We start from the raw sequence: 45,873 nt of genomic DNA on the forward strand, positions 1-45,873 counted from the left end.
TAAGCGTAAGTGAGTTGAAACACGCGGTGGCAGTCACGGCAGCGAAATCTGTCATAGCCTTTAGGGTTCTGACCATGGCGGTAAACCTGAACAGACTGACAACGGGGACAATGAACGTTAACGCTGGCCATAAGAGAACCTCAAAAGCCCGCATTATACATCAGATTCAACCAATTAGAGGCATCACCGTTTTTTGTCGTGGGTGCGGTAAATCGCTCCACAGCTCGGCTAAAACGTGCCCGGATTGCGGTGCTGTGCAATATGGTACTGAACGTAAAAGCAAAATAGCCGCAGCATTGTTGGCTTTTTTCCTTGGTGGCTTCGGCGTGCACAAATTTTATTTGGGCCAGGTGGGGATGGGGATATTGTATCTGCTGTTTTTCTGGACCGCGATTCCGGCCATTATCGCCTTTATTGAATTTATCATTTACCTGTGTATGTCCGATGAAAAATTTGCCCGCAAATATGGCTAATTGATTATCGCTCTCATTCTTAATAACCTATTTCACTTTATCAGTCTTGCTAAAGATCCCACAGGAAGTCAGTAAAGTCTTATTAAGTGGAGTCAACTGGTGAATCCTGTGATGGAGAGCTGATAATGCGAATAGGTTTCTTTATTATAGAAATGATGCAATATTATCAGTGATCGCTGCCCGCTATTATTATTGAGTCACAATTGACCAATGCTGGTAATCAACGGGCATAAATATCATGCTAATACGCAGTATGAATGCTTTTTATTATTGTTTGCATCACAACCAGCGGGTGATGTACTGACATGACTGGTTTTTTCTGTTCTTAATGGTCAGCGCTCAGTTTTTAACTGAGTTATACCTGATGCTATCTTTTAAACATAATGTTATGTAGCAAACCTTGCGTTTATCAGCTGACTGGCCGGAGTTATCTGATTGCAGAATAAAACTTGCTTTCCGGCTGACCTGATTAAAATTATGCTCCGTTCTGCCTTGTCTGGCGTACTTTTTTGTTGCCGGATCTGTTTTTTTTATAGTGAAATGAAATCAGTCTGTTTTTGTTTGGTATTAGTTTGAACGCTGCATGATAAAACTCCTTTTTCATATGAACAATACAGCGTGCAGTTGGTTTAACTATTCTACGCCTTTAAGCTCAGGACAATTTGCACCGGGTTTACCGGTTGTTTTATATGGTCGCTTGTTTGTTCAGGATTTTTACAGGATAAAAAAGTACTGACAGAAGGTGATTTTTTATGACCAACCGCCAGTGTCTATTTTCCTGTTAAAATTGTCATTAAGAGATCTTATAAATTAGAGATATTATCCATGGAACAGCAACAATACGGACGCCTGGTGAGTCGCTCAGCGTTTGCGGCAACGGTGATGGCGGTAACATTATTAGTGATAAAAATTTTTGCCTGGTGGTATACCGGCTCAGTCAGTCTTCTTGCGGCCCTGGTCGATTCGTTAGTGGACATTGCCGCTTCGCTGACGAATCTTCTGGTGGTGCGTTATTCATTACAGCCTGCTGATGAAGAGCATAGCTTTGGTCATGGTAAGGCAGAGTCGCTTGCGGCGCTGGCGCAAAGTATGTTTATTACCGGATCGGCCCTTTTCCTGTTTCTGATGGGTTTTAAGCATCTTGTTCAGCCTCAGCCGATGCAAGGTGCCGGCTTAGGGGTGGTCGTGACCCTGATTGCATTAGCCAGTACTCTTTTACTGGTGACTTTCCAGCGCTGGGTGGTACGCAAAACCCGTAGTCAGGCGGTGCGAGCAGATATGCTGCACTATCAGGCAGACGTGATGATGAACGGTGCCATTCTTATCGCTCTGGTGCTTAGCTGGTATGGTTTTCTGCGAGCAGATGCACTTTTTGCCCTGGGCATTGGCGTTTATATTCTGTATAGCGCGCTGCAGATGGGCTATGAGGCGGTGCAGTCGTTGCTCGATCGTGCTTTACCTGATGACGAGCGTCAGGAAATTATTGCACTGGTAGCAGGCTGGCCGGGGATAGCCGGAGCACACCAGTTGCGGACCCGAATGTCAGGCCCGACGCGCTTTATTCAGCTACATCTGGAAATGAATGACAGTTTGCCGTTGGTTGATGCTCATCTGGTGGCCGATCAGATGGAACAGGCGTTATTGAAAAAGTTTCCAGGTTCTGATGTCATCATTCATATCGATCCCTGTTCTGTGGTGCCGGCGGATCGGCAAGGACACTATGAGTTGTAACCTCCTGAAGATACAATGGAAGCGGGAATTTCCGGGATGCATGTTAACATGTAAACAATAATAGCCTGATGTTGTCTGACCTGAATCAATTCAGCTTGAGGTCTTTGATATACTATAGCTATCAATAATCTTAATGCCGGTTTTAACGTTGCGCATGGCAAAAACGCTTTTTCCGGTCAGGAATTCAATTTAGCTTCAACAGTTCAGAGGTTGTCATGATCAAAAAAATCGGTGTACTGACAAGTGGTGGCGATGCTCCCGGGATGAATGCCGCTATTCGTGGTGTGGTGAGAGCGGCACTGAGTGAAGGACTGGAGGTTTTTGGCATTTATGATGGCTATCTGGGCTTGTATGAAGATCGGATGATTAACCTGGATCGCTATAGCGTTTCAGATATGATCAACCGTGGTGGCACCTTTCTCGGCTCTGCGCGCTTTCCCGAATTTCGTAATGAAGATGTACGTGTAATCGCGATTGATAATATGAAAAAGCGCGGTATTGATGCGCTGGTGGTTATCGGGGGTGACGGCTCATACATGGGGGCTAAGCGCCTGACAGAAATGGGTTTCCCTTGTATTGGTCTGCCTGGCACCATTGATAATGACGTCGCCGGTACTGACTATACCATCGGTTATTTTACGGCGCTGGAGACGGTGGTGGAGGCAATAGACCGCCTGCGTGATACCTCTTCTTCACATCAGCGAATTTCCATTGTTGAAGTCATGGGACGTTATTGCGGCGATCTGACCCTGGCCGCTGCTATTGCCGGTGGCTGTGAATTTATCGTGCTGCCGGAAACACCTTATACCCGTGAAGAGCTGCTGGCAGAGATTAAAGCAGGAATTGCCAAAGGCAAAAAACATGCAATTGTTGCCATCACCGAGCACATTTGTGATATCACCGAGCTGGCTCACTATATTGAGAGTGAAACTAAGCGCGAAACCCGCGCAACGGTGCTGGGGCATATCCAGCGTGGTGGGGCGCCGGTGGCTTATGACCGCATTCTGGCTTCCCGTATGGGGGCATATTCAATCGAGCTGTTGTTACAAGGCTACGGTGGCCGCTGTGTGGGTATTCAGAATGAGAAAATGGTCCACCACGATATCATCGACGCGATTGAAAATATGAAACGCCCGTTCAAAAGTGACTGGCTGGAGATGGCCAAAAAGCTTTACTGATTTCGTCAGGCGCTGGTTACAGCGCCTTTTTTTTCGCTGTTATATACTAAAAAGTTATCATATTTTATTTTTAATTCTTTAAAATCTGGTTAAGCCTGTGTCACGCTCTGAACGGTGATTACGATGGAGAACCGGATAATGAAAAAGTGGAGTGCGGGCGTCATCCTGCTACTGGCTTGCGGTAGCGTACTGGCAAAAGATATTGAACTGCTGAATGTGTCCTATGACCCAACGCGTGAATTGTACGATCAGTACAATAAAGCATTTGCGGCGCACTATAAGCAGGAGACCGGCGATAATGTGATTATCCGTCAGTCGCATGGTGGTTCCGGCAAGCAGGCGACGTCGGTCATCAACGGTATTCGTGCTGATGTGGTGACCCTGGCGTTACAGTCGGATATTGACGCGATTGCCGGGCGCGGGCGCATTGATAAAAACTGGATTCAGCGTCTGCCTGAAAATTCTGCCCCTTACACCTCCACCATTGTTTTTCTGGTGCGTAAAGGTAATCCAAAGCAGATCCATGACTGGAATGATCTGATAAAACCTGGCGTGTCGGTTATCACACCTAACCCAAAAACATCCGGTGGCGCACGCTGGAATTATCTGGCCGCCTGGGGTTATGCCCTTGACCAGAACCACGGCGATCAGCAAAAAGCGCTGCAATTTGTACGCGCGCTGTTTAAAAATGTCACCGTGCAGGATTCCGGTGCCCGGGGAGCGACCAATACGTTTGTTGAGCGTGGTCTGGGTGACGTGCTGATTGCCTGGGAAAATGAAGCCTACATGGCGGTAAATAAGCTGCCGGGCGGCAAAGACAAGTTTGAAATTGTCACGCCAGGTGAGTCTATTCTGGCGGAGCCTACCGTCTCAGTGGTGGATAAGGTGGTGGACCAACGTAATACGCGCAAAGTAGCAGAAGACTATCTTAAATATCTCTATTCCCCCGAGGGGCAGGCTATTGCCGCAGAAAATTTTTACCGTCCCCGCGATCCGCAGGTAGCCAAAAAGTTTGCTAACGTTTTCGCACCGGTAAAGCTGTTTACGATTGCGGATAAATTTGGTGGCTGGGAAAAGGCACAGAAAACACATTTTGCCGACGGCGGCACCTATGATCAGGTAATGAAACCCTAACGGAAGTCTCACCCGGCTTAGCAGGAAAAGTTTTTCATGACCCCGGCCTTCGGTTCTATTACATTGCTGACAGGGACGGTCAGAGGTGGTTATGACACAAATAAGAAAGTGTTGCACTGTTCTCCTCAGTGTCGTTATTTTGTTAGCCATTGGCGCCGGGGCATACCTGGCGCTGTCATTGCACAGTCATGCAGGCGCACTCTGGCGAATTATCAGTCAGCAATGTATTGTCAATCAGCAAGCTCATCACAATCCTGCGCCCTGTCAGTTGGTTGATTTAAATAAGGGTTTTGTGGTGATGAAGGACCGTCATGGGCCGCTGCAGTTTTTATTGCTGCCTGCTGCACGTATTCATGGTATCGAAAGTCCGCAGTTGCTGACTGCCAGTACCAATTATTTCGCAGAGGCCTGGCATGCCCGCCATTATGCGCAAGCACTTTATGGCCGGCCGCTGGCGGACAGGATCTTTTCCCTGGCAGTGAATTCACCGTGGAGCCGTTCGCAAAACCAGCTGCATATTCATATCTCCTGCCTGCAACCGGAGGTACGACGACGGCTGGACGAGCTGACGCCACGCCTTAGCAGCCGCTGGCAAAAAGAAAAGCTCAACCAGTATGAATGGTTGATCAGAACCGTATCCCGCGATGAATTTAACCATAAAAGTCCGTTTCTTTATCTGAGTGAAGAAGTGCCCGGTGCCAGGCAAGCAATGGGGCATTATGGTATCGCGGTGGCGGCGCTGAATGATGGCCGTTGGGCGATGATGGTGATTGAGCGTAATCTGCTGACGCTCAACCGTGCGTCGGCAGAAGACATTCAGGATCACCGTTGTGCGCTGGCGTATGGCAATACGCATGTGCCGACGGTGCAGGAATAAATTAGCCGGAGTGATGGCGGCCTTCAACCGGCTTATCGTCTTTGTATTCGGCAGTGGCAATCCAGGCGGCACAAAATAGCGTCAGACGCGCAAAGAAGTAAAAGAAAGCCATCAGTCCCAGAACTGAACCGAAGGCAGCCCCGGAAGGGGAGGTGGCCAGTTTTGGTAAAGTTAGCGTCATAATAAATTTGATCACTTCAAAACCAACGGCGGCCAGTAGCGTCCCGCGAAACAGCGCTTTCTTGCGGGGTTTATGGCGCGGAAGAATCCAGAAAATCCACAAAAAAAGCAGATAATTAGCCAGTACCGAGATGCTGGTGGCAATTAGCGTCATCGCCGGTCTTAGCCATTCAATATGCTGCAATCCCAGCGCCGAGACGATTGCGTTTTGTGCTGCACCGGCAACGGATGTCAGCGACAGCGTTACAATTAAGGCCAGCACTAATCCGGTCAGGGAAATGAAATCACGGATATATTTACGCCAGAACTTTTCCTGATCCTGGGCCTGACGCTCCCACACATCGCGTGACTGAGCACGGATAGCTTCACGTAGATTCCCCATCCAGCTGATTCCGGAGTAGAGTGCCACCAGCAGACCGGTTAATCCGACGGTGGTTCGTTGTTGTATGGCGGTGTTGACCGTATTTTTCAGCGTATTTGCCAGATTCGGGTCACTGATATTATTGACAATTTTATTAATCAGCTCGGTGAGCAGGGTGGGATGCGACGCCAGCACGAAGCCGATTGCGGCGAAGGACACCATCAGGATGGGGATTAACGACAGAAATGAAAAATAGGTGATAGCGGCGCCAAACTGACTGCCAAGGCGGTCATTAAACCGTTCACCGGCGCGAATAAAGTGCGCGACAGCTGGAATAGCCTGAAACCAGCTGACGAAACGGGAAATACGCGTAATGGATTTATCGACCGTTTCATTGCCGGTTTTGACATTCAGCAGCGGCTGGGTGTCATCCTGATTTTTCTCCTGCGGACGGGGAGGATTGTGCTTGTCCGTCATCAAACCTTTTTTCCTTTGCAAATAATATTCATAGCTAGTATAGCCTTCACGACGCGAGGTGCGGTTTTAGCGTCTGACTTAGCCACTCCATGAAAACATGGGTACGCCGGCTCAGATTGCGTCGCTGAGGATAACGCAACGATAACGGTACCGGTTGTGCGCTAAAGCGGGGCATCACTTCGACAACCTGTTTTGCCTGTAATGCCGGGTGAAAACTGGCTGCCGGCGCCTGAATAATGCCCAATCCGGCCAGGCAGGCGTTGTGATAAGTGAGTCGATTATTCACCGTGATCACGCCACCGGTTTGAATATAATGGCACTGCCGGCCGTCAAAAAATTCAAAACCCTGATGGGCGGAAGTCGGCACAGGCTGGTAATGGACCATAGCGTGCTGAGACAAATCGTCTGGCGATAGCGGCGTGCCGAAACGCGCGAGGTAGCCCGGGCTGGCAAGATTAATCATACGGAAATGGCCGAGCCGGCGAGTCATTAGCCCGGATTCTTCTGCGTCGCCAATTCGTAGCACACAGTCAAATCCCTCGCCGATGACATCGCTCCGGTGCTCGTTGCTGCTGAGCTCCAGCGAGATGCCTGGATAGTGCTGTAAAAATGCCGGCAACGCTGGAATAACAAATGCGCAGGCCAGTTCAGCCGGTATATCGACCCGCAGCTGTCCACTCAGGGTGGCCGGGTCATGTTTGAACAGTTCATCCATTTCATCCACCGTGGCCAGCAGGTTACGGCAACGCTCGTAGTAGAGCCGTCCATCATGAGTCAGCTGTACGCGACGGGTGGTGCGCAGCAATAAGCGGGTCCCTATATGTTTTTCAAGCAGCTGTATCTGGCGTGAGACGTTACCTTTTGCCAGACCCAGACTGATTGCTGCCCGACTAAAACTTTCCAGCTCGGCAACCCGCGCAAAAATTTGCATTGCGTGAAATTTATCCATAAGTTATCCCCATTGTTCTTATTAATAAAACAGTGAAGCGCATTTCTGGGGATTTGCCATTCTATTTGTATCTAATGTGCCCGCCATTCAGACAGGAAGTGAGATAAAAGTCTACAATAAGATAAAAATAGCCTGGTATGATCCACTAATGCGTGATTCGCCCGCTAGCTGGCTGCTGGCAGAGACTATTTTGTCTTCGGTCACTGGCGATATCATGCCAGGGTTGCCACCAGATTGCCGGCAAAGTGAGAACGCGCTATTAATACCCGGCGGCTGCCTATAAGGGTGAATGACAATGCTGAGAATTCTCGGTCGTGCCTCTTCTATCAACGTGCGTAAAGTGCTGTGGGTCTGCGATGAGCTGGATATTACTTACCAGCGCGAAGACTGGGGGCAGGGTTTCAAATCCCTGCAGCAGGATGCGTTTATGGCGCTGAACCCAAATGCGCAAATTCCGGTGCTTGTGCAGGATGATTTTGTACTGTGGGAATCGAATACCATTATTCGTTACCTGGCGAATAGTTGTCAGGCTGAATGGCTATATCCGGGCGCCCCCCAGCTGCGGGCACGTGTCGATCAGTGGATTGACTGGCAGGCCTGTGAACTTAATAGCGCCTGGCGTTATGCATTTATGTCCTTAGTGCGTCATTCTCCCGCCCACCAGGATGCCAGGCTGCTGGCTGCGGCTTGTAAAGGCTGGAACCATGTAATGGGTATTCTTAATCAGCAGCTGGAGCGCACTCAGGCTTATGTTGCCGGCCAGGATTTCAGTCTGGCCGATATTCCGATTGGACTCTCGGTAAACCGTTTTTATGAAACGCCGCTGGAACATGACGTTCTGCCGGCTGTGCGCGCCTATTATGAACGTCTGACCAGCAGGACTGGCTTTGCGCTGTGGGGACGTAATGGTACCCCTTAATCAGCTTACTGCTGCAGGGCTGCGCTAACGGTGAAAAAAACCACCTGCCAGGCAGGTGGTTGTCAGTGAGGGGCGAATTAAGAACGTTTGGCCTGAGCCGCAGCAATCACAATGGCGGCGAAGGCATCGGCTTTCAGAGAGGCACCGCCAACCAGCGCGCCGTCGATATCTGGCTGGGCAAACAGCTCAGCGGCATTTTTATCATTAACAGAACCGCCGTATTGCAGAATCAGCTGCTCAGCGACGGCGCTATCCTGGCGGGCGATGTGCTGGCGAATAAACTTATGTACCGCCTGTGCCTGTGCCGGTGTAGCGGATTTTCCGGTGCCGATTGCCCATACCGGTTCATAAGCGATAACCGCACCGTTGAAGGCGTCGGCCCCGAGCGTGTTCAGCACCGCATCAATCTGGCGGCTACAAACTTCTTCGGTTTTACCGGCTTCGTTTTCGGCTTCGGTTTCGCCAATACACAGCACGGGAATCAGGCCAGCGGCTTTCAGCACCGCGAATTTTTTGGCAATTAATTCGTCGCTTTCTTTATGATAGGTGCGACGTTCAGAGTGGCCGATAATGATATAGCGAGCACCGATGTCTTTGAGCATATCGGCAGAAACTTCACCGGTGAAGGCGCCGCTAAGGTTGATATCCACGTTCTGGGCACCCAGCGCAATCTGGCTGTCACCAATGGCCTGGTGGGCCTGTTGCAAATAGATTGCCGGAGGCGCTATTGCCACATCACAGCCGCTGACATTGCTCAGGGCACTGCGCAAACCGGCGATGAGTTCAGCCGTCATCTGTTTGCTACCATTGAGCTTCCAGTTACCCATTACTAATGGATGTCGCATTATATCCTCCACGCGAAACGCGATAAGTTTTAATTTACCGCCCGATGGGCGGTAGGGTCTGCCTGACAGTATAGAGATCAAAAAGCGCTAAGGCTTTGCTTTTCGTCATTTTGGTGGGTTATCGGGTGCCAGGGCCAGCTTGAGAGGTTCTACCGCAAAAGTCAGTCCTTTTTCACCATTATCGGCAATGACATAACGCAAAGCGCCTTCATTGCTGGCAAAGTAGCGCTGACCTTTGCCTTTTGCCAGCAGGGTCGTTACCCGTTTCAGGCTCTGTTCTTCGCTGAGCATCGGCTCAAAATAATGTACCAGGGCCGCCATATAAGCCAGCGCTTTATCATAAGCTGCTTTCTGCTCAGGCCCCTGAACCGGCAGCCAGGTTATCTGTAAGGTTTTGATCTTTCCGGTTCCACGCTCCAGCGCGGTTGATGAATAAAGATTTTCATTGATTTTACTGGCTGCACGCGTCAGATTGCTCTTGTCATCACGATTATCAATTGCCCGGTATTCGCTCAGGGGAAGTGCAGGATTACTGGCGTTGTACTTCTCGCGAAACTGTCCGATAGTCACATCAAAAGTAGGGGCCCCGGCCAGCAAGTATGCCGCCATCGGCATGCTTTCGTTGCGTTCCCTGGGATCGGCATGACACAGGCTACTAAACAGCAGAAAGGCCGTCATTAAGCCAGTATACAACAGGTTGTTCATCGTTCATCTGCCCTGAAATTAACGTAGCTCAGATTAAAACGGAGTCGGGCGGTTAATGTCAAAGGCGATGAGCTTTACGGGAACACTTATTATGACTTTACGACACTGGTGCCTGTCCTGGCGCGGCAGGCTGGGACGACGTGATTTCTGGCTTTGGCTGGTTGTCTGGGCGCTGCTGATGATGTTGCTGTTCAATCTGGCAGGAAACGGACGAATCGAGCGCCGGACTGCCGCATTGCTGGTGCTGTTATTGCTATGGCCAATGGCGGCAGTGATGGTAAAACGGTTGCATGACCGTAATAAAGGGGGACAATGGGCGCTGTTGTTTATTGTTGTCTGGGTGCTGCTGAATGCGGATCTTTCGCTGCTGCCTTTGCAATGGCAGGTTTTTCTCGGCTTCTTTATTCCGACGCTGATTATACTGACCATGCTGGTTGAACTCGGCGCGTTGCCTGGTACTTCCGGCGCTAACCGCTTTGGTAAAGCGGCGCAGCCGGTGGTTTTCTTCGGTCGTCGCCGTGAACCTAATTACCAGTAGTGTTCGCTGGTCATATGGCCCGGTTTGCGGCGCAGATGTTTTTGCATGCCACGACTCTCTTTCAGCAGCTGCTGGGTATCACGCACCATTTGCGGGTTTCCGCACAGCATGACGTGGCTGTTTTCAGCGCGCAACGGTAGTCCGACGGCCTTTTCCAGCGCACCGCTGGCAATTAATGCCGGCAGACGCCCGTTAAGCGAGCCCGGCATTTCTTCGCGACTGACCACCGTTTGTATTCTGAGCTTACCCTTGTAGCGCTGCTGCAATTGCTGCATCAGCGGCAGGTAACTCAGGTCAGCGGCATAACGGGCTGCATGGATAAGAACAATATTGCTAAAGCGCTCAAGATCGTTGCCTTCCTGCAGAATTGACACATAAGGGCCGATAGCGGTACCGGTCGCCAGCATCCACAGCGTTTCACATTCAGGAATTTCTTCCAGTATAAAAAAACCAGCGGCGTCTTTGGTGACCATCAGTTGATCGCCGGGCTTCAGAGCATACAAATGAGGGCTTAATTTTCCTTCGGGTACCAGAACCAGATAAAATTCCAGGTCACTGTCCCTTGGTGCATTGACGTATGAATAAGCGCGCTGCACACGTTCACCTTCAATCTCCAGCGCCAGTTTGGCAAACTGTCCGGCGGTGAAAGGCGCAATGGGGGCATTTACCGTCAGGCTGAACAGCGCATCTGTCCAGTTATTCACCTGTTTTACCGTTGCGTTGACCCATTCGGCCATGATGCCTCCTCATTTAATGATATTCGTCCATCGCTCAGCGTATCATCGCTACTGTATCGCTGTTTTTCCAGTATCACGGTCCGGACAAAGCTCTTGTCGACAAATCGGGTGCCATTTATCCTGGTGGCTGGCGGCTGGGCTGTATCTAAATCTTGACAGCAGGCTTTGCAGAAATTTTTGGTTTCCCTCTCGAATTCTCAGCGAATTTTGATATTTTCCCCGCAATAATTTTTACAGATCCGTCGTTTACGCTGAAAAATATTCGAATGACGGGGTATCATTCTGTGGTAAGTCTGATGAAAGATCAAAAAAGTAATGCCATTTTACTGATGTTAATTGTGCTGGTGGCTGTCGGACAAATGTCGCAAACCATTTACGTTCCGGCGGTGTCTGCAATCGCCGTTGCACTGGCGGTGCCGGATGGCTCTGTCCAGCAGGTTATGGCTGCTTACCTGATGACCTACGGCAGTTCGCAGCTTATTTACGGGCCATTGTCAGATTCTTATGGCCGTCGTCCGGTCATCCTGCTGGGCATGATCATTTTTATTATCGGAACGCTGATCTCGCTATTTTCTGTCCACTTTGCCCAACTGGTGCTGGGAAGCGCTATTCAGGGGCTGGGAACCGGTGTTGCAGGGGTCATGGCGCGTACGCTGCCGCGTGATGTTTATCATGGCGCAGACTTGCGTTGCGCCAACAGCCTGCTGAATATGGGCATTCTGGTCAGTCCACTGATTGCGCCGCTCATAGGCGCCATATTGGCTTCAATATATGGCTGGCGTGCCTGCTTTGCTTTTCTGCTGATACTTTGTCTGGCGGTTAGCCTGGCGATGTTGCGCTGGTTGCCGGAAACCCGGCCTTATTATGACGGCGTCAGGCCACCGTTTTTTTCGCGTTATCGTCCGCTGCTGGCAGAGGGCAATTTTGTCCGCTATCTGATTATGCTGATTGGAGCGCTGGCGGGTATTGCCGTATTTGAAGCCTGTTGTGGTGTGTTGCTGGGTAGCGTATTGGGCTTAAACAGCATGACCGTCAGTATATTATTTATTCTGCCGATTCCGGCGGCATTTTTTGGTGCCTGGTTTGCCGGTCGCGATAAGCGTAGCAGTCAGACGATAATGTGGTATGCGGTGAACAGCTGCCTGATGGCGGGATTGCTGATGTGGCTGCCTGCCTGGTTTGGCATCATGAACGTCTGGACGCTGCTGGTTCCCGCTGCGCTGTTCTTTTTCGGTGCAGGCATGCTGTTTCCGCTGGCCACCACCGGCGCAATGGAACCCTGGCCGTGGCTGGCTGGTACGGCAGGGGCACTGGTGGGTGGATTGCAGAATCTTGGGGCAGGGCTCAGTGCGTGGCTGTCAGCCATGCTGCCGCAGAAGGATCAGTTCAGCCTTGGCATGCTGATGTTTGCGCTGGCGTTGTTGATTTTGTTCTGCTGGCTGCCGCTATCGCGCCGGCCAGCCGAAAGCCCGGTCGGACTGCACAGACCTTAGCACGGTTTACAGTATCCAGCGGTGGAGCGCGCTATCTTTACGGTCGAGATAATGTACTGACTGAATACGGCGAATGGTGCGCGATTTACCGCGGATCAGCAAGGTTTCACTGCTTGCGACATTGCCGCGGCGCTGAATTCCTTTCAACAAATCGCCGCTGGTAATGCCGGTAGCAGTGAAAACGACGTTGTCAGTGCGCGCCATTTCTGCCAGTGTCAGTACGCTACCGGCCGCAATACCCATCTGCTGACAGCGACGGAGTTCCTCTTCGCCAATACGGCGATTGTCCGGGGTGTCATCCTTCACCTGATGGCGGGGCAACAGTCGGCCCTGCATATCACCGTCCAGCGCACGGATGACTGCGGCAGAAACCACGCCTTCTGGCGCACCGCCGGTGCCATAAAGCACGTCAACTTCACTGTCTGGCATACAGGTCAGGATTGCGGCGGCTACGTCGCCGTCAGGAATAGCAAATACCCGCACGCCCCACTGTTGCATCTGTTTAATCACGCTATCATGGCGCGGTTTCGCCAGAATGCTGACGGTCAGCTGGCTGAGGGGTTTATTCAGTGCGCTGGCGATATTGTTCAGGTTATCCTGTAAAGGCAACATCAGGTCGATGGCGCCTTTGGCTCCGGGGCCAACAATCAGCTTTTCCATATACATATCAGGGGCATGCAAAAAACAGCCTTTTTCACCCACCGCCATGACCGCCAGAGCGTTAGCCTGGCCCATGGCAGTCATACGCGTCCCTTCAATGGGATCGACGGCAATATCGACCGCATCTCCCCGACCGCTACCCACTTTTTCACCGATCCACAGCATCGGGGCCTGGTCGATTTCCCCCTCACCGATGACAATCTGGCCGTCGATATCAATCTGATTCAGGACATGACGCATTGCATGGACTGCCGCACCGTCGGCTGCGTTTTTATCGCCGCGTCCCAGCCAGTGATAACCGGCCAGCGCAGCAGCTTCGGTGACGCGTGAAAATTCAATAGCAAGTTCTCGTTTCATCGCCTTTTCCGGCACAGTGAACAGGGTTGGCAGTGTAACACAGCCGGAACAGCTAAAAAAAAACGCCTGTGAGCAGAGCCCACAGGCGCAGTGCTGACCGACAGTGATGCCGTTAGTTGGCTTCGTCTTCCCACGCCTGAGCGCGTTTTACCGCCTTTTTCCAGCCGGCATATTTGTAGTTACGTTCGGTGGTTTCAATACCAGGGCGGAATTCGCGTTCGATGATGGATTTAGCGCGAACTTCATCCAGATCGTTCCAGAAACCCACCGCCAGTCCGGCGAGATAGGCCGCGCCCAGTGCAGTCACTTCGCGCACTTCCGGGCGTTCAACCCGCACGCCGAGGATATCCGACTGAAACTGCATCAGAAAGTTATTGGCCACCGCGCCGCCATCAACCCGCAGCGCTTGTAAACGGGTATTGGCATCATTCTGCATCGCTTCCAGTACATCGCGGGTCTGGTAGGCAATCGATTCCAGCGTCGCGCGAATCAGGTGATTGGCGCTTGCGCCACGCGTCAGGCCAAAAATTGCACCGCGGGCGTAAGGGTCCCAGTAGGGGGCCCCCAGTCCGGTGAAGGCCGGCACCATGTAGACGCCATTGGTGTCTTTCACTTTCATGGCGAAATATTCAGAATCGGTGGCATCGCCAATCAGTTTCATTTCATCGCGTAGCCACTGAATTGAGGCTCCGCCAATAAATACCGCGCCTTCCAGCGCGTAATTTACTTCGCCTCGCGGACCGCAGGCGATAGTAGTTAGCAGGCCGTGTGACGAGGTGACCGCTTCGGTACCGGTATTCATCAGCATAAAGCAGCCGGTACCATAGGTATTTTTCGCCATGCCGGGCTGAACGCACAGCTGACCATAGAGCGCTGCCTGCTGGTCACCGGCAATACCGGCAATAGGGATACGCGTACCGCCTTTGCCTCCGATGTTCGTCTGGCCATATACTTCGCAGGAGCTTTTGACTTCTGGCAGCATTTCGCGAGGAATATCAAGAATATCCAGCATCTTCTGGTCCCAGTCCAGCGTGTGGATATTAAACATCATGGTACGCGAAGCATTAGTATAATCGGTGATATGGACCCGGCCCTGGGTCATTTTCCATACCAGCCATGAATCTACGGTGCCAAACAGCAATTCGCCACGCTTAGCGCGTTCGCGTGAACCTTCAACGTGGTCGAGGATCCATTTTACTTTGGTTCCGGAGAAATAGGGGTTAATCACCAGGCCAGTGGTATGCTGAATATACTCTTCCAGCCCTTCTTTTTTCAGCCGGGCGCAGTAATCGGCGGTGCGTGGGTCCTGCCAGACAATGGCATTGTAGATCGGTTTGCCGCTCTCTTTATCCCAGACGATGGCTGTTTCTCGTTGATTGGTGATACCGATAGCGGCGATCTGATCGGAACTGATATCCGCATGTGCCAGCACTTCGACCAGAGTAGAACTTTGTGATGCCCAGATATCCATCGGGTCATGCTCCACCCAACCGGCTTTCGGGTAAATTTGCTGAAATTCACGCTGGGATACCGCCACGATGTTAGCGTCATGATCCAGTACTACCGCGCGGGAGCTGGTAGTGCCTTGATCGAGCGCGACGATATATTTTTTATCTGTTGGCATAATACTGTCCTGATGTTGTCAAGAGTCTGGGACGACGGTCCGTTATCGTGGCGTTTTACCCGAAAAGTCAGGGCGAACCACAGATAACAGCCGGTGAGGAATCACGCTTTCCGCTGTTCGGCACGGCTAACGGGTTCCACTACGCTTTCCACTATGTTTTCACTGACCGTCCCCGGCAGGTTACGGGCGATCAGACTGCGATAGGTAAATGCACCAAGGCTGGCGCCAACTATGGGGCCAAAAACAGGGACAAGGAAATAAGGAATGTCCTTTGCTCCGGTAAACGCGACTTTGCCCCAACCGGCGAAGAAAGCAAACAATTTAGGGCCAAAATCACGGGCAGGATTAAGTGCAAAACCGGTTAATGGTCCCATTGATGCACCGATAACGGCGATCAGCAGACCAATCAGCAGCGGCGCCAGCGGGCCTTTTGGTAAACCGTTACCATCATCGGTTAGTGCCATAATCAGCCCCATCATGAAGGCGGTAATTACAGCTTCAACCAGAAATGCCTGACCGACACTGATATGCGGGTTAGGGTAGGTTGAGAATATACCCGCCAGTTCGAGGCTTTGTGTGCTACCGCGTACCATTTGATGGGTTTGTTCATAGTCATAGAACAGGTTGTAATACAGGGCATAAACCAGCGCGGCGGCACAGAAGGCACCAGCGACCTGCGCAATGATATAAGGAATGACTTTGCGCCCTTCAAAGCTGGCAAACAGCCATAATGCCAGGGTCACCGCAGGGTTAAGGTGCGCGCCCGATACGCCCGCGCTCAGATAGACGGCCATTGATACCGCCAAACCCCAGACAATACTGATTTCCCACTGGCCGAAACTGGCACCGGCCAGTTTTAGCGCAGCAACACAGCCGGCGCCGAAGAAAATGATGGTACCGATTCCGAGGAATTCGGCAATGCACTGCCCTTTGAGCGTGCTGATTGAATTACTCATAATGAATGTCCTGAAAGCGAGGTTAATTTTTCACAACTGTTTTTTTTCATTCCGTTGATCTACCCATATACAGGTTGGGCTGTTGTAAATTTATCGTTAACGAACATAAACGAGAAATAGCGAACTCAAAAAATGTGTATCACGTCATAAAAATGAGCGTTTTCGCGTATATTAGCTTTCTTTAAGCGCCATTTTCATTTCTTATTCGCACGAATTTTGCGCATTTTGTTAACAATTACCCTATTATTAACGGGGTAATTGTTAAAAACGTTAGGCATAAACTGAAAACGATAAAAACCGCGTCCCTTGCGGCTTCGCTACTGGACTTGCGCTATCCCTCTACTTACAATCGGGTATCTGTTGTTAACCGCACCATTCGGCCTGTCCCTGTCCGGTTGCGGCTGGCACTATCAACGCCTTGCAATTAGGAGAGAGTAGAAGATGTCATTTGAAGTTTTTGAGAAACTGGAAGCGAAAGTTCAGCAGGCGATTGATACTATCACGCTGTTGCAGATGGAAATCGAAGAGTTAAAAGAACAGAACGCGAACCTCCATCAGCAGATTCAGCAATCTGCCGGCAGCAGCGAATCACTGGCCCGTGAAAATCAGCAGCTGAAAGAAGAACAGCACGTCTGGCAGGAGCGTTTACGCGCGCTGCTGGGCAAGATGGAAGAAGTTTAACCCGTTATCTGAGCAGAATATTAACGGGTGCGCTGGCACCCGTTGTGCTCATGTCGCGTGAGGATTACTCAATATCCAGCGCGTCTTCTGACAGGATAATGCCGGTGTTGTCCGCGTACAAATTGTCACCTGAAAAAAACGTGACGCCACCAAAGTTAACCCGTACGTCGCTTTCGCCAACGCCTTCGCCGGCGGCACCAGCAGGAATCGCCGCGATAGCCTGAATACCGATATCCAGTTCTTCCAGGTCATCAACCTGACGAACAGAACCATAAACCACAATGCCTTCCCACTCATTCTGCAGCGCAACGCGCGCCAGGGCAGCATCTACCAGCGCACGCCGTACTGAGCCGCCGCCGTCTACCAGCAGAACACGACCACGACCATTCTCTTCGAGTAAATCATACAGCAGGCCATTGTCTTCAAAACATTTTACCGTGGTGATTTGTCCACCAAATGAGGTGCGCCCGCCGAAGTTAGAAAAGAGCGGTTCAACCACATTGACCTCTTCATGGTAGATATCGCACAGTTCAGAAGTGTCGTATTTCATAGGGGTTCGTCTGTTTGCCGCAGGATGGCTAAGTATATCGCTTTAGGGCTGACCTTGGCAAAATCCTCATTTGATTAAACTTGCGTTATGTCAAGTACATTGAGGAAGCAGATGGGATTCACTCTGAAAAGCCGGCCTGCCGGCCGGCGATGGGAAAGACTAGAGGATAAAACGGCTGAGATCTTCATCAGCTACCAGCTCATCCAGATGGCTGGAGACATAGGCCGCGTCAATGGTAATGGATTCACCCTGACGATCGCTGGCATCGTAGGAGATATCTTCCATCAGGCGTTCAAGTACGGTATGTAACCGGCGGGCGCCAATGTTTTCTGCCGTTTCATTGACCTGCCACGCTGCTTCAGCAATACGCCGGATGCCGTCCTCGGTAAACTGAATGTCTACACCTTCGGTTTTCATCAGAGCCTGATATTGCACCGTGACCGAGGCATTCGGTTCGGTAAGGATACGTTCAAAATCGCTGGTAGTAAGCGCCTGCAGTTCAACACGAATGGGCAGCCGTCCCTGCAGCTCCGGGATCAGATCGGACGGACTGGCAACCTGAAACGCGCCGGAGGCAATAAATAAAATATGGTCCGTTTTGACCATACCGTGCTTGGTTGAAACCGTGCAGCCTTCAACCAGCGGCAGCAGATCGCGCTGTACCCCTTCGCGTGAAACGTCTGGTCCGGAGGTTTCGCCGCGTTTACAGACTTTATCAATTTCATCAATAAAGACGATGCCATGCTGTTCAACGGCGTCGATAGCCTGTTCTTTCAGCTCTTCATGATTAATCAGCCTCGCCGCTTCCTCTTCAACCAACAGCTTCATCGCTTCTTTGATTTTCAGTTTACGCGGTTTTTGTTTCTGACTTCCGAGGTTCTGAAACATTGATTGCAGCTGACTGGTCATCTCTTCCATACCCGGGGGCGCCATAATTTCTACCCCCATTGGCGCGGCGGCGAGGTTGATTTCAATCTCTTTATCGTCCAGTTCACCTTCACGCAGCTTTTTGCGAAAAGACTGGCGTGCAGCAGAGGGTTCTGGCGCTGACTCTGACTGTCCCCAGTTGTTTTTTGCCGGCGGTATCAGTGCATCCAGAATACGCTCTTCGGCCATTTCTTCGGCGCGATAACGATTTTTCTCAATGGCCTGCTGGCGCACCATTTTCAGCGCGGAGTCGGTGAGATCGCGAATAATCGAGTCAACTTCTTTGCCGACATAGCCTACTTCGGTAAATTTAGTCGCTTCAACTTTAATGAATGGCGCGTTTGCCAGTTTGGCGAGACGGCGGGCGATTTCGGTTTTACCCACCCCGGTCGGGCCGATCATCAGAATGTTTTTTGGCGTCACTTCGTGACGGAGATCTTCGTCCAGCTGCATGCGGCGCCAGCGATTGCGCAGCGCGATAGCGACCGCGCGTTTGGCTCCGTCCTGGCCGATAATAAAGCGATTAAGTTCGCTAACGATCTCGCGAGGCGTCATTTCAGACATAGTCAGGATTCCTTACGCTTTCGACGTTAATTCTTCGATGGTCAGATTATGATTAGTGTAGATGCAGATATCGCCGGCGATATTCAGTGCTTTTTCCGTAATTTCACGGGCGCTGAGTTCGGAATTCTCCAGCAACGCCCGCGCGGCCGCCTGGGCATAAGGACCACCTGAACCAATGGCAATCAGATCGTTTTCGGGCTGAATCACGTCGCCGTTACCGGTGATAATCAGCGACGCGGTTTCATCTGCAACCGCCAGTAACGCTTCCAGCTTGCGTAGCATACGGTCGGTTCGCCAGTCTTTGGCTAATTCCACCGCCGCTTTAACCAGATGTCCCTGATGCATCTCCAGTTTACGTTCAAAACGTTCAAATAAGGTAAAGGCATCCGCCGTGCCGCCGGCAAAACCGGCAATGACTTTATCGTTATACAGGCGACGTACTTTTTTAACGTTACCTTTCATGACGGTATTACCGAGGGTAGCCTGGCCATCGCCGCCAATCACGACCTGGCCATTGCGTCGTACGCTTACAATTGTTGTCACGGGCAGACCCCTTGTTGCAATCGGATATGAATCCCCGCAGTTGAGTCTGCGGGGTGAGTGCAATCAGATATGGGGCGGCTTTAGCGGGTTTCAACCCCCAATAGCCATAGGAATGCAGTTTGTATGGCCGGATCCTCGCAGACTTTTCAGTGCGCTATCCACCCCGGAACGGCTATTGTACGGACCGATAACAACACGGTTCCAGCCCCCACCGGTGGTGATACGGCTTTCAAAACCTTCAAAAGCCAGCTGGGCGCGCACGGACTCAGCCTGATCAGTCCCTTTAAATGAACCGCACTGAACCATCCAGCGCTGGGTTTTGGCTTTCTCTGGCTCTTTCGGCTTTTCCTGCGTCTGGGGCTTAGGTTGCGTTGTTGTCGGGGGCGTGGTGGCATGAGACGCCGGCTGTGACGGGTGAGGTGCCGGCGCTTGTGCTGGCATACGAGATTGCATTTCCAGCTGATTTTGCAGGCGCTGACGCTGTAAGGTTTGCTGACGTTGCGCCGGGGTCTGTTCGTTCCAGGGCACTTCGTTGAGCTGGGTGGGTTGCTGTTTCATATCAGCCTGCATCTGTTCAAGCAGCTGGCGCTGCTCGTTGGTTAGCTGCGTTTGTGAATGAACGTCTCCCCCGGCCGACGGTTCTGTCGGACTGGGGACCGTCATCTGGCGGTTTTCCAGTTCTTTAATATAACGCCAGCGCTCTTCTGGTTTGGGAGGCAGGCCATTACCGGGAGTTTTACGATCGGGCATGACCGTGGCTTCTTCTTTTTTATGATGTGCGATAAACCACAGGCCACCGGCAAACGTCACCAGCACAGCGACTGCCAGCGCCATCATAAATTTGGAAACCCCGGAGTTACTGTTGCGCTTTTTTCTGCTGCGGCTGTTGGACGTTTTTTTGCGACCTGTACCTGTCGAACGCCCGCGGCCTACATAATCTTTTTGTGCCACTAATCGTTCCGTAACTAATCAGAAGAGAAAATGTCTGGCCGGAATCCGGCACCGGATGACAAAGTTATCCGCCCGCCATGTTACTCAAGGGGCGGAAGTTTGACCAGCAAAGATATGTTCCGGAAGCGGCTTAAGCGTATTTCAATTATGGTTCAGGCGTGTGGCGGTGCGGTACTGGCGCGAATTTCCAGGGTAAATTCGAGCAGGCGCGAACCATTACTGACGGTTTTACCTTCCAGCTGATTGAGCAGCAGTGACATTGCTTCGCAGCCAATTTTAAAGCGCGGCTGCACAATGGTTGTCAGGGGAGGGTCGCAATAACGGGCAAGTTCAATATCGTCAAAGCCCACCACCGACAGGTCCTGTGGTATGCCGAGCCCCATCTGTTTTGCCTGTGCCATAACCCCCAGCGCCATCATATCATTGTGGCAAAAAATGGCCCCGGGAGGATCGGCCAGCGTCATGAGGGTTTTCAGTGCCTGTTGTCCCGCTTTGAAGCTAAAGTCGCCGCGCACGATATAGGCGTTATTGATGCTGATGCCGCTGCGTCGCAGTGCCTGAATATAGCCTTGTAAACGAAACTGGCTGAGCGGCATGGTTTCCGGCCCGGTCAGACAGGCAATACGTCGGTGACCATATTTTACTAAATGGCTCACCGCTTCGAAGGCGGCGGTCAGATTATCAATATGCACCGTTGGCAATTTGAGTTGCGGGGCAAATTCGTTTGCCATGACCATTGGTGGCAGAATGCGGGTATTATCCGGGTGGGTATCAAAAGGGAGCCGGGAACCCAGTAACACCATGCCATCAATCTGGCGGGCGACCATTAAATCCATCAGCGTTGATTCCTGCTGGTTCTGATGTGCGCAGTCAGCGATCAGCACCAGATAACCATGACGGGCGGCTGTTACTTCAATACCGCGGATTAATTCGCTGAAAAAGGGATCGCAGATGTCGGGTACGATCACCAGGATGGTATGGGTTTCGTTACGCTTAATGTTGCGGGCCAGCGGATGGGGCGCATAGCCGATGGCCCTGGCGGCTTCGGCCACTTTTTCCCTTGTGGCCGCCGATACTTTTTCCGGATTCATCAGGGCTCGTGAAACCGTCGCAGTTGAGACGCCGGCTTTTTCTGCTACCTCTTTCATGGTTGCGCCCGGGAGCGTTTGTTTGTGCGGCACCCTGTTTCCCCTCTCCTCTGGCAATGCTGTTCTGGCCAGATTGCTGGCATGTTGTGTTTAGCATCTGAATGCTCATCATTGTTATCAGAGAAATAATGTAATTAGTTACTTAAATTGCAAATAAAATGTGACTTTATGCACTTTTCTCGATCCTGCTCGCACTGTTCAGCTTTCGGTTGGATCAACATCCAGTGTCCACTTCACTTTACGCGCCTGAGTAAGGGTGCTGATGAGCGGCAGGGTGGATTGCAGCAGGCGTTGCAGACGGGGGCGGGATGGATGTTGCAATAAGAGCTGCCAGCGATAACGGCCACTTCGTTTTGCCTGCAGGGCGGGCATCGGCCCCATTATCCAGCAGGCGTCATCTTTCGACGGGCTGGCTTCCAGCAGCTGACGTAACTGTTGTAAAAACAGGGCGGCCTGCTGATTATCCTGATCCTCGGCACGGAACAAAACATGGCTGGTAAAGGGGGGTAAATAGACGCTGCGCCGTTCCTGCAGCGCCTGACGGGCAAAGGCATCATAGCCCTGATGTAACAAAGTTTGCAGTAACGGATGGTCGGGATGGTGTGTTTGCAGCAGCACTTCACCCTGTTTGCCTGCTCGTCCGGCACGGCCTGCCACCTGGGTATAAAGCTGCGCAAAACGCTCTGCTGAACGGAAATCGGCAGAAAATAATGCGCCGTCAACGTCCAGTAATGATACCAGCGTCACGTCAGGGAAATGGTGGCCTTTGGCCAGCATCTGGGTGCCAACCAGTATGCGTGCACCGCCCCGATGGACGTCCGCCAGCTGCTGTTCCAGGGCGCCTTTACGGCTGGTGGTATCCCGATCGATGCGGGAAATGGCGACGCCAGGAAACAGGCTGGTAAGATGATGCTCTAACTGTTCGGTACCAAGGCCAACCGGCATTAATTGCGTTGAGCCGCACTGCGGGCATTGGTGGGGAACCTGACGCTGACTGTCGCAGTGATGACAGCGCAGCTGACGTTGATGGTGGTGCAACGTGTAATAGTGGTCGCACCGCTGGCATTCGGCAATCCAGCCACACTCGTGACACATTAAGGCCGGGGAATAACCGCGGCGATTAAGAAACAGCAGTACCTGATTTCCTGCCTGCAAATGTTGCGTCATTTTCCCTGTTAGCTGGGGAGAGAGACCGCCCTGTAACTTCACGCCTTTGAGATCGATTAGCTGCTGAGTGGCCAGACGGGCATTACCGGCGCGTTTGCTCAGGGTTAACTGACGGTATTTGCCACTGTGTACGTTTTGCAGTGTCTCCAGTGCCGGCGTTGCCGATCCCATGATTACCGGAATGTTTTCTTCGCGGGCGCGCATTACCGCCAGATCGCGGGCGTGATAGCGCCATCCTTCCTGCTGCTTATAAGAGCTGTCATGTTCTTCATCAATGATAATCAGGCCAGGTCTCGCCAGCGGGGTAAACAGCGCTGAGCGTGTGCCGATAATAATCGCGTTCTCGCCGCGGCGTGCCCGCAGCCAGACGGCCAGCCTCTCACTGTCATTCAGGGCGGAATGCAACACGTCGACCGGGGCGTTGAAACGTTGGCGGAATCGTGCAATTGTTTGCGGCGTAAGCCCTATTTCCGGTACTAATACCAGTGCCTGGCGGCCGTGGTTCAGCACATTTTCCAGTACGCTCAGATACACTTCAGTTTTACCTGAACCGGTAATACCCGCCAGCAGCCAGGCGTTAAAGCTATCATCAGCGCTGCGGATCGCGCCCACGGCGGTGGCCTGCTCGGTATTCAGGCGCAGGCGCTCGCCCTGCACAACCTGGTGCTGGCGCCAGTCGCTGACTTCGGCATGGTATGGCTGCAGTTCGCACAACCCTTTTTTACGCAGCCCCTGCAACGCGGCATCGCTGATGTCGTGCTGGCTAATTTGATGCCGGTAAAGTGGTCCCTGATGTAATATGGCCAGTGCCTGACGCTGTTTATGGGCATTTTTCAGGCTTTCCGGTGCGCTTTGCTGTCCTGCTGGGGTGAGATGCCATTGCCAGAGTGGTGCTTCGCGCGCCGGTTTGCCCTGGCGAAGCAGCACAGGCAACGCATGAAACAAAACTTCACCAGCCGGATAGTGATAATAACCGCTTGCCCAGTGAAGCAGACGCCAGAGCGAAGGCGGAAACAGGGTGTCACCGTCCAGCACCTCTTCAATGTTTTTAAGCTGAGCCGGCGGCAACTCACTCTGGTTTTTAATCGCCGTAACAATACCGATTGCGCTGCGTTTTCCGAAAGGAACGCTTACCCGGCCGCCAATACTGACTGGCGGCAGGCCATCTGGCAGCAGATAGTCAAACTGACGTGGTAACGGAACGGCTAAGGCAATTTCAACAACGGTCATCGGACATTCCGGCGGCAATACTGGGTCAGTCAGTGTACACCGTGGCGTCGAAAATGTGAGGATTCGATTGCACCAGACGGTTATTTTCTGTATAGTTCGCGGCCTTCGGCGGGTAATTACCGTCGGAAGACACTAACTTTTTAACATCGTGTGGTACCGGTGCAGGCCTGTGGTCTGGCACGGGAGAGCGACACGGCCTTACTGAGGTCTGCCATGAAAAAAGATATCCATCCAAAATATGTTGAAGTTACTGCTACCTGTTCTTGCGGTAACGTTATTAAAACCCGCTCTACGGTGGGTCGCGACCTTAACCTGGACGTGTGCGGCAACTGCCACCCGTTCTTCACTGGTAAGCAACGCGTTGTTGATACCGGTGGTCGCGTTGAGCGTTTCAACAAACGCTTCAGCATCCCGGGCAGCAAATAAGTCCAGCGGATCTAAAAAAACCCGGCTTCGGCCCGGTTTTTTTATGCCTTATGCAGCGGGGACCTGGCTGCGAATATCGTCTTGCGACACGGCCCCGCACGCTCACTAGCCGCGTCTCTGGCAGCATGCGCCTATTACCGCCTGGGCACATAACGCTACGCGCTGTGCCTCCCGCTGCCGAACGGCATGTGAGCGCCTAGTATTCCCAGGTATCCGGATCAATGCCTTTTTCCCGCATGATGCCTTTAGCACCTTCGGGAATTTCATCATTACGCTCTTTGCGTAAGTCCACGTCATCAGGCAGCGGCTGCCCGGTGAAGGCATGCAAAAAAGCCTCACATAACAGCTCGCTGTTGGTCGCGTGGCGTAGATTATTTACCTGGCGACGGGTGCGTTCGTCGGTCAGAATTTTAAGCACGCTGAGTGGGATAGAGACCGTAATCTTTTTGACCTGCTCACTTTTTTTTCCGTGCTCCGCGTACGGGCTGATATATTCGCCGTTCCATTCAGCCATGGGTTACCTTAATCCTCGTCAGAGTGAAAGTTGCCTTGTGCAACGTTGCTGATTCAGCGCGTCGACAAGGTATAATTATGCCGGATATCGCGTGCTAGCACAGGGTTCGATAACAAGTTTAGCAATAAGATGTTTACGAATAACCGCCGGCTGGCAAAAGTGCCATAATATTAGCGGGTATTGCTTGTTCAATCTATACGCAAAGACATTTAGATGTCCAGATGTATTGACGTCTATTGTTCCACTGTTTAGGCTATAAGCCTCTTTTTTTATTTCCGCAGGAATGATCACCATCATGACGCGTAAACAGGCAACGATTGCAGTACGTAGTGGTTTGAATGACGACGAGCAGTATGGCTGCGTAGTCCCGCCAATCCATCTGTCTACCACCTACAATTTTACTGACTTTAATCAGCCGCGTGCTCATGATTATTCGCGACGTGGCAATCCAACCCGTGACGTAGTACAGCGTGCGCTAGCCGAACTGGAAGGCGGGGCCGGGGCGGTAATGACCAACACCGGAATGTCGGCAATACATTTACTCTGCACTGTGTTTCTCAAACCGGGCGATCTGCTGCTTGCGCCACATGATTGCTATGGTGGCAGCTACCGCCTGTTTGACAGTCAGAGTCAACGCGGCGCTTACCGGGTGGCATTTGTTGATCAGGGTGATGCAAAAGCACTGCAGGCCGCGCTGGCGAAAAAACCCCGTCTGGTGCTGATTGAAACGCCGAGCAATCCGTTGTTACGGGTAGTGGATATTGCCAGTATCTGTAAAGCAGCAAAAGACGTCGGTGCACTAACGGTGGTTGATAATACTTTCCTCAGTCCGGCGTTACAGAATCCGCTGGCGCTTGGTGCCGATCTGGTGGTGCATTCCTGCACCAAATATCTTAACGGGCATTCAGACGTCGTTGCCGGGGCCGTCATTGCTAAAGATCCGGCGCTGGCGAGCGAACTGGCCTGGTGGGCAAACAACATTGGCGTTACCGGCGCGGCCTTTGATAGCTACCTGCTGTTACGCGGTATGCGCACGCTCGGCCCGCGTATGGCCGCTGCACAACGTAATGCACTGGCACTGGTAGACTACCTGAAGCAGCAGCCGCTGGTGAAAAAACTGTATCATCCTTCTCTGCCGGAAAATGCGGGGCATCAGTTTGCTGTTCGTCAGCAAAAAGGCTTTGGTGCCATGCTGAGTTTTGAGCTGCAGGGTGATGAGTCAACGCTACGCCGGTTTCTGAAAGCATTGACGCTGTTTACCCTCGCTGAATCGCTGGGGGGCGTTGAAAGCTTGATTTCTCATACCGCAACCATGACGCATGCTGGTATGTCGGCGGAGGCGCGCGCTGCGGCTGGCATTTCAGAGACGCTGCTGCGTATATCTGTGGGGATTGAAGATCATGAAGATTTAATCGCCGATCTGGATAATGCTTTCCGGATAGCGGCTAAGAGGTCAGCATGAGTTCGACAGCAGGGGCAATATCTTCCCGTCAGTTACATAAGTTTGGTGGCAGCAGTCTGGCTGATGCGAAATGTTATCAACGGGTTGCAGGCATTATCGCGCAATACAGTCAGCCTGGTGATCTGATGGTGGTCTCGGCGGCAGGCAGTACCACCAATCAGTTAATTAACTGGCTGAAACTCAGCCAGAGCGACCGCCTGGCAGCCTACCAGGTACAGCAAGGCTTGCGGCGTTATCACAGTGAACTGATTGCCAGTCTGTTGCCGCAACCCTGTGCCGGTAGCCTGCTTACTGCGCTGATTGCTGACCTTGAACGGCTGGCTGCTTTGCTGGATGGGGAGATCAGCGAAGCTGTTTATGCTGAGGTGGTGGGTCACGGTGAAATATGGTCCGCTCGTCTGCTGGCGACGCTGCTCAACCAGCGCGATTTGGCAGCCAGCTGGCTGGATGCACGTGACTTTTTATGCGCAGAACGGGCAGCACAGCCGCAGGTGGATGAAGGAAAATCCTGGCCGTTGCTGCAGGCATTACTGGCGCAGCACCCCGGACAGCGGCTGGTGGTTACCGGATTTATCTGCCGTAATCAGGCCGGTGAGACGGTATTACTTGGTCGTAACGGCAGCGATTACTCTGCGACCCAGATTGGGGGCCTGGCCGGGGTGACTAACGTTACTATCTGGAGCGATGTTGCCGGTGTTTACAGTGCAGACCCGCGTAAAGTGAAAGATGCCTGTCTGTTGCCATTGTTGCGGCTGGATGAAGCCAGCGAACTGGCGCGACTGGCCGCACCGGTACTGCATACCCGTACTTTACAACCGGTTTCCGCCAGCGATATTAATTTACAGCTGCGCTGCAGTTATCAGCCTGAGCAAGGTTCCACCCGTATTGAACGTGTGCTGGCATCCGGTACCGGTGCACGCATTGTGACCAGCCATGATGATGTTTGCCTGATTGAATTTACCGCGGCTGCCGCGCACAATTTTGTGGCTTTACAGCAGGAGATTGACGCCATACTGACGCGGGCACAGCTGCGCCCACTGGCGACAGGCTGTCATGGTGATCGTCACCTGCTGCAACTTTGTTATACCACCGAAGTGGTCAACAGTGCATTGACCTTACTACAGGACGCAGGCTTACCTGGACGTCTGCAGCTGCGTGAAGGGCTGGCGCTGGTTGCACTGGTTGGTGCCGGGGTCAGTCGTAATCCGTTGCATAGCCATCGTTTCTGGCTGCAGATTAAAGATCAGCCTGTCGAGTTTGTCTGGCAGTCTGCGGAAGGTATCAGCCTGGTGGCAGTGCTGCGTGTCGGGCCGACCGAACATCTGGTGCGCGGGTTGCATCAGTCGCTGTTCCGCGCGGAAAAGCAGATTGGCCTGATGCTATTTGGCAAGGGCAATATTGGTTCACGCTGGCTGGAACTGTTTGCCCGTGAACAGGGCACACTTTCTGCCCGTAGCGGGTATGAGTTTATTCTGGCCGGCGTTGTCGATAGTCGTCGTAGCCTGCTGGATTACCACGGCCTTGATGCCAGTCGCGCGCTCGCTTTCTTCAGTGATGAAGCCAAAGAGAGCGATCAGGAATCGCTGTTCTTATGGATGCGCGACCATCCTTATGACGATCTGGTGGTGCTTGATGTCACTGCCAGCGAGCAGCTAGCCGATCAATATCTGGATTTTGCCAGTCACGGTTTTCATGTTATCAGTGCGAATAAGGCGGCGGGGGCGTCGGCTGACGATCACTATCGCCAGATACGTGACGCCTTTGCCAAGACCGGACGACACTGGTTGTATAATGCCACCGTGGGGGCCGGCTTGCCGGTCAACTATGCGGTGCGTGATTTGCGGGAAAGCGGCGACAGTATCCTGGCTATCAGCGGCATTTTTTCCGGTACGCTCTCTTGGCTGTTTCTGCAGTATGACGGTAGCGTAGCGTTCACTGAGCTGGTGGAACAGGCATGGCAGCAGGGGCTGACGGAACCCGACCCGCGCGTTGACCTTTCCGGCCAGGATGTGATGCGTAAACTGGTGATTCTGGCGCGTGAGGCCGGCTATCAGGTTGAGCCTGATCAGGTCCGCGTTGAGTCGCTGGTGCCGGCAGGCTGTGAGAGTCAGTCTATCGAACATTTCTTCGAACAGGGCGACGTCTTAAACACGACAATGCGGCAACGTTTTGAAGCGGCCCAGGAGTTGGGGCTGGTACTGCGTTACGTCGCGCGTTTTGATGCCAATGGTAAGGCGCGTGTTGGCGTTGAGGCGGTGCGTGCAGACCATCCTCTGGCGTCGCTACTGCCCTGCGATAACGTTTTTGCAATAGAAAGTCGCTGGTATCGTGACAATCCACTGGTGATTCGTGGACCGGGTGCCGGACGCGACGTCACCGCCGGTGCCATACAGTCTGATCTTAACCGGCTGGCTCAGCTGCTCTGAGCGCACTCAACCGGCGGCGGGCGTGTCGCCGGTTGAGTGCGCCTGCCACGACGTAAGCAACGCTTAAGCGACGTCGTGGCTCATGGCGCGGATGCGTTTATCCTTTCTGGCCAGCGGCAGCCTGCTGTGGGCCGCTACTGGCGTTTTATCGGCACTTTCCCCCGGTTTTCCTTGCGTTATCCAGATGAATTTTTTTCAATTTTGCTGAAGATTTGTCACGGTGAATGATTAATATTTCATTGACGCTGTCGGCTAAAACCGTCATTTTACTTCAATGGACGTCTAAACGTATGGATGTTCAATTCAATCGTTTCAGGTTACTCCAATGAGGTAAGGATATGAGTTTCTTCCACGCCAATCAGCGTGAAGCGCTGAATCAAAGTCTGGCCGAACTGGGCGGGCAATTTAATGTTTCTTTTGAATTTTTTCCGCCACGTACCAAAGAGATGGAAGATACGCTGTGGAGCTCTATCGATCGTCTCAGCAGCCTGAAGCCAAAATTTGTTTCCGTCACCTACGGCGCCAATTCAGGAGAGCGGGACCGCACTCACAGCATTATAAAAGTCATTAAAGAACGCACCGGGCTGGAAGCAGCGCCGCACCTTACCTGCATTGACGCCTGTCGCGATGAACTGAAAACCATTGCTCAGGATTACTGGAAAAATGGTATTCGCCATATTGTTGCTCTGCGCGGCGACCTGCCGGCCGGCAGCGGTAAGCCAGATATGTATGCCTGTGATTTGGTGGCGTTACTGCGCGAAGTGGGTGATTTTGATATCTCGGTTGCTGCCTATCCCGAAGTACACCCGGAAGCCCGCAGCGCCCAGGCTGATTTAATCAACCTTAAGCGTAAAATTGATGCCGGTGCTAACCGGGCAATCACACAGTTTTTCTTTGACGTTGAGAGTTACCTGCGTTTTCGCGACCGTTGTGTCACGGCCGGTATCGACGTTGAAATTGTGCCCGGTATTTTGCCGGTTTCCAACTTCAGACAGCTGCAGCGTTTTGCGACTCTGACCAATGTGCGTGTGCCGGGCTGGATGACCAGTATGTTTGACGGGCTGGATGATGATGCTGAAACCCGCAAAATGGTGGGGGCAAATATCGCCATGGATATGGTAAAAATTCTTAGCCGCGAAGGGGTGAAAGATTTCCATTTCTATACCCTTAACCGGGCAGAGATGAGCTATGCCATCTGCCATACTCTTGGCGTTCGTCCGGTGGTGAACGCGGCCTGATTTGCTGATGCAGGCAGGCAATCATGTGGCGTGATGCCGCTTGCCGGCGTTTTGTCGCTCAGCCGCCGGCAATATTTGCCGACAGGCTGGCGCGCCAGCGGACCGGCGACGCCAGTTCTGCTTCTGCTTAGCCAGTATTACGCATGCCGGCGGCTACCCCGGCAATGGTGACCATCAGCGCCTGTTCAACCTGTGGGTCGACGGCTGTGCCGGCCGCCTCCTGGCTGCGTGAACGGTGCAGTAATTCTGCTTGCAGCACGTTCAGTGGGTCAGTGTAGACATTACGCAGGGCGATCGATTCGGCTATCCACGGTTGGTCTGCCATTAAATGGGCATCGTTGGCAATGGTCAGTACGGCCTTAATATCGGTTTCCAGCTGATGACGCAGCTCCTGACCCAGTGGCCACAGCGCCGGGTCCACCAGGCGCTGATCGTAATATTCAGCCAGCCACAGGTCGGCTTTGGCGTAAACCATTTCCAGCATACCGAGACGGGTGGAAAAGAACGGCCAGTGGTGACACATGGCTTCCAGCCGATCGCGATGACCATCATTCATTGCTTTCTGCAGCGCGGCGCCGGCGCCCAGCCAGGCGGGCAGCATCAGCCGGTTTTGTGTCCAGGCAAAAATCCAGGGAATCGCCCGTAAGGATTCCACGCCACCGCTCGGGCGGCGTTTGGCTGGTCGGGAGCCAAGCGGTAGCTTGCCCAATTCCTGTTCCGGGGTTGCCGAGCGAAAATAAGGGACGAAATCTTTGTTCTCGCGCACATAGCCGCGATACATCGTGCATGAAACCTGGGACAGATCGTCCATCAGCGTGCGCCATTCCGGCGCTGGCTCCGGTGGTGGCAGCAGGTTTGCCTGTAAAATTGCGCCGGTGTACAGCGACAGGCTGGTAATGGCAACTTCGGGCAGACCATATTTAAAACGGATCATTTCTCCCTGTTCGGTTACGCGCAGGCCGCCTTTCAGGCTGCCGGGCGGTTGCGACATTAATGCTGCCTGAGCCGGTGCGCCGCCCCGGCCGATGCTGCCGCCGCGTCCGTGGAACAGTGTCAGAGTGATACCGGCTTTTTCACAGGTTTTGATTAAGGCATCCTGGGCCTGATATTGTGCCCAGGAGGCCGCCATCACACCGGCATCTTTCGCCGAATCAGAGTAGCCGATCATGACCATTTGCTTACCCTGAATAAAACCACGATACCAGTCGATATTCAGCAACTGTGTCATGACATCATTCGCGTTATTCAGGTCATCAAGGGTTTCAAACAGCGGGGCAACCGGCAGTGAAAACTGAATATCTGCTTCTTTTAGCAACAGGTGTACTGCCAGTACATCGGACGGTGTTTTTGCCATTGAAATGACATAGGCGGCGACAGAACCACGGGGCGCTTCGGCGATCACACGGCAGGTTTCCAGCACTTCATGCGTTTGCGCACTGGGTTGCCATTGTCGCGGTAGCAGCGGACGTTTGGAATTCAGCTCACGGATAAGAAAGGCCTGCTTATCTGCTTCTGACCAGCTTTCATAGTCCCCCAGGCCAAGATAGCGGGTAATTTCTGCGATAGCTTCAGTATGACGAGTGCTCTCCTGTCGAATATCAATACGTACCAGCGGTACGCCGAAGCATTTGACCCGGCGCAGGGTGTCGAGCAGCAGGCCATTGGCAATAATGCCCATGCCACAGGATTTCAGTGACTGATAGCAGGTATAGAGCGGGTCCCACAGTTGTTCATTGGCGATGAGCAGATTATCCGGACGTGGCAGGCGTTCGCCTTTCAGACGGCTTTCCAGCCAGCTTTGCGTTGTCAGCAGCTGCTGACGTAAATCTTTCATGATTTCGCGGTACGGTTCACTCGCTTCCGGTTTACCGCACAGCGCGCGTACTTCGTCGGTACATTCGGACATCGACAGCTCAGAGATCAGCGTGCCAATATCGCGCAGAAACAGATCGGTGGCTTTCCAGCGGCTTAGCCGCAGTACGTGTCGGGTGATATCGGCGGTGACGTTGGGATTGCCGTCGCGATCGCCCCCCATCCATGAGGTGAACTGTACCGGTACAAAATCAACCGGCAGCGTATAACCCAGCGTCTCTTCTACCTGGCTGTTGAGTTCACGCAGGAAATCCGGAACACCTTCCCACAGGCTGTTTTCCACCACCGCAAAGCCCCACTTTGCTTCATCAACCGGCGTGGGACGATATTTGCGAATTTCATCAGTGTGCCAGGCCTGCGCGATGAGCTGGCGCAGACGGCGCATAATCAGCAGGCGATCGTGGTCGGAAACATCGTGGTCCAGCTCTTTCAGGCAATTATTCACTTCTACCTGTTTGTGGATCAGGGTACGGCGTGTAATTTCGGTCGGATGCGCGGTTAACACCAGTTCGAGCGACAGTGATTCAATGGCGTTACGGATGGTTTCTTCACTCAGTTCGGGCTGTTTTTTAAGGTTATCAAGGATGCTTTTCAGCATCTCAGGTTGATATACCCCGCTTTTATGCGAAATAGTATTGAACTGTTCGGCCACGTTGGTGAGATTAAGAAACTGGCTGAAGCCGCGGGCAACGGGCAACAGTTCGTCATTTGACAGGTTTTGCAGGGTTGTCAGCAATGCCTGGCGATGTGCGTCATTGCCTGCGCGGGAGGATTTGGACAGTTTACGAATCGTTTCCACCCGATCAAGGATATTTTCTCCCAGTGCGTCCTTGATAGTCTCTCCCAGAAGCTTACCGAGCATACTGACATTACTGCGCATTGCGGAATATTGTTCATTCATTGTCCCTGACACCTTCTTTGTTCTGGTGGCCTGTTTTGCCCGGCTGAGCATAACCTTGTCTTTTATCTAGCCACGGTTAAGTGTGTACGTCAATTGACTTAATGGTGCAGATTTAGGTGCTAACTGACAGTAATTTAAGAAATTTATCTCAACTAAACCGGGATAAGTTATGCTTATCGGCAAATCCGCAGGATGATCGGTTATGCTGCCATTATTACCGCGTTGGTCTCTCCTTTAGTGCTGGCAGAAGTGGTGGATAATCTGGCCGATGACCTCGCGGGTTGGTTTAATAAATGCCATATCAATATATTCATCAGGCTGGTGAGCCTGATTAATTGAGCCGGGACCCAGCACCAGTGTCGGACAAACAGTATTGATAAACGGCGCTTCAGTGCAGTAATTCACGATTTCAGTAGAAGTCGACAGCAGTTTTTCCACCACCTTGACCAGCTGGTGTTCGCGCGGGCATTCATAGCCGGGAATGGGCGGATGCAGTTCACCGATAGTCAGACGTCCTGGCCAGCGTTCGCTGACCGGTGCCAGTGCTTCGTTGAGTAAGCCGGCTAAGTCGCTTAAAGTCAGACCCGGCAGCGGGCGGATATCCATGTGCAATTCACAGCAGGCACAGATACGGTTAGCAGCGTCACCACCGTGGATATGACCAAAGTTCATGGTGGGATAGGGAATAGCAAAACCGTCGTGGTGATAGCGCGTTTTCAGCGTATTGCGCAATTGCATCAGATGGCCGATGGCATCATGCATCAGTTCAATAGCATTGACCCCCCTTGCCGGATCGCTGGAATGACCAGACTGCCCCTGAATGCGGATGGCATGTGAAAGATGGCCTTTGTGCGCCCGGACTGGCTTCAGTGAGGTGGGTTCACCAATAATTGCACAGTCGGGACGAATAGCGGCGTTTTCGGAAAAGTATCTTGCTCCGGCCATGGTGGTTTCTTCATCGGCCGTGGCCAGGATATAGAGTGGTTTTTTCAGCGTTGAAATATCAACATCACGCAGGCTGTCCAGAATAAAGGCAAAGAAACCTTTCATATCGGCGGTGCCAAGCCCATACAATTTATTATCATGCTCGGTGAGGGTGAACGGATCGCGGGTCCAGCGTCCGTCATCAAAAGGTACCGTATCGGTATGTCCCGCCAGTAATAAACCGCCGTTACCGCCACCGCTTTTAGCCAGCAGGTTAAATTTATGTCGGGTACCGGGGACCGGCTGGACTTCAACAGCAAAACCAAGATGGGTAAACCAGCCGGCCAGCAGGTTGATTAAAGTTTCATTACTCTGGTCAAGAGCGCTTTCGGTGGCGCTGATTGATGGCGTGGCAATCAACTCACGGTATAGCTCGATAAAAGGCGGTAATTTTGTCTTCACTGTTGACAGTCCTTGCGTTAGGATAGTATCAATATTCATGCACTATTAGTGAATAAAAATACAATAATCTAATGCAGATGAAAACGCATAACGCATCCTTTTCTGCATAGCATCATGGGGATCCGGCGCGGCGCGCGGCAACCCGACAGTTCATGACCCCAAGAGGTACGGAATCTGATGTTGAATACGCTGATTGTTGGTGCCAGTGGTTACGCTGGTGTAGAGCTGGCGACCTATATCAATCGACACCCACAGATGACCATAACCGCTTTAGCGGTTTCAGCGCAAAGCCCCGATGCCGGAAAATTACTCTCGGATTTGCATCCACAATTAAAAGGCGTTGTAGATCTGCCACTTGAACCCCTCAGCGACGTTGCATCCTGGGCGAGTAAAGTTGATGTGGTTTTTCTCGCTACCGCTCATGAAGTGAGCCATGACCTGGCTCCGGCATTTCTTGAGGCGGGTTGCGTAGTCTTTGACCTCTCCGGTGCCTTTCGTGTCAGTCAGCCGGGATTTTATGATGAATTTTATGGTTTTCCTCATCAGCATCCTCAATGGCTAAGTCAGGCGGTCTACGGTCTGGCTGAGTGGAATTATCAGCAGATAAAGCAGGCTCAGCTGATTGCCGTTCCCGGTTGCTACCCGACAGCCGCACAGCTGGCGCTGCGCCCGCTGCTGGAAGCGGGGCTTCTCGATGAAAATCAGTGGCCGGTGATTAATGCTACCAGTGGTGTCAGCGGTGCCGGCCGTAAAGCCAGTATGACAACCAGCTTTTGTGAGGTGAGTCTGCAGCCTTATGGCATTTTTAATCACCGTCATCATCCGGAAATTGTTAACCATCTTGGCACGCCGGTTATTTTTACTCCGCACCTCGGTAATTTTCCCCGTGGTATCCTGGAAACTATCACCTGCCGGCTGAAAGCGGGTGTCAGTCGTGACGATGTGGCTGAGGCGTTTCACAACGCTTACCAGGATAAGCCACTGGTGCGCATTTATGACAAGGGCGTACCGGCAATCAAATCGATCGTTGGTCTGCCATACTGTGATATCGGCTTTGCTGTACAGGGTGATCACCTGATTGCGGTGTCAGCGATTGATAATTTGCTTAAAGGGGCTGCATCACAGGCGGTGCAGTGTCTGAATATTCGTTTTGCTTTTCCCGAAACGGAATCTCTGGTTTAAGCGTAGGTAAGTGACAACATGACAACACCCCTGATTATAAAACTGGGCGGCGTATTACTGGATAGCGATGACGCGCTGGCTGCGCTGTTTAAGGCCCTGGTGGCTTACCGTACCACTCACCGTCGGCCATTGCTGATTGTTCATGGCGGTGGTTGCCTGGTTGATGAGCTGATGCAGAAGCTGGGATTGCCGGTTAAAAAGAAGAATGGGCTGCGCGTTACGCCAGCCGATCAGATTGACATTATTACCGGCGCGCTTGCCGGTACGGCCAATAAAACGCTGCTGGCGTGGGCGAAAAAACAGGGTATCAGTAGCGTAGGTCTCTGCCTTGGTGACGGTGACAGCGTACGGGTGGCGCAATTTGATCCCGCGCTCGGACACGTGGGCAGCGCGTCACCGGGCAATCCGGCCCTGATTAATACGCTGCTGGCCAGTGGTTTTCTGCCGATTGTCAGTTCCATCGGTCTCACCGACGACGGTGAACTGATGAATGTCAACGCCGATCAGGCAGCAACAGCGCTGGCGGCGACGCTGGGCGCTGATTTAATTCTGCTTTCTGACGTAAGCGGCATTCTTGATGCGAATAAAACGCGCATTGCAGAAATGACCGCAGAAAGGGCGGAGCAGCTTATTGCCGATGGCGTGATTACCGACGGCATGGTAGTTAAAGTTAATGCTGCACTTGATGCGGCTCGTTCCCTTGGCCGTCCGGTGGATATTGCCAGCTGGCGCCACGCCGAGCTGCTGCCCGATCTGTTTAACGGTGTGCCGGTGGGCACCCGTATACTGGCTCAATAATTTGAACGCGTATTCAAGGAAATAAAACATGCAAACTCAAGGCATTAAGAAAATTGTTCTCGCTTATTCTGGCGGTCTGGATACTTCGGCGATTATTCCGTGGCTAAAAGAGAACTACGGTGGTTGTGATGTGATTGCCTTTGTTGCCGATATTGGTCAGGATCGCGAAGACTTGGTGGGTGTTGAAAAGAAAGCGTTGCAATCCGGTGCTTCTGCCTGTCATGTGGTGGATCTGCGTGAAGCATTTATTCGTGATTATGTTTATCCGGTGCTGAAAACCGGTGCGCTTTATGAAGGCACTTATTTACTGGGTACCTCTATGGCCCGCCCGATTATTGCAAAAGCTCAGGTGGAACTGGCGCTGAAAGTGGGTGCAGATGCATTGTGTCATGGGGCTACCGGTAAAGGTAACGATCAGGTCCGCTTTGAATCTACTTACACCGCGCTGGCCCCTCAGCTGAAAGTAGTCGCCCCATGGCGTGAATGGAATCTGCGCTCCCGTGAGGCGCTGCTGGATTACCTGAAAGCGCGCAATATTCCTACTACCGCCTCGCTGGAGAAAATCTACAGTCGTGATGAAAACGCCTGGCATATTTCCACGGAAGGCGGCGTGCTGGAGAGTCCGGCAAATGCCAATAACGATGATTGCTGGGTCTGGACCGTTGATCCGAAAAAGGCGCCCGATCGGGCCGAGCAGGTGACGGTAACAGTGGAAAAGGGCGAAGTGGTGGCTGTTAATGGTGAAGCTCTGAGTCCCTATCACTGTCTGGAAAAGCTGAATGCGATGGGCGCAAAACATGGTATCGGACGCATTGATATCGTGGAAAACCGTCTGGTTGGCATGAAATCCCGCGGCTGTTATGAAACCCCGGGAGGCACCATTATGATGGCGGCGTTGCGTGCTGTTGAGCAGCTGGTGTTAGACCGTGACAGCTTTAAATGGCGTCAGCAGCTGGGTCTGGAAATGTCTTATGTTGTGTACGACGGACGCTGGTTTGCACCGCTGCGTCGTTCCTTGCAGGCGGCCGCTGATTCACTGGCGCAGGATGTGAATGGTGAAGTGATACTGGAGCTGTATAAAGGCCAGGTTAATGCGTTGCAAAAAACTTCCGCCAACAGCCTCTATTCTGAAGCGTTTGCCACCTTTGGCGAAGATGAGGTTTATGACCACAGCCACGCTGGCGGCTTTATTCGTCTGTTCTCGCTCTCTTCGCGCATTCGTGCACTGAACGAGAAAAAGTAAAGGATTTCGGTTAACTGACAGGGTATGGGGAAGCATCACTATGGCACTATGGGGTGGACGTTTTACGCAGGCCGCCGACCAGCGGTTTAAGCAGTTTAATGACTCACTGCGGTTTGATTACCGGCTGGCCGAGCAGGACATCATTGGCTCGGTGGCCTGGTCCAAAGCGCTGGCCAGCGTTGGTGTACTGACCGCCGATGAACAACAGCAGCTGGAATCGGCGCTGGCCATCCTGCTGGAAGACGTGCGCGCTAATCCGCAGCAGATACTCGACAGCGATGCCGAAGATATTCACAGCTGGGTTGAAAGTAAGCTGATCGACAAAGTCGGGGCGCTCGGTAAAAAGTTACATACTGGACGTAGCCGCAATGATCAGGTGGCTACTGACTTAAAACTGTGGTGCAAAACGCAGCTGGCCGGGCTACTTAGCGCCGTTGTTGAACTGCAAAAAGCGCTGGTGGCGACGGCACAGGCCAATAAAGACGTTGTAATGCCGGGTTATACCCACCTGCAACGGGCGCAACCGGTGACGTTCGCTCACTGGTGTCTGGCTTATGTCGAGATGCTGGCGCGCGACGAGAGCCGTTTGCAGGATACGCTCAAACGGCTGGATGTTAGTCCGCTGGGTTGTGGTGCCCTGGCGGGGACCGCTTATGAGATCGATCGTGAACAGCTGGCCGGCTGGCTGGGTTTTGCTGGCGCAACCCGTAACAGTCTGGATAGCGTTTCCGATCGCGACCACGTACTTGAACTGCTGTCTGATGCCGCGATCGGAATGGTGCATCTGTCGCGTTTTGCCGAAGATTTAATTTTCTTCAATAGTGGTGAAGCCGGATTTGTTGAACTTTCCGATCGCGTAACGTCAGGGTCTTCGCTGATGCCGCAGAAAAAAAACCCCGATGCGATGGAATTGATTCGCGGTAAATGTGGTCGGGTCCAGGGGGCACTCACCGCTATGATGATGACCCTGAAAGGTTTGCCTCTGGCATATAACAAAGATATGCAGGAAGACAAGGAAGGGCTGTTCGATGCTCTTGATACCTGGGCGGATTGCCTGCATATGGCGGTTCTGGTTCTTGATGGCATCCAGTTGAAACGTTCTCGTTGTCAGGAAGCCGCAGAGCAGGGATACGCCAATGCCACTGAGCTGGCAGATTATCTGGTGGCGAAAGGCGTGCCGTTTCGCGAAGCGCATCATATTGTCGGTGAAGTGGTGGTGGAGGCGATTAAACAGGGTGTGGCGCTGGAAAGCCTGAAACTGGCAACCTTCCAGACGTTCAGCCCGGTAATCAGCGAAGATGTCTACGCGGTACTGGCATTACAATCCTGTCTTGATAAGCGTAATGCCAGAGGGGGCGTATCACCACATCAGGTGGCGCAGGCTATTACTGAAGCCAGGCAGCGTTTGCTATAAAAAAAGGGCGGGCACATGGCCCGCCAAAATTTCGCTTCAGCTTCATTATTACTGCTTAGGTACACCAGAGGGTCAGACCCGAATAATTAAGGTCTGTCCCCGGGTTTTTCAGGCATTGGCCAGATAGCGTTCCAGATCGTCGCTACCGCCAATATGATGCCCGCCAATAAATACTTGTGGTACCGTGATACGGCCGGTTATCGCCCGCAAGCTGACGGTTGTCGCATCCTGCCCGAGGATAATTTCTTCATAGCGGATACCCCGTTCTATCAGCATCTGTTTTGCTTTGCTGCAAAACGGGCAGCCGGGTTTGGTAAACAGAGACATCGATTCCTGTACCCGGCATTCAGGTGCCAGGTAGTGCAGCATGGTATCAGCATCTGAGACTTCAAAAGGATCGCCTGGTTGATCCGGTTCCACGAACATTTTTTCGATCACACCGTTGCGTACCAGCATAGAGTAGCGCCAGGAACGTGGACCAAAGCCAATGTCAGATTTTTCAGCCAGCATATTCATGCCGCGGGTAAAGTCGCCGTTGCCATCGGGAATAAAGGTAATATGTTCAGCGGCCTGGTCGGCTTGCCATGCGTTCATAACAAAGGTGTCATTGACTGATATACACAAAATACTGTCTACACCATGTTGTCTGAATACATCGGCCAGTTCGTTGTAACGTGGCAGGTGGCTGGAGGAGCAGGTTGGTGTAAATGCACCCGGCAGCGAGAAGACAATGACCGTTTTATTGGTAAATAATTCATCACTTGTAATATCAACCCAGCTGTCGCCCTGACGTGTGTGGAACGTCGTTTGTGGAACGTGATCTCCTTCTTTATTAGCAAACATACAACAAAAACCTCCAGCTTGTTTAACAATGAGCTTGTTGACTAAGTGCTATTATTAGTTTCTTAGCTTGATAGGGCTAATCGTTGATTGCTATTCTATCTATCGTTATGGACTATCGAAGTCGGGAGGGAATTTATGAACATACGCGATCTGGAATATCTGGTCTCGCTGGCAGAACATCGCCATTTTCGCCGTGCGGCTGATGCCTGTCACGTCAGTCAACCGACGCTAAGCGGACAAATTCGCAAGCTGGAAGATGAATTAGGCGTGATGCTGCTGGAACGCACCAGCCGTAAAGTGCTGTTTACCCAGGCAGGTTTGTTGCTGGTTGAACAGGCGCGCACCGTACTGCGCGAGGTGAAGGTGCTAAAAGAGATGGCCAGCCAGCAGGGGGAGAGTATGTCCGGTCCGCTGCATATTGGACTGATCCCGACGGTAGGACCATATCTGTTACCTCAGATTATCCCGACGTTACACCATACCTTTCCGAAACTGGAAATGTACCTGCATGAAGCTCAGACTCAGCAACTGCTGGCCCAGCTTGATAGCGGTAAACTTGACTGCGCTATTCTTGCCCTGGTAAAAGAATCTCAGGCTTTTATTGAGATCCCGTTGTTTGATGAGCCAATGAAACTGGCTATTTATGAAAATCATCCCTGGCACGATCGCGAACGTATAGCTATGTCTGAGCTGGCCGGGGAGAAACTTTTGATGCTGGAAGACGGGCACTGTTTACGCGATCAGGCCATGGGATTCTGTTTTCAGGCCGGGGCCGATGAAGATACCCATTTTCGCGCCACCAGTTTAGAAACCCTGCGTAATATGGTGGCGGCAGGCAGTGGCATTACGCTGCTACCGGCGCTGGCGGTACCTGGCGAAAGGGTGCGTGACGGCGTCTGTTACATTGACTGTTACAAACCCGAGCCGCAGCGCACAATCGCATTGGTATATCGCCCCGGTTCACCGCTACGTAATCGCTACGAACAGCTGGCTGAGGCGATCAAAACTCATATGCGTGCGCATATGGCTGACGGTTTAAAACAGACGGTTTAACCCGTTTAGTGCCGCGACACGATAAGCTTCTGCCATTGTCGGATAATTAAAGGTGGTATTTACGAAGTATTCGATCGTATTACCGCCATTTTTTTGTTCCATAATCGCCTGACCGATATGAATAATTTCGGCTGCGCGTTCACCAAAACAATGAATGCCAAGAATTTCTTTGGTTTCACGGTGAAAAAGGATTTTCAGGCTACCAATATTCATCCCGACAATTTGCGCGCGTGCCAGATGCTTAAACTGCGCGCGTCCCACTTCGTAAGGCACTTTCATCGCTGTCAGCTGCTGTTCTGTTTTTCCCACCGAACTGATTTCAGGAATGGTATAAATTCCTGTCGGAATATCTTCAATCAGATGGGCGGTGGCTTCTCCTTTCAGAATGGCCTGTGCGGCAATGCGTCCCTGATCGTAGGCGGCTGAAGCCAGACTTGGGTATCCAATAACGTCACCCACGGCATAAATGTGCGGCTGGGCGGTCTGATACATGCTGTTCACTTTTACCAGGCCGCGGCTGTCTGTTTCCAGTCCGACCATCTCCAGGGTCAGGGTATCGGTATTGCCGGTACGGCCGTTGGCGTACAGCAGGCAGTCGGCTTTGACTTTCTTGCCAGATTTCAGATGAAGAATCACGCCATCTTCCGTGCCTTCAATCTTTTCAAACTCTTCATTGTGACGAATGACTACCCCGCTGTTCCAGAAGTGGTAGGAAAGCGAATCTGACATCTCCTGATCAAGAAAAGCCAGCAGCCGGTCACGGGTGTTCACCAGATCGACTTTAACGTTAAGTCCGCGGAATATTGAGGCATATTCACAGCCAATAACCCCTGCGCCGTAAATAATGACATGACCCGGTTCATGATGCAGGTTGAGGATGGAATCACTGTCATAAATACGGGGATGGGTAAAATCAACTTCGTTGGGGTGATAGGGGCGTGAACCACAGGCAATAACAAATTTTTCTGCCGTCAGCCGCTCCTGGGTGCCATCATGGGCTTCAATTTCAACGGTATTAGCGTCAATGAAATGGGCATCGCCCTGAAACAGTTCGCAACGATTGCGTTCGTAAAAACCCTGGCGCATGCGGGTCTGCTGACTGATGACGCTCTCGGTATGATTGAGAATATCGGCGAACGAAGAACGTAATAAACGGGAGTGGTCGCTGTAAAGGGGATTCTGGTTAAATTCGATAATACGGCTGACTGCGTGACGAAGCGCTTTCGAAGGAATGGTGCCCCAGTGGGTGCAGCCGCCTCCGATGTTGTGATAGCGTTCAATGACTGCAACGCGGGCGCCGCCTTTAACAAGGCCCATTGCCGCACCCTCGCCGCCAGGTCCGGAACCAATCACAATGACATCATAATCATAAGCGTGTGACATACCAGTACATCCTTATATATACAATTCTACAACGTGATTCTAACATCTGGCCGGTAAGTTCCCAATTTTAACCCTTTCCGGCTGTACCGTTTGACAATGCGTGATGTTAACAGCCGTTCACAAAGTTTGACCGACCGGATAGCAGGAATTTTGATATAGTGCGGCAATGACAACAAAAACAGGCATAAACATGGGCATCCGGGCGCAACAAAAGGAGCGAACGAGGCGTTCACTGATTGAAGCCGCATTCAGCCAGCTGAGTGCGGAACGCAGTTTTGCCAGTTTAAGTCTGCGTGAAGTTGCCAGGGAAGCGGGGATTGCACCGACATCATTTTATCGTCATTTTCGTGATGTAGATGAATTAGGGTTAACCATGGTGGATGAAAGCGGCCTGATGTTACGTCAGCTGATGCGCCAGGCGCGTCAGCGGATCGCAAAAGGCGGCAGCATCATCAAAACCTCGGTGGCAACCTTTATGGAATTCATTGGTAATAATCCGAATGCATTCCGTCTGTTATTACGTGAACGTTCCGGTACTTCCGCTGCGTTTCGTGCCGCAGTTGCCCGCGAAATCCAGCACTTCATTGCTGAGCTGGCGGATTATCTGGAGCTGGAAAACCGGATGCCGCGCAGCTTTATTGAAGCGCAGGCTGAGGCGATGGTTATTATTGTTTTTAACGCTGGGGCGGAAGCACTGGATATTGATAGCGTTCAGCGCCGCCGGTTAGAAGATCGTTTAGTGTTACAGCTAAGAATGATTTCCAAAGGTGCCTACTACTGGTATCGCCGCGAGCAGGAAAGGTTGGCTGTAACCTTGGGTTCGGGTCTCACCCATCAAAAAAGGTAAGGCAATATGAGTTTAGCACCTGCCCGGGATAAAGGTACGCTGCTGCTGGCGTTTCTTACCGGACTTTCTATTAACGGTACTTTTTCGGCTGTATTCAGCCGCTACGTCCCTTTCTCGGTTTTTCCCGTTATTGCGCTGGGCCTTTCTGCCTGGTGTCTGCATCAGCGCTATCTAAACCGATCGATGCCGGACGGTTTACCATCGCTGGCGGCGGCGTTTTTTCTTCTTGGCATTCTGCTGTATAGCGCTATTGTACGCGCTGAATATCCTGATATCGGCTCGAACTTTGTGCCGACCATCCTGATGGTGGTTGTGGTGTTCTGGATTGGACTGCGTCTGAAACGTCGTACCCCTTCTGAGCGTTAAGGTTTATCTGCGGTGTCGTTGCCGGCACCGTTTTAATCAGCGTTTGCGTTCCAGCAGTACGCCGCATTCCATATGGTGGGTATAAGGAAACTGATCGAATAACGCCAGCTGCCTGATTTGATGCGTCTGACTTAGCACTTGTAAATTGTCGCACAGGGTTTGCGGATTACAGGAAATATAAAGAATACGTGTATAGCCCTGAACCATTTTGACGGTCGCTGCATCCAGCCCGCTTCGCGGTGGGTCGACAAAAATCGTCTCGCAGTCATAACTTTTCAGATCAATACCCTGTAAACGGTTAAACGTTCGTTCGCCGTTTAGCGCGGCGGTAAACTCTTCTGCCGCCATACGGATAATCTGGACATTATCAATATGATTTGCATCAATATTGAACCGGGCAGCCGCTACCGAGGGTTTAGCAATTTCGGTAGCCAGTACCCGACGAAAATTTGCCGCCAGCGCCAGAGAAAAGTTGCCGTTTCCGCAGTAAAGCTCCAGCAAATCGCCACGTGAGTGTTGTGTCACCGCCAGTGCCCATTCCAGCATCCGGATGTTTATTGCTGCATTGGGTTGGGTAAAACTATTCTCTACCTGACGATAAATCAGATTACGCCCTGCGACCGGCAGTACTTCATCAACATAATCGTGATCGAGACTGATTTTGGTTTTCGTCGCCCGGCCAATCAACTGTAGCTGGAAGCCGGCGGCGCGTAATTCGTCACGCAGCGCGATAGCGGCTGCTTGCCACTCGTCATCCAGCTTACGATGATAGAGCAATGAGACTACGATCTGGTTACTTAATGTTGACAGGTAATCTAACTGGAACAGCTTACGCCGTAGTACGCTATGACGGCGAATGCGGTCAATCAAAAGCGGCATCAGTTGATTAATCAGCATACTGGCGGCTGCAAACTGATTGACGCGGATTCTCTGCCCGGTCTGCTGGTCAAAAATAATATGATAGAGATCGTCGCCTTCATGCCAGATCCGAAACTCAGCCCGCATACGATAATGGCTGACGGGAGAGCGGAACACCGCAATTTCTGGCGGCGTAAATGGCGCCATCAGCGTTTTGAGACGGCTGACTTTTTCAGCTAGCTGGTGGTCATAGTGCTCGACTGGCAGAGTCTCAGGAGTCATGAAGTTTCCAGGTAATCAATTCAACTGAGCGGGGATTTTAGGGATTCGCTGGCTGATGTCCAGCCCTGGCGCATAATCAGACAGGCGGGAACCTGGATTTTTGCTGGCGGTCATGGTCATGCTTATTGTGTCGCCGTCAGGTTTGCCAGGCCGATCTACTGCGGCTATCGTGCGGGTGACCTGAGCGATTTTTTTATAAGTGAAATACCGAGGTTGCACCTATCCTTTCACCTTTGATCTGACGGTTCGTGGTAGAATGATTAATCTGTTCGATAAAGATGATGAGACAGCGTATGGCTATCACACTCCCGGAAGAGAGTACTTTGTTGACGGAAGTTACACTTTCTAACCAACGACCTACCGTACTGGTGTTTGACTCCGGCGTCGGTGGGTTGTCTGTTTATGATGAAATCAGACAGTTGCTGCCCGGTTTGCACTACCTGTATGTTTTTGACAACGAAGCGTTTCCTTATGGTGAGAAATCCGAAGCGTTTATCGTTGACCGCGTGGTAAAAATTGTTGATGCGGCCACCCGGCGTTACCCGCTGGCACTGGTGGTTATTGCCTGTAATTCCGCCAGTACCGTTACCTTACCTGCTTTGCGCCAGCGTTTTTCTTTCCCTGTTGTTGGGGTGGTTCCTGCGATTAAACCGGCAGCAAGACTAACGCGTAATGGTGTAGTGGGGCTGCTCGCCACCCGTGGTACGGTAAAACGTCTCTATACGCATGAACTGGTTTCTCGTTTTGCCCATGAATGCAGGACCGAAATGCTGGGCTCGGCGGAACTGGTGGAACTGGCTGAAGCCAAGTTACAGGGCAAGGTTGTTCCGCTTGAAGAAATACGCCAGATACTGCAGCCGTGGCTGCGGATGTCTGAGCCACCCGATACGGTTGTTCTGGGTTGCACTCATTTTCCTTTGTTAAGCGAGGAGCTGCAGGCAGTGCTGCCTGAAGGCACGCGGCTGATCGATTCTGGTGCGGCCATCGCGCGACGAACGGCATGGTTACTGGCGAATCAGGCGCCTGATGCCTGTTCAGCGGATGCCAGCCGGGCATACTGTCTCCGTCTGGATCATCAGGCTGAACAACTTTTACCCGTTTTACAGCGTTATGGCTTCGAAACGCTGGAAAAACTCCCACTTGTGCCGGCGAATGCGTAAAAAAACGGCAGTTAATTATATTTTCGCAATTAGCACTTGTCAGCGCGTCTGAAGTCCCTATAATGCGCCTCCACTGACACGGCATGGCGGTAACGCAGGCCGGGTTAGCGGGGGATGAAATCGATAGATTTCCCGCGGATGAGACGGGAGAAAATCCTTGACTCTTCAGCGGCAAAGCGTAATATACGCAACCCGCGCCACACGAGAAAGTGGCACTGCTCTTTAACAATTTATCAGACAATCTGTGTGGGCACTCGCAGGATA

General features: G+C 52.1%; 42 protein-coding genes. 21 read left to right on the forward strand and 21 right to left on the reverse strand.

Annotation, left to right across the window (positions count from 1 at the left end):
* Window positions 1–131 (reverse strand): IS1 family transposase (locus BL249_RS15965; protein WP_342633895.1); only part of this gene is annotated, 131 nt, incomplete at its 3' end.
* Window positions 132–182: 51 nt separating this feature from the next.
* Between BL249_RS15965 and BL249_RS15970 the strand changes: the two genes are divergently transcribed.
* The 5 genes from BL249_RS15970 to BL249_RS15990 all read left to right on the forward strand — a co-directional run bounded on the left by BL249_RS15970 (window position 183) and on the right by BL249_RS15990 (window position 5,393).
* The gene (locus BL249_RS15970) at window positions 183–473 is read left to right on the forward strand and encodes an NINE protein (protein ID WP_446717703.1); all 291 of its coding nucleotides are present in this window, start codon (window positions 183–185) and stop codon (window positions 471–473) included.
* 825 nt (window positions 474–1,298) lie between these two features.
* Window positions 1,299–2,204: a CDF family cation-efflux transporter FieF gene (gene fieF, locus BL249_RS15975; RefSeq protein WP_099706190.1), complete on the forward strand. Its 906-nt coding sequence runs from the start codon at window positions 1,299–1,301 to the stop codon at window positions 2,202–2,204.
* Between the two features lie 215 nt (window positions 2,205–2,419).
* Window positions 2,420–3,382 carry a 6-phosphofructokinase gene (pfkA, locus tag BL249_RS15980; protein WP_099706191.1) on the forward strand — a complete coding sequence of 321 codons (963 nt, stop codon included), beginning with the start codon at window positions 2,420–2,422 and terminating at the stop codon, window positions 3,380–3,382.
* A 138-nt stretch (window positions 3,383–3,520) separates the two neighbouring features.
* Window positions 3,521–4,516, forward strand: coding sequence for a sulfate ABC transporter substrate-binding protein (locus BL249_RS15985; protein ID WP_099706192.1), 996 nt, complete (start codon window positions 3,521–3,523; stop codon window positions 4,514–4,516).
* 91 nt (window positions 4,517–4,607) lie between these two features.
* Window positions 4,608–5,393, forward strand: a complete 786-nt coding sequence (locus tag BL249_RS15990) for a CDP-diacylglycerol pyrophosphatase (protein ID WP_099706193.1) — start codon at window positions 4,608–4,610, stop codon at window positions 5,391–5,393.
* Window position 5,394: 1 nt separating this feature from the next.
* Here the strand turns inward: BL249_RS15990 and yhjD are convergent, their stop codons facing one another.
* The gene (gene yhjD / locus BL249_RS15995; RefSeq protein ID WP_099706194.1) at window positions 5,395–6,411 is read right to left on the reverse strand and encodes an inner membrane protein YhjD; all 1,017 of its coding nucleotides are present in this window, start codon (window positions 6,409–6,411) and stop codon (window positions 5,395–5,397) included.
* Between the two features lie 46 nt (window positions 6,412–6,457).
* Window positions 6,458–7,360, reverse strand: coding sequence for a LysR substrate-binding domain-containing protein (locus BL249_RS16000; RefSeq protein ID WP_099706195.1), 903 nt, complete (start codon window positions 7,358–7,360; stop codon window positions 6,458–6,460).
* Between the two features lie 295 nt (window positions 7,361–7,655).
* Between BL249_RS16000 and BL249_RS16005 the strand changes: the two genes are divergently transcribed.
* Window positions 7,656–8,279 (forward strand): glutathione S-transferase family protein, encoded by a 624-nt coding sequence (locus BL249_RS16005; RefSeq protein WP_099706196.1) that lies wholly within the window; start codon window positions 7,656–7,658, stop codon window positions 8,277–8,279.
* Between the two features lie 77 nt (window positions 8,280–8,356).
* Here the strand turns inward: BL249_RS16005 and tpiA are convergent, their stop codons facing one another.
* Together tpiA and BL249_RS16015 are read right to left on the reverse strand one after the other, a co-directional pair.
* A complete protein-coding gene (gene tpiA / locus BL249_RS16010; protein ID WP_099706197.1) occupies window positions 8,357–9,124 on the reverse strand; it encodes a triose-phosphate isomerase in 768 nt (255 codons plus the stop codon).
* A gap of 105 nt (window positions 9,125–9,229) precedes the next feature.
* Window positions 9,230–9,829 carry a DUF1454 family protein gene (locus BL249_RS16015; RefSeq protein WP_099706198.1) on the reverse strand — a complete coding sequence of 200 codons (600 nt, stop codon included), beginning with the start codon at window positions 9,827–9,829 and terminating at the stop codon, window positions 9,230–9,232.
* 91 nt (window positions 9,830–9,920) lie between these two features.
* Between BL249_RS16015 and BL249_RS16020 the strand changes: the two genes are divergently transcribed.
* Complete coding sequence (locus BL249_RS16020; protein WP_099706227.1) at window positions 9,921–10,367, forward strand: DUF805 domain-containing protein; 447 nt, start codon at window positions 9,921–9,923, stop codon at window positions 10,365–10,367.
* Here BL249_RS16020 and fpr read toward each other — a convergent pair.
* Window positions 10,358–11,104, reverse strand: a complete 747-nt coding sequence (gene fpr / locus BL249_RS16025; protein ID WP_099706199.1) for a ferredoxin--NADP(+) reductase — start codon at window positions 11,102–11,104, stop codon at window positions 10,358–10,360. The two genes, BL249_RS16020 and fpr, sit on opposite strands and share 10 nt — an antisense overlap.
* A 296-nt stretch (window positions 11,105–11,400) precedes the next feature.
* Here fpr and emrD point away from each other — a divergent pair, with 296 nt between their 5' ends.
* A complete protein-coding gene (emrD, locus tag BL249_RS16030; RefSeq protein WP_099706228.1) occupies window positions 11,401–12,597 on the forward strand; it encodes a multidrug efflux MFS transporter EmrD in 1,197 nt (398 codons plus the stop codon).
* Window positions 12,598–12,603: 6 nt separating this feature from the next.
* Here the strand turns inward: emrD and glpX are convergent, their stop codons facing one another.
* The 3 genes from glpX to BL249_RS16045 all read right to left on the reverse strand — a co-directional run bounded on the left by glpX (window position 12,604) and on the right by BL249_RS16045 (window position 16,194).
* Window positions 12,604–13,614, reverse strand: a complete 1,011-nt coding sequence (gene glpX, locus BL249_RS16035; RefSeq protein ID WP_099706200.1) for a class II fructose-bisphosphatase — start codon at window positions 13,612–13,614, stop codon at window positions 12,604–12,606.
* 112 nt (window positions 13,615–13,726) lie between these two features.
* Window positions 13,727–15,238, reverse strand: a complete 1,512-nt coding sequence (gene glpK / locus BL249_RS16040; RefSeq protein WP_099706201.1) for a glycerol kinase GlpK — start codon at window positions 15,236–15,238, stop codon at window positions 13,727–13,729.
* A gap of 101 nt (window positions 15,239–15,339) precedes the next feature.
* Window positions 15,340–16,194 (reverse strand): MIP/aquaporin family protein, encoded by an 855-nt coding sequence (locus BL249_RS16045; protein ID WP_099706202.1) that lies wholly within the window; start codon window positions 16,192–16,194, stop codon window positions 15,340–15,342.
* A 441-nt stretch (window positions 16,195–16,635) separates the two neighbouring features.
* Here BL249_RS16045 and zapB point away from each other — a divergent pair, with 441 nt between their 5' ends.
* Window positions 16,636–16,875, forward strand: a complete 240-nt coding sequence (gene zapB / locus BL249_RS16050) for a cell division protein ZapB (RefSeq protein WP_099706203.1) — start codon at window positions 16,636–16,638, stop codon at window positions 16,873–16,875.
* 64 nt (window positions 16,876–16,939) lie between these two features.
* Here zapB and rraA read toward each other — a convergent pair whose 3' ends face one another.
* The 6 genes from rraA to priA all read right to left on the reverse strand — a co-directional run bounded on the left by rraA (window position 16,940) and on the right by priA (window position 23,955).
* Window positions 16,940–17,425 carry a ribonuclease E activity regulator RraA gene (gene rraA, locus BL249_RS16055; protein ID WP_099706204.1) on the reverse strand — a complete coding sequence of 162 codons (486 nt, stop codon included), beginning with the start codon at window positions 17,423–17,425 and terminating at the stop codon, window positions 16,940–16,942.
* Between the two features lie 159 nt (window positions 17,426–17,584).
* Window positions 17,585–18,916, reverse strand: coding sequence for an HslU--HslV peptidase ATPase subunit (gene hslU / locus BL249_RS16060; RefSeq protein ID WP_099706205.1), 1,332 nt, complete (start codon window positions 18,914–18,916; stop codon window positions 17,585–17,587).
* A 12-nt stretch (window positions 18,917–18,928) separates the two neighbouring features.
* Window positions 18,929–19,459: an ATP-dependent protease subunit HslV gene (hslV, locus tag BL249_RS16065; RefSeq protein ID WP_099706206.1), complete on the reverse strand. Its 531-nt coding sequence runs from the start codon at window positions 19,457–19,459 to the stop codon at window positions 18,929–18,931.
* A 90-nt stretch (window positions 19,460–19,549) separates the two neighbouring features.
* Window positions 19,550–20,410: a cell division protein FtsN gene (gene ftsN / locus BL249_RS16070; RefSeq protein ID WP_099706207.1), complete on the reverse strand. Its 861-nt coding sequence runs from the start codon at window positions 20,408–20,410 to the stop codon at window positions 19,550–19,552.
* Window positions 20,411–20,562: 152 nt separating this feature from the next.
* Window positions 20,563–21,591, reverse strand: coding sequence for a DNA-binding transcriptional regulator CytR (cytR, locus tag BL249_RS16075; RefSeq protein ID WP_099706208.1), 1,029 nt, complete (start codon window positions 21,589–21,591; stop codon window positions 20,563–20,565).
* A gap of 165 nt (window positions 21,592–21,756) precedes the next feature.
* A complete protein-coding gene (priA, locus tag BL249_RS16080) occupies window positions 21,757–23,955 on the reverse strand; it encodes a primosomal protein N' (protein ID WP_099706209.1) in 2,199 nt (732 codons plus the stop codon).
* A gap of 213 nt (window positions 23,956–24,168) precedes the next feature.
* On the opposite strand from priA, the gene rpmE reads away from it, so the two are divergent.
* Window positions 24,169–24,381 carry a 50S ribosomal protein L31 gene (gene rpmE, locus BL249_RS16085; protein ID WP_078004218.1) on the forward strand — a complete coding sequence of 71 codons (213 nt, stop codon included), beginning with the start codon at window positions 24,169–24,171 and terminating at the stop codon, window positions 24,379–24,381.
* A gap of 196 nt (window positions 24,382–24,577) precedes the next feature.
* On the opposite strand, the gene metJ is transcribed toward rpmE, so the two are convergent.
* Complete coding sequence (metJ, locus tag BL249_RS16090) at window positions 24,578–24,895, reverse strand: met regulon transcriptional regulator MetJ (protein WP_078004225.1); 318 nt, start codon at window positions 24,893–24,895, stop codon at window positions 24,578–24,580.
* Between the two features lie 295 nt (window positions 24,896–25,190).
* On the opposite strand from metJ, the gene metB reads away from it, so the two are divergent.
* The 3 genes from metB to metF all read left to right on the forward strand — a co-directional run bounded on the left by metB (window position 25,191) and on the right by metF (window position 30,021).
* A complete protein-coding gene (gene metB, locus BL249_RS16095; RefSeq protein WP_099706210.1) occupies window positions 25,191–26,357 on the forward strand; it encodes a cystathionine gamma-synthase in 1,167 nt (388 codons plus the stop codon).
* Window positions 26,354–28,783 (forward strand): bifunctional aspartate kinase/homoserine dehydrogenase II, encoded by a 2,430-nt coding sequence (locus BL249_RS16100; RefSeq protein WP_099706211.1) that lies wholly within the window; start codon window positions 26,354–26,356, stop codon window positions 28,781–28,783. The genes metB and BL249_RS16100 overlap by 4 nt, the downstream gene beginning before the upstream one ends.
* A gap of 338 nt (window positions 28,784–29,121) precedes the next feature.
* The gene (gene metF, locus BL249_RS16110; protein ID WP_099706212.1) at window positions 29,122–30,021 is read left to right on the forward strand and encodes a methylenetetrahydrofolate reductase; all 900 of its coding nucleotides are present in this window, start codon (window positions 29,122–29,124) and stop codon (window positions 30,019–30,021) included.
* A 127-nt stretch (window positions 30,022–30,148) separates the two neighbouring features.
* On the opposite strand, the gene ppc is transcribed toward metF, so the two are convergent.
* Window positions 30,149–32,794 (reverse strand): phosphoenolpyruvate carboxylase, encoded by a 2,646-nt coding sequence (gene ppc / locus BL249_RS16115; RefSeq protein WP_099706213.1) that lies wholly within the window; start codon window positions 32,792–32,794, stop codon window positions 30,149–30,151.
* Window positions 32,795–33,028: 234 nt separating this feature from the next.
* The gene (gene argE, locus BL249_RS16120; protein ID WP_099706214.1) at window positions 33,029–34,180 is read right to left on the reverse strand and encodes an acetylornithine deacetylase; all 1,152 of its coding nucleotides are present in this window, start codon (window positions 34,178–34,180) and stop codon (window positions 33,029–33,031) included.
* Between the two features lie 177 nt (window positions 34,181–34,357).
* On the opposite strand from argE, the gene argC reads away from it, so the two are divergent.
* The 4 genes from argC to argH are packed head-to-tail and all read left to right on the forward strand — an operon-like array spanning window position 34,358 to window position 38,817.
* A complete protein-coding gene (argC, locus tag BL249_RS16125) occupies window positions 34,358–35,362 on the forward strand; it encodes an N-acetyl-gamma-glutamyl-phosphate reductase (protein ID WP_099706215.1) in 1,005 nt (334 codons plus the stop codon).
* An 18-nt stretch (window positions 35,363–35,380) separates the two neighbouring features.
* Window positions 35,381–36,160, forward strand: coding sequence for an acetylglutamate kinase (gene argB, locus BL249_RS16130; protein WP_099706216.1), 780 nt, complete (start codon window positions 35,381–35,383; stop codon window positions 36,158–36,160).
* A gap of 28 nt (window positions 36,161–36,188) precedes the next feature.
* Complete coding sequence (locus BL249_RS16135) at window positions 36,189–37,403, forward strand: argininosuccinate synthase (protein ID WP_099706217.1); 1,215 nt, start codon at window positions 36,189–36,191, stop codon at window positions 37,401–37,403.
* A gap of 40 nt (window positions 37,404–37,443) precedes the next feature.
* Window positions 37,444–38,817 carry an argininosuccinate lyase gene (gene argH / locus BL249_RS16140; protein WP_099706218.1) on the forward strand — a complete coding sequence of 458 codons (1,374 nt, stop codon included), beginning with the start codon at window positions 37,444–37,446 and terminating at the stop codon, window positions 38,815–38,817.
* A gap of 108 nt (window positions 38,818–38,925) precedes the next feature.
* On the opposite strand, the gene BL249_RS16145 is transcribed toward argH, so the two are convergent.
* On the reverse strand, window positions 38,926–39,660 hold the full coding sequence (locus tag BL249_RS16145) for a glutathione peroxidase (protein ID WP_099706219.1): 735 nt from the start codon (window positions 39,658–39,660) through the stop codon (window positions 38,926–38,928).
* 135 nt (window positions 39,661–39,795) lie between these two features.
* On the opposite strand from BL249_RS16145, the gene oxyR reads away from it, so the two are divergent.
* Complete coding sequence (oxyR, locus tag BL249_RS16150; RefSeq protein WP_099706220.1) at window positions 39,796–40,713, forward strand: DNA-binding transcriptional regulator OxyR; 918 nt, start codon at window positions 39,796–39,798, stop codon at window positions 40,711–40,713.
* Here the strand turns inward: oxyR and sthA are convergent.
* Window positions 40,696–42,096 carry a Si-specific NAD(P)(+) transhydrogenase gene (gene sthA, locus BL249_RS16155; protein ID WP_099706221.1) on the reverse strand — a complete coding sequence of 467 codons (1,401 nt, stop codon included), beginning with the start codon at window positions 42,094–42,096 and terminating at the stop codon, window positions 40,696–40,698. The two genes, oxyR and sthA, sit on opposite strands and share 18 nt — an antisense overlap.
* 190 nt (window positions 42,097–42,286) lie before the next feature.
* Between sthA and fabR the strand changes: the two genes are divergently transcribed.
* Window positions 42,287–42,943: an HTH-type transcriptional repressor FabR gene (gene fabR / locus BL249_RS16160; RefSeq protein ID WP_099706222.1), complete on the forward strand. Its 657-nt coding sequence runs from the start codon at window positions 42,287–42,289 to the stop codon at window positions 42,941–42,943.
* A gap of 6 nt (window positions 42,944–42,949) precedes the next feature.
* Window positions 42,950–43,309 (forward strand): YijD family membrane protein, encoded by a 360-nt coding sequence (locus BL249_RS16165; protein ID WP_099706223.1) that lies wholly within the window; start codon window positions 42,950–42,952, stop codon window positions 43,307–43,309.
* Window positions 43,310–43,345: 36 nt separating this feature from the next.
* Here BL249_RS16165 and trmA read toward each other — a convergent pair whose 3' ends face one another.
* Entirely contained in the window at window positions 43,346–44,449 is a 1,104-nt protein-coding gene (gene trmA, locus BL249_RS16170) for a tRNA (uridine(54)-C5)-methyltransferase TrmA (protein WP_099706224.1), read from the reverse strand.
* 293 nt (window positions 44,450–44,742) lie between these two features.
* Here trmA and murI point away from each other — a divergent pair, with 293 nt between their 5' ends.
* Complete coding sequence (gene murI, locus BL249_RS16175) at window positions 44,743–45,609, forward strand: glutamate racemase (protein ID WP_099706225.1); 867 nt, start codon at window positions 44,743–44,745, stop codon at window positions 45,607–45,609.
* Window positions 45,610–45,873 lie beyond the last annotated feature (264 nt).

This window comes from Erwinia sp. OLFS4 (assembly GCF_002752165.1).
Taxonomy (GTDB): Bacteria; Pseudomonadota; Gammaproteobacteria; order Enterobacterales; family Enterobacteriaceae; genus Izhakiella.

What these genes read in the sequence shown, in the direction of transcription:
- yhjD (WP_099706194.1), bottom strand. Translation starts at nt 6,411, where the DNA reads ATGACGGACAAGCACAATCCTCCCCGTCCGCAGGAGAAAAATCAGGAT.
- BL249_RS16015 (WP_099706198.1), bottom strand. Translation starts at nt 9,829, where the DNA reads ATGAACAACCTGTTGTATACTGGCTTAATGACGGCCTTTCTGCTGTTT.
- glpX (WP_099706200.1), bottom strand. Translation starts at nt 13,614, where the DNA reads ATGAAACGAGAACTTGCTATTGAATTTTCACGCGTCACCGAAGCTGCT.
- zapB (WP_099706203.1), top strand. Translation starts at nt 16,636, where the DNA reads ATGTCATTTGAAGTTTTTGAGAAACTGGAAGCGAAAGTTCAGCAGGCG.
- fieF (WP_099706190.1), top strand. Translation starts at nt 1,299, where the DNA reads ATGGAACAGCAACAATACGGACGCCTGGTGAGTCGCTCAGCGTTTGCG.
- sthA (WP_099706221.1), bottom strand. Translation starts at nt 42,096, where the DNA reads ATGTCACACGCTTATGATTATGATGTCATTGTGATTGGTTCCGGACCT.
- murI (WP_099706225.1), top strand. Translation starts at nt 44,743, where the DNA reads ATGGCTATCACACTCCCGGAAGAGAGTACTTTGTTGACGGAAGTTACA.
- metF (WP_099706212.1), top strand. Translation starts at nt 29,122, where the DNA reads ATGAGTTTCTTCCACGCCAATCAGCGTGAAGCGCTGAATCAAAGTCTG.
- BL249_RS16045 (WP_099706202.1), bottom strand. Translation starts at nt 16,194, where the DNA reads ATGAGTAATTCAATCAGCACGCTCAAAGGGCAGTGCATTGCCGAATTC.
- oxyR (WP_099706220.1), top strand. Translation starts at nt 39,796, where the DNA reads ATGAACATACGCGATCTGGAATATCTGGTCTCGCTGGCAGAACATCGC.
- argH (WP_099706218.1), top strand. Translation starts at nt 37,444, where the DNA reads ATGGCACTATGGGGTGGACGTTTTACGCAGGCCGCCGACCAGCGGTTT.
- trmA (WP_099706224.1), bottom strand. Translation starts at nt 44,449, where the DNA reads ATGACTCCTGAGACTCTGCCAGTCGAGCACTATGACCACCAGCTAGCT.
- BL249_RS16020 (WP_099706227.1), top strand. Translation starts at nt 9,921, where the DNA reads ATGACTTTACGACACTGGTGCCTGTCCTGGCGCGGCAGGCTGGGACGA.
- argB (WP_099706216.1), top strand. Translation starts at nt 35,381, where the DNA reads ATGACAACACCCCTGATTATAAAACTGGGCGGCGTATTACTGGATAGC.
- fabR (WP_099706222.1), top strand. Translation starts at nt 42,287, where the DNA reads ATGGGCATCCGGGCGCAACAAAAGGAGCGAACGAGGCGTTCACTGATT.
- BL249_RS16100 (WP_099706211.1), top strand. Translation starts at nt 26,354, where the DNA reads ATGAGTTCGACAGCAGGGGCAATATCTTCCCGTCAGTTACATAAGTTT.
- rpmE (WP_078004218.1), top strand. Translation starts at nt 24,169, where the DNA reads ATGAAAAAAGATATCCATCCAAAATATGTTGAAGTTACTGCTACCTGT.
- BL249_RS16165 (WP_099706223.1), top strand. Translation starts at nt 42,950, where the DNA reads ATGAGTTTAGCACCTGCCCGGGATAAAGGTACGCTGCTGCTGGCGTTT.
- rraA (WP_099706204.1), bottom strand. Translation starts at nt 17,425, where the DNA reads ATGAAATACGACACTTCTGAACTGTGCGATATCTACCATGAAGAGGTC.
- emrD (WP_099706228.1), top strand. Translation starts at nt 11,401, where the DNA reads ATGAAAGATCAAAAAAGTAATGCCATTTTACTGATGTTAATTGTGCTG.
- BL249_RS16145 (WP_099706219.1), bottom strand. Translation starts at nt 39,660, where the DNA reads ATGTTTGCTAATAAAGAAGGAGATCACGTTCCACAAACGACGTTCCAC.
- metB (WP_099706210.1), top strand. Translation starts at nt 25,191, where the DNA reads ATGACGCGTAAACAGGCAACGATTGCAGTACGTAGTGGTTTGAATGAC.
- BL249_RS15990 (WP_099706193.1), top strand. Translation starts at nt 4,608, where the DNA reads ATGACACAAATAAGAAAGTGTTGCACTGTTCTCCTCAGTGTCGTTATT.
- pfkA (WP_099706191.1), top strand. Translation starts at nt 2,420, where the DNA reads ATGATCAAAAAAATCGGTGTACTGACAAGTGGTGGCGATGCTCCCGGG.
- BL249_RS16000 (WP_099706195.1), bottom strand. Translation starts at nt 7,360, where the DNA reads ATGGATAAATTTCACGCAATGCAAATTTTTGCGCGGGTTGCCGAGCTG.
- tpiA (WP_099706197.1), bottom strand. Translation starts at nt 9,124, where the DNA reads ATGCGACATCCATTAGTAATGGGTAACTGGAAGCTCAATGGTAGCAAA.
- ppc (WP_099706213.1), bottom strand. Translation starts at nt 32,794, where the DNA reads ATGAATGAACAATATTCCGCAATGCGCAGTAATGTCAGTATGCTCGGT.
- BL249_RS15985 (WP_099706192.1), top strand. Translation starts at nt 3,521, where the DNA reads ATGAAAAAGTGGAGTGCGGGCGTCATCCTGCTACTGGCTTGCGGTAGC.
- metJ (WP_078004225.1), bottom strand. Translation starts at nt 24,895, where the DNA reads ATGGCTGAATGGAACGGCGAATATATCAGCCCGTACGCGGAGCACGGA.
- hslU (WP_099706205.1), bottom strand. Translation starts at nt 18,916, where the DNA reads ATGTCTGAAATGACGCCTCGCGAGATCGTTAGCGAACTTAATCGCTTT.
- priA (WP_099706209.1), bottom strand. Translation starts at nt 23,955, where the DNA reads ATGACCGTTGTTGAAATTGCCTTAGCCGTTCCGTTACCACGTCAGTTT.
- BL249_RS16005 (WP_099706196.1), top strand. Translation starts at nt 7,656, where the DNA reads ATGCTGAGAATTCTCGGTCGTGCCTCTTCTATCAACGTGCGTAAAGTG.
- argC (WP_099706215.1), top strand. Translation starts at nt 34,358, where the DNA reads ATGTTGAATACGCTGATTGTTGGTGCCAGTGGTTACGCTGGTGTAGAG.
- glpK (WP_099706201.1), bottom strand. Translation starts at nt 15,238, where the DNA reads ATGCCAACAGATAAAAAATATATCGTCGCGCTCGATCAAGGCACTACC.
- BL249_RS16135 (WP_099706217.1), top strand. Translation starts at nt 36,189, where the DNA reads ATGCAAACTCAAGGCATTAAGAAAATTGTTCTCGCTTATTCTGGCGGT.
- fpr (WP_099706199.1), bottom strand. Translation starts at nt 11,104, where the DNA reads ATGGCCGAATGGGTCAACGCAACGGTAAAACAGGTGAATAACTGGACA.